The 57,671-nt window shown below is 64.7% G+C and carries 49 protein-coding genes and 1 tRNA gene (1 of these 50 cut by a window edge); 16 read left to right on the top strand and 34 right to left on the bottom strand.

The window, feature by feature from the left end; genetic code table 11:
- The 10 genes from ACXR2W_RS01185 to ACXR2W_RS01140 form a co-directional block, all read right to left on the bottom strand.
- Window positions 1-374 carry the 5' portion of an HTTM domain-containing protein gene (locus ACXR2W_RS01185; protein ID WP_458812376.1) on the bottom strand. The gene continues 706 nt to the left of window position 1, outside the view, so the window shows 374 of its 1,080 coding nt (coding positions 1-374); its start codon is at window positions 372-374; the stop codon falls past the left edge of the window.
- Window positions 371-1,369, bottom strand: coding sequence for a DUF5819 family protein (locus ACXR2W_RS01180; protein ID WP_458812373.1), 999 nt, complete (start codon window positions 1,367-1,369; stop codon window positions 371-373). The genes ACXR2W_RS01185 and ACXR2W_RS01180 overlap by 4 nt, the downstream gene beginning before the upstream one ends.
- Before the next feature lie 58 nt (window positions 1,370-1,427).
- Window positions 1,428-3,017: an apolipoprotein N-acyltransferase gene (gene lnt / locus ACXR2W_RS01175; protein ID WP_458812370.1), complete on the bottom strand. Its 1,590-nt coding sequence runs from the start codon at window positions 3,015-3,017 to the stop codon at window positions 1,428-1,430.
- On the bottom strand, window positions 3,014-5,341 hold the full coding sequence (locus ACXR2W_RS01170; protein ID WP_458812367.1) for a DEAD/DEAH box helicase: 2,328 nt from the start codon (window positions 5,339-5,341) through the stop codon (window positions 3,014-3,016). Before ACXR2W_RS01170 ends, lnt begins: the two co-directional genes overlap by 4 nt.
- Window positions 5,338-6,168: a twin-arginine translocase subunit TatC gene (gene tatC / locus ACXR2W_RS01165; RefSeq protein ID WP_458812364.1), complete on the bottom strand. Its 831-nt coding sequence runs from the start codon at window positions 6,166-6,168 to the stop codon at window positions 5,338-5,340. Before tatC ends, ACXR2W_RS01170 begins: the two co-directional genes overlap by 4 nt.
- A gap of 48 nt (window positions 6,169-6,216) precedes the next feature.
- Window positions 6,217-7,236 carry a helix-turn-helix transcriptional regulator gene (locus ACXR2W_RS01160; protein WP_458812361.1) on the bottom strand — a complete coding sequence of 340 codons (1,020 nt, stop codon included), beginning with the start codon at window positions 7,234-7,236 and terminating at the stop codon, window positions 6,217-6,219.
- Complete coding sequence (locus ACXR2W_RS01155) at window positions 7,233-8,357, bottom strand: helix-turn-helix transcriptional regulator (protein WP_458812358.1); 1,125 nt, start codon at window positions 8,355-8,357, stop codon at window positions 7,233-7,235. Before ACXR2W_RS01155 ends, ACXR2W_RS01160 begins: the two co-directional genes overlap by 4 nt.
- An 11-nt stretch (window positions 8,358-8,368) precedes the next feature.
- The gene (locus tag ACXR2W_RS01150) at window positions 8,369-9,289 is read right to left on the bottom strand and encodes a peptidylprolyl isomerase (RefSeq protein WP_458812355.1); all 921 of its coding nucleotides are present in this window, start codon (window positions 9,287-9,289) and stop codon (window positions 8,369-8,371) included.
- A 69-nt stretch (window positions 9,290-9,358) separates the two neighbouring features.
- Entirely contained in the window at window positions 9,359-10,396 is a 1,038-nt protein-coding gene (locus ACXR2W_RS01145; RefSeq protein ID WP_458812622.1) for a tRNA (adenine-N1)-methyltransferase, read from the bottom strand.
- A gap of 62 nt (window positions 10,397-10,458) precedes the next feature.
- A complete protein-coding gene (locus tag ACXR2W_RS01140) occupies window positions 10,459-11,187 on the bottom strand; it encodes an HAD family hydrolase (protein ID WP_458812352.1) in 729 nt (242 codons plus the stop codon).
- Between the two features lie 94 nt (window positions 11,188-11,281).
- Here ACXR2W_RS01140 and ACXR2W_RS01135 point away from each other — a divergent pair, with 94 nt between their 5' ends.
- A complete protein-coding gene (locus tag ACXR2W_RS01135) occupies window positions 11,282-12,373 on the top strand; it encodes a PAC2 family protein (RefSeq protein WP_458812349.1) in 1,092 nt (363 codons plus the stop codon).
- Between the two features lie 20 nt (window positions 12,374-12,393).
- Here the strand turns inward: ACXR2W_RS01135 and mshC are convergent, their stop codons facing one another.
- The 3 genes from mshC to ACXR2W_RS01120 form a co-directional block, all read right to left on the bottom strand.
- Complete coding sequence (gene mshC, locus ACXR2W_RS01130; protein WP_458812346.1) at window positions 12,394-13,647, bottom strand: cysteine--1-D-myo-inosityl 2-amino-2-deoxy-alpha-D-glucopyranoside ligase; 1,254 nt, start codon at window positions 13,645-13,647, stop codon at window positions 12,394-12,396.
- Complete coding sequence (locus tag ACXR2W_RS01125) at window positions 13,644-14,510, bottom strand: undecaprenyl-diphosphate phosphatase (RefSeq protein ID WP_458812343.1); 867 nt, start codon at window positions 14,508-14,510, stop codon at window positions 13,644-13,646. The genes mshC and ACXR2W_RS01125 overlap by 4 nt, the downstream gene beginning before the upstream one ends.
- A gap of 191 nt (window positions 14,511-14,701) precedes the next feature.
- A complete protein-coding gene (locus tag ACXR2W_RS01120) occupies window positions 14,702-16,015 on the bottom strand; it encodes a M20/M25/M40 family metallo-hydrolase (protein WP_458812340.1) in 1,314 nt (437 codons plus the stop codon).
- Between the two features lie 132 nt (window positions 16,016-16,147).
- Here ACXR2W_RS01120 and ACXR2W_RS01115 point away from each other — a divergent pair, with 132 nt between their 5' ends.
- Window positions 16,148-16,981 carry an enoyl-CoA hydratase/isomerase family protein gene (locus ACXR2W_RS01115; RefSeq protein WP_458812337.1) on the top strand — a complete coding sequence of 278 codons (834 nt, stop codon included), beginning with the start codon at window positions 16,148-16,150 and terminating at the stop codon, window positions 16,979-16,981.
- A gap of 118 nt (window positions 16,982-17,099) precedes the next feature.
- Window positions 17,100-18,095, top strand: a complete 996-nt coding sequence (locus tag ACXR2W_RS01110) for an NAD(P)H-dependent flavin oxidoreductase (RefSeq protein WP_458812334.1) — start codon at window positions 17,100-17,102, stop codon at window positions 18,093-18,095.
- Window positions 18,096-18,453: 358 nt separating this feature from the next.
- Here ACXR2W_RS01110 and ACXR2W_RS01105 read toward each other — a convergent pair whose 3' ends face one another.
- The 8 genes from ACXR2W_RS01105 to ACXR2W_RS01070 all read right to left on the bottom strand — a co-directional run bounded on the left by ACXR2W_RS01105 (window position 18,454) and on the right by ACXR2W_RS01070 (window position 27,138).
- A complete protein-coding gene (locus ACXR2W_RS01105; RefSeq protein ID WP_458812331.1) occupies window positions 18,454-19,563 on the bottom strand; it encodes an ABC transporter ATP-binding protein in 1,110 nt (369 codons plus the stop codon).
- A complete protein-coding gene (locus ACXR2W_RS01100) occupies window positions 19,560-20,399 on the bottom strand; it encodes an ABC transporter permease (RefSeq protein ID WP_458812328.1) in 840 nt (279 codons plus the stop codon). The genes ACXR2W_RS01105 and ACXR2W_RS01100 overlap by 4 nt, the downstream gene beginning before the upstream one ends.
- Window positions 20,396-21,340 carry an ABC transporter permease gene (locus ACXR2W_RS01095; protein ID WP_458812325.1) on the bottom strand — a complete coding sequence of 315 codons (945 nt, stop codon included), beginning with the start codon at window positions 21,338-21,340 and terminating at the stop codon, window positions 20,396-20,398. The genes ACXR2W_RS01100 and ACXR2W_RS01095 overlap by 4 nt, the downstream gene beginning before the upstream one ends.
- On the bottom strand, window positions 21,337-22,398 hold the full coding sequence (locus ACXR2W_RS01090; RefSeq protein ID WP_458812322.1) for an ABC transporter substrate-binding protein: 1,062 nt from the start codon (window positions 22,396-22,398) through the stop codon (window positions 21,337-21,339). Before ACXR2W_RS01090 ends, ACXR2W_RS01095 begins: the two co-directional genes overlap by 4 nt.
- Before the next feature lie 92 nt (window positions 22,399-22,490).
- Window positions 22,491-23,558 carry an ABC transporter substrate-binding protein gene (locus tag ACXR2W_RS01085; RefSeq protein ID WP_458812319.1) on the bottom strand — a complete coding sequence of 356 codons (1,068 nt, stop codon included), beginning with the start codon at window positions 23,556-23,558 and terminating at the stop codon, window positions 22,491-22,493.
- 46 nt (window positions 23,559-23,604) lie between these two features.
- The gene (locus tag ACXR2W_RS01080) at window positions 23,605-25,224 is read right to left on the bottom strand and encodes a thiamine pyrophosphate-binding protein (RefSeq protein WP_458812316.1); all 1,620 of its coding nucleotides are present in this window, start codon (window positions 25,222-25,224) and stop codon (window positions 23,605-23,607) included.
- Window positions 25,221-26,426: a Glu/Leu/Phe/Val dehydrogenase dimerization domain-containing protein gene (locus ACXR2W_RS01075; RefSeq protein ID WP_458812313.1), complete on the bottom strand. Its 1,206-nt coding sequence runs from the start codon at window positions 26,424-26,426 to the stop codon at window positions 25,221-25,223. The genes ACXR2W_RS01080 and ACXR2W_RS01075 overlap by 4 nt, the downstream gene beginning before the upstream one ends.
- A 91-nt stretch (window positions 26,427-26,517) precedes the next feature.
- The gene (locus ACXR2W_RS01070) at window positions 26,518-27,138 is read right to left on the bottom strand and encodes a TetR/AcrR family transcriptional regulator (protein ID WP_458812310.1); all 621 of its coding nucleotides are present in this window, start codon (window positions 27,136-27,138) and stop codon (window positions 26,518-26,520) included.
- 69 nt (window positions 27,139-27,207) lie between these two features.
- Here ACXR2W_RS01070 and ACXR2W_RS01065 point away from each other — a divergent pair, with 69 nt between their 5' ends.
- On the top strand, window positions 27,208-28,377 hold the full coding sequence (locus tag ACXR2W_RS01065; RefSeq protein WP_458812307.1) for a M20 family metallopeptidase: 1,170 nt from the start codon (window positions 27,208-27,210) through the stop codon (window positions 28,375-28,377).
- Window positions 28,378-28,460: 83 nt separating this feature from the next.
- On the opposite strand, the gene ACXR2W_RS01060 is transcribed toward ACXR2W_RS01065, so the two are convergent.
- The 6 genes from ACXR2W_RS01060 to ACXR2W_RS01035 form a co-directional block, all read right to left on the bottom strand.
- Window positions 28,461-29,531, bottom strand: coding sequence for an ABC transporter substrate-binding protein (locus tag ACXR2W_RS01060; protein WP_458812304.1), 1,071 nt, complete (start codon window positions 29,529-29,531; stop codon window positions 28,461-28,463).
- A gap of 52 nt (window positions 29,532-29,583) precedes the next feature.
- Complete coding sequence (locus tag ACXR2W_RS01055) at window positions 29,584-30,768, bottom strand: acetyl-CoA C-acyltransferase (RefSeq protein WP_458812301.1); 1,185 nt, start codon at window positions 30,766-30,768, stop codon at window positions 29,584-29,586.
- An 86-nt stretch (window positions 30,769-30,854) separates the two neighbouring features.
- Window positions 30,855-32,018, bottom strand: coding sequence for an acyl-CoA dehydrogenase family protein (locus ACXR2W_RS01050; protein ID WP_458812298.1), 1,164 nt, complete (start codon window positions 32,016-32,018; stop codon window positions 30,855-30,857).
- A gap of 86 nt (window positions 32,019-32,104) precedes the next feature.
- Window positions 32,105-34,144: an acetate--CoA ligase family protein gene (locus ACXR2W_RS01045; protein ID WP_458812295.1), complete on the bottom strand. Its 2,040-nt coding sequence runs from the start codon at window positions 34,142-34,144 to the stop codon at window positions 32,105-32,107.
- 148 nt (window positions 34,145-34,292) lie between these two features.
- Complete coding sequence (locus ACXR2W_RS01040) at window positions 34,293-34,895, bottom strand: TetR/AcrR family transcriptional regulator (protein WP_458812293.1); 603 nt, start codon at window positions 34,893-34,895, stop codon at window positions 34,293-34,295.
- A 91-nt stretch (window positions 34,896-34,986) separates the two neighbouring features.
- A complete protein-coding gene (locus tag ACXR2W_RS01035) occupies window positions 34,987-36,372 on the bottom strand; it encodes a flavin monoamine oxidase family protein (protein ID WP_458812290.1) in 1,386 nt (461 codons plus the stop codon).
- A gap of 120 nt (window positions 36,373-36,492) precedes the next feature.
- Between ACXR2W_RS01035 and ACXR2W_RS01030 the strand changes: the two genes are divergently transcribed.
- The 6 genes from ACXR2W_RS01030 (at window position 36,493) to ACXR2W_RS01005 (ending at window position 41,865) form a co-directional block, all read left to right on the top strand.
- A complete protein-coding gene (locus ACXR2W_RS01030; RefSeq protein WP_458812287.1) occupies window positions 36,493-36,621 on the top strand; it encodes a hypothetical protein in 129 nt (42 codons plus the stop codon).
- Window positions 36,622-36,641: 20 nt separating this feature from the next.
- Window positions 36,642-37,418 carry an electron transfer flavoprotein subunit beta/FixA family protein gene (locus ACXR2W_RS01025; protein WP_458812284.1) on the top strand — a complete coding sequence of 259 codons (777 nt, stop codon included), beginning with the start codon at window positions 36,642-36,644 and terminating at the stop codon, window positions 37,416-37,418.
- Window positions 37,419-37,431: 13 nt separating this feature from the next.
- Window positions 37,432-38,400: an electron transfer flavoprotein subunit alpha/FixB family protein gene (locus tag ACXR2W_RS01020; RefSeq protein ID WP_458812281.1), complete on the top strand. Its 969-nt coding sequence runs from the start codon at window positions 37,432-37,434 to the stop codon at window positions 38,398-38,400.
- 3 nt (window positions 38,401-38,403) lie between these two features.
- Window positions 38,404-39,846, top strand: coding sequence for a cytochrome b/b6 domain-containing protein (locus ACXR2W_RS01015; protein ID WP_458812278.1), 1,443 nt, complete (start codon window positions 38,404-38,406; stop codon window positions 39,844-39,846).
- Window positions 39,843-40,811, top strand: coding sequence for an EamA family transporter (locus tag ACXR2W_RS01010; RefSeq protein WP_458812275.1), 969 nt, complete (start codon window positions 39,843-39,845; stop codon window positions 40,809-40,811). The genes ACXR2W_RS01015 and ACXR2W_RS01010 overlap by 4 nt, the downstream gene beginning before the upstream one ends.
- Window positions 40,812-40,914: 103 nt before the next feature.
- Window positions 40,915-41,865: an EamA family transporter gene (locus ACXR2W_RS01005; protein ID WP_458812272.1), complete on the top strand. Its 951-nt coding sequence runs from the start codon at window positions 40,915-40,917 to the stop codon at window positions 41,863-41,865.
- A 71-nt stretch (window positions 41,866-41,936) separates the two neighbouring features.
- Here ACXR2W_RS01005 and ACXR2W_RS01000 read toward each other — a convergent pair whose 3' ends face one another.
- Complete coding sequence (locus ACXR2W_RS01000; protein ID WP_458812269.1) at window positions 41,937-43,049, bottom strand: ATP-binding protein; 1,113 nt, start codon at window positions 43,047-43,049, stop codon at window positions 41,937-41,939.
- A 140-nt stretch (window positions 43,050-43,189) separates the two neighbouring features.
- Here ACXR2W_RS01000 and ACXR2W_RS00995 point away from each other — a divergent pair, with 140 nt between their 5' ends.
- The 3 genes from ACXR2W_RS00995 (at window position 43,190) to ACXR2W_RS00985 (ending at window position 45,823) form a co-directional block, all read left to right on the top strand.
- Window positions 43,190-43,495 carry a hypothetical protein gene (locus ACXR2W_RS00995; RefSeq protein WP_458812266.1) on the top strand — a complete coding sequence of 102 codons (306 nt, stop codon included), beginning with the start codon at window positions 43,190-43,192 and terminating at the stop codon, window positions 43,493-43,495.
- A 61-nt stretch (window positions 43,496-43,556) separates the two neighbouring features.
- Window positions 43,557-44,327 (top strand): ABC transporter ATP-binding protein, encoded by a 771-nt coding sequence (locus ACXR2W_RS00990; protein ID WP_458815403.1) that lies wholly within the window; start codon window positions 43,557-43,559, stop codon window positions 44,325-44,327.
- Between the two features lie 404 nt (window positions 44,328-44,731).
- Window positions 44,732-45,823: a hypothetical protein gene (locus ACXR2W_RS00985; RefSeq protein ID WP_489948820.1), complete on the top strand. Its 1,092-nt coding sequence runs from the start codon at window positions 44,732-44,734 to the stop codon at window positions 45,821-45,823.
- Window positions 45,824-46,015: 192 nt separating this feature from the next.
- On the opposite strand, the gene ACXR2W_RS00980 is transcribed toward ACXR2W_RS00985, so the two are convergent.
- Window positions 46,016-47,938, bottom strand: a complete 1,923-nt coding sequence (locus ACXR2W_RS00980; RefSeq protein ID WP_458815399.1) for an RCC1 domain-containing protein — start codon at window positions 47,936-47,938, stop codon at window positions 46,016-46,018.
- Window positions 47,935-49,191 (bottom strand): nucleotide disphospho-sugar-binding domain-containing protein, encoded by a 1,257-nt coding sequence (locus tag ACXR2W_RS00975; RefSeq protein ID WP_458815397.1) that lies wholly within the window; start codon window positions 49,189-49,191, stop codon window positions 47,935-47,937. Before ACXR2W_RS00975 ends, ACXR2W_RS00980 begins: the two co-directional genes overlap by 4 nt.
- A 120-nt stretch (window positions 49,192-49,311) precedes the next feature.
- Between ACXR2W_RS00975 and ACXR2W_RS00970 the strand changes: the two genes are divergently transcribed.
- Window positions 49,312-49,965 (top strand): TetR/AcrR family transcriptional regulator, encoded by a 654-nt coding sequence (locus tag ACXR2W_RS00970; RefSeq protein WP_458815395.1) that lies wholly within the window; start codon window positions 49,312-49,314, stop codon window positions 49,963-49,965.
- A gap of 24 nt (window positions 49,966-49,989) precedes the next feature.
- Here the strand turns inward: ACXR2W_RS00970 and ACXR2W_RS00965 are convergent, their stop codons facing one another.
- The 4 genes from ACXR2W_RS00965 to ACXR2W_RS00950 all read right to left on the bottom strand — a co-directional run bounded on the left by ACXR2W_RS00965 (window position 49,990) and on the right by ACXR2W_RS00950 (window position 56,040).
- Window positions 49,990-53,247 (bottom strand): DEAD/DEAH box helicase, encoded by a 3,258-nt coding sequence (locus ACXR2W_RS00965; protein WP_458815393.1) that lies wholly within the window; start codon window positions 53,245-53,247, stop codon window positions 49,990-49,992.
- Between the two features lie 109 nt (window positions 53,248-53,356).
- Window positions 53,357-53,441, bottom strand: a tRNA-Leu gene (locus ACXR2W_RS00960).
- Window positions 53,442-53,597: 156 nt separating this feature from the next.
- Entirely contained in the window at window positions 53,598-54,113 is a 516-nt protein-coding gene (ybaK, locus tag ACXR2W_RS00955) for a Cys-tRNA(Pro) deacylase (protein WP_458815391.1), read from the bottom strand.
- Between the two features lie 118 nt (window positions 54,114-54,231).
- Window positions 54,232-56,040 carry a DEAD/DEAH box helicase gene (locus ACXR2W_RS00950; protein ID WP_458815389.1) on the bottom strand — a complete coding sequence of 603 codons (1,809 nt, stop codon included), beginning with the start codon at window positions 56,038-56,040 and terminating at the stop codon, window positions 54,232-54,234.
- 85 nt (window positions 56,041-56,125) lie between these two features.
- Between ACXR2W_RS00950 and ACXR2W_RS00945 the strand changes: the two genes are divergently transcribed.
- Together ACXR2W_RS00945 and ACXR2W_RS00940 are read left to right on the top strand one after the other, a co-directional pair.
- Window positions 56,126-56,950, top strand: a complete 825-nt coding sequence (locus ACXR2W_RS00945) for an SGNH/GDSL hydrolase family protein (RefSeq protein ID WP_458815405.1) — start codon at window positions 56,126-56,128, stop codon at window positions 56,948-56,950.
- Between the two features lie 43 nt (window positions 56,951-56,993).
- The gene (locus ACXR2W_RS00940; protein ID WP_458815387.1) at window positions 56,994-57,338 is read left to right on the top strand and encodes a spore germination protein GerW family protein; all 345 of its coding nucleotides are present in this window, start codon (window positions 56,994-56,996) and stop codon (window positions 57,336-57,338) included.
- Window positions 57,339-57,671 lie beyond the last annotated feature (333 nt).

Genomic DNA, 57,671 nt, shown 5'->3' with positions numbered 1-57,671 from the left:
AGGCCGATCAGCACGAGATAGCACGTAGTGAACAGGGCGTCGTTTGCCGCCACCTTGTTAAACAGACTGAACAACCAGATGTTGGGAAAGTCGCTGATCGGCTGAGCAATCTCGCTGTTCCAGGCGGAGCCCGACCCGAACGTGTACAGCCGCGTGCCAAAGTTTGACAGCAGCAGCCCGAGCATAGCGAGACCGAACACGATACGAGTGACTGCGAGACCGTAGAGTGCCTTCTTGCCGTCAAAGAGCCACTTGTCACACCACTCGATAGCGGCGCCCAGGCCGTCGAGTACCGCATTCCAGACCCCGCCAATCACGGAGCCCGCGAATACGCCCAGGCGAACGATGGGGTTATTTGTGCGTGGTGCGCTCACTGTGTGATCCTCTCGAACTGCGCACGGAAGGTGCGGCCGAAGTTCGCGTCGTTTTGCCCGGGCTCGGTGGTGAGCGCGCGTAGGCCAGACTCGGTCATCATGGGGGCCGGGCGCTCTGCCCCGGGCGTGTGCCGCTCGGCGAACGGAATGATGTTCTGTCGACTCACACGAAACTGCACCTGTTTCACTTCATCGCCCCAGATCGCTCGCGCGACCTGTGTGGCGTACGCCGTCGACAGATGCTCTTGCGCGATCAGTTCTTCGATCGCCGCCTCATCAGCATCATCGCCGAGCAGATCGGTGCCGTCGCCTTCGATCGAGCCAGCCAGCAGCGCTTCGCGCAGCTCGCTCTCCCAGTTCTCGCTCGTAAACGCGCTCGCCACCGTCTGCTTCTGCCCCTGGCCGAGAGCATCGTAGGCGCCCTTGTACTTTGACGCGACCTCAGACGACTGGATACCCGCGCGAGGCGGAAAAAGGTTGTATTCGATCATTGAGAGTTCAACATCGGTCGCACTCACCCAGCCGGTCTCGACGTCTTGGCCGTCTTCTTCGACGATGGCGCGCACGTTGAAGTGGTAGTCGCCGTTGATAGGTTCGGGAGCGAAGACACTCCACGACTGGCCAAAAAATGGAATCATGTACGACGTGAGCATGTTGCCCGGCACCACCTCGCGCAGTGGCGAGTAGGGTGCGATCCACAGGAATGAGGCGAACACCTGCCACGCGGTCAGCACTGTGGCCAGGCCAGCAAGCACACGCACCCACGGTTTCACCGTGCGTGCAGGCGCGCTCTGCCTGGTCTCTTGGTTCGTCTCGGCCGCCCCAGTGGACGCTGTTGTCGCTGCCGGTTCTACCGGGTTCGCTGCCTCTGCCCGCTCTACCGGATCTGCTGGATCAGTCAGTTCTGTCGGTTCTGCCGGTTCTGCCGGTTCTGCCGGTTCATCAATGGTTTCGGTCACCGTCCCTGGCGGCGCGGTTGCTGTGTCGTCGCTCATGGTTCCCCCTATCACTCGCTTCTCAGCCAGCGTACACAGCGCGCACAGCCCTCGCGCGCTAACCTGCGGCGTTGCGCAGCTTCGTCGCGACACTCGTCGCCGAAACCGCAAGGCCGGCTGCGCCGAGCACACACCACAGCGCCGCGATCAGACCGCCCCACTGTGACGCTGGGGTGTTGCCCTGTGTGAGCGGCACCTCAGCCACCATGGCGGCCGAGGTGAACGGGGTGAGTGAGGCCGCGTCGCTGCCGTCGGGCAGCACGATTGCACTCGTGCCGACCGTTGAAATGTTGACGAGCGCCCGGCCCGTCTCGACGGCGCGCAGCCGCGCGATCGCAAGCTGCTGCGCGCTCTCGTCGGTGCGCCCAAAGTCAGCGTTGTTGGTCTGCGCGAAGATCACCTCAGCGCCGTCATGCATCATCGCAACGGCCTGCTGGTCAAAGATAATGTCAAAACAGATCGCGAGGCCCGCCCGCACCGCGCCTGCCGCGGTATCGATGCTGAACGCCGCGGGCCGCTCGCCCGCCGAGTAGTCGAGCTGCACGAGGTCTACGAGCTCTGGCGCGAGTGCACGAAAGAAGTCGCGGTTGGGCATGTACTCGGCGAACGGCACCGGGTAGCGTTTGTCGTACCGCTGCTCAAGCGGCCCGTCTGCTTCCCACACGAGGGTGCTGTTGGTGTAGATCTCACCGGGGTCGCGCAGAATCGAGCCCACGACGATGGGTGCGTCAGCCCGCTTGGCTAGTTGCGCCACTCGTTGGCTACCGAGCACGTTATCGCCGAGCGCAAACTCGGCGCTGTTTTCGGGCCAGACAATCACGTCGACCCGTTCATCTTGCGCTTCAAGCTCGTCGAGCAGCCGCTCGGTCGCTTCGATGTGATCGGCGAGCACCGACCCCGATTCACGGTCATCGAAGATGGCCGACTTTGAGTTGCCCTGGACCGCAGCGACCCGCAGCTCTCCGTCACGTGCGGCGGGAGCTGGTGGCACGAGAGCGGCGAGCACAACGAGTGCGAGCGCGCCCGCACACCAGACGCCTGCGCGGCGGCGGGCGCGATCCGGCGCGAGAGCGCGCGCGTCACGCAGCCAGAACAGCGCGGCGCATGCGGCCGCGCACACGAACGCGACGAGACCCGTGAGCCCCGCGAATCCGAGCCACGAAACCGACTGCAGCAGCGGCCCGCTCGCCTGCGTGTGGGCGAGGCGTCCCCACGCAAAGCCGCCGTAGGGCACGAGACCCTGAAGCTGTTCGCGCGCAACCCACAGCCCCGCGACCGCGAGCGCTGGCCACGCGATGCCCGGCAGCTTGCGCGTCACGAACGAGGCGGCCGCCCCAAAGAGGCCGTACCAGGCGATCATCAGTGAGCTCAGGGCCAGCCAGGGCACCGGGCCGAGATAGAGCGTGAGCCACGAGATGTGCGGCAACCAGAACGCCGCCCCCGCGACCGCCCCAATACCGAGGGCGTCCCACGAGCGCTGGCGCCACAGCGCCGCAAGTATCAGGGTGACGGCCGGGAAAGCGGCCCACCACCAGGCGAGCCCCGGCGTCGCGGCGTCGAGCAGCAGCCCGCCCGCGAGCCCCGCGGGCCAGGCAAGCCACCAGCGCAGCGCGCCGCTGCTCACGGCGCGGCTCACGGCGCCGGTCACGCGCCGCTCGAGGATTCGACGATGCCACGCCGGATCGACCGCTTCGCGGCCCGTGCCTGCGTACCAAGAGCGTGAAGCCTGTCGTAGTCCGCGCCCGTCGCGTTCTCGCAGGCCTGCGCAATCTGGTCGAGCAGGTCGATCGTCTGCTTCGCCCAGCGCACAAAATCGCCCGCGCCTATGCCTGCCGATTCGAGCAGCACTTCGATGGGCTGGCCGCTCGACCAACCGTGCATCGTCGCTGCGAGCCCGGCGTGCGGCATCTCGGTGCGCTGCAGCCGGTGGCGGTCTGCGAGGTCGTCGAGCCGCTCCCAAATCTCAAGCACCCGGTCGTAGGCGTGCGCGAACGGTGCGCCGCCCGGCAGCCTCGCTTCGCCCTCGTCGTCGCGGCGCGGCTCATAACTGAGCACGCAGCACATCGCCGCAAGGCCCGCCGTATCGAGACCGGCAAACGCGTCTTCGCGCAGCGCTTCGGCGACGAGCAGGTCACGGTCGCCGTAGATGCGGCGCAGCAGCTGCCCCCACTCGGTGACCCGCGGATCTTGCGCCCGGCCCTCGAGGTAGCCGAGCTCGGTGAGCAGTGCGACCACACGGTCGAACGTGCGCGAGATAGTGCCGGTGCGGGCGGCGATCTGGCGCCTGCCGCGCTCAAGTTTGCGGCGCAGCTTGCGTGCGCGGTCTTCCCAACGCTTTTGATCGTTACCGTTTGCCCGTGCTACGGCCGCGTCATAGCCGCTGAGGGAGTCCTGCATGGCACGCAGTTCGCGCGCCTCCCCCACAACAGCCCGGTCGGTCTGAAACTGCGCAAACGACAGCTCGAGCGTCTCGCGCACCTTCTCGGCGCTCATGCGCTCGAGCAGGTTCACCGCCATGTTGGGGGTGGGGCGAAAGCTCGAGCGCACCGGAAACGATCTGGCGCCGGCGAGGTGCGCGAGCTCATCGAGTTCGACCGCTTCGTGCCAGACGACCACCGCGTGCCCCTCGACGTCGATGCCACGGCGGCCGGCGCGGCCAGTGAGCTGCGTGTACTCCCCCGAGGTGAGCGGCACGCGGCTTTCGCCGTTGAACTTGTCAAGCCGTTCGATGACGACCGCGCGCGCGGGCATGTTAATGCCGAGGGCGAGGGTTTCTGTCGCGAACACGAGCTTCACGAGGCGACGCTGAAACAACTCTTCAACGACGGTCTTGAACGTGGGCAAGAGACCTGCGTGGTGGGCGGCGACACCGCGCTCGAGCCCCGCGAGCCACTCGCGCACACCAAGGACGCGGCGTTCTTCGTCACTCATATCGGCGACGGCTTCGCGGGCGCGGGCGCGAATCTCGGCGCGCTCCTCGCGGTTCGTCAGCGAGATCCCCTCAAACAGGCACTGGCGCACCGCCTGGTCGCAACCGTTGCGGCTAAACACGAACACGATCGCGGGCAGCAGGCTCGTCTCGTCGAGCGCGCGCGCGATGTCTGCGCGCGAAATGCGCCGCGTGCGGCGCACGGGGGGCCTACCCCGCGAGCGGTCGCCCCGGCCGCCGCGGCCGCGCCCGGCGCCCTCGAGCTGTCTCAGCTCGGGGTTAATTTTGCCTCGGGCGGCAATTTCACCGTCGCGGCCCACAAACAGGGGTGCCAGCTGCTTGCTCGTGAGCACGTGCTGGTAGAGCGGCACGGGCCGATGCTCTGACAGGATCACATCGGTGTCACCGCGCACCGCGTGCATCCAGTCGCCAAACTCCTCGGCGTTCGACACCGTCGCAGACAGCCCCACGAGGCGTACGTGGCGCGGCAGGTGCAAGATGATCTCCTCCCAGACCGCCCCGCGAAACCTGTCGCCCAGAAAGTGCACCTCGTCGAGCACCACAAAGTCGAGGTCTGCCAGCCGGCCCGTACGCTCGCCGCTGGCGGGGGCACCGCCTTGATCGCCGCTGAAGGCCTTGGCCGCATCTACACCGTCGGCGTAGATCATGTTGCGCAGCACCTCGGTCGTCATGACCACGATGGGGGCGTCGCCGCGCAGGTTGACGTCGCCCGTGAGCAGCCCCACCTCGTCTTCGCCGTACTGCGCGCACAGCTCGTGAAACTTCTGGTTCGACAGCGCCTTGATGGGGGCGGTGTAAATAATGCGGGCGTCTCTCTCGCGGCGCGCCAGAAACACCGCGAACTCTGCGATCGTCGTCTTGCCGGATCCGGTGGGGGCGGCCACGAGTACGCTGCGGCCCTCTTCCAAGCGCGCGCAGGCTTCACGTTGAAACGCGTCGAGACCGTAGGGCAGTCGACGTTCGAACTGTTCGAGTGCGGTTTGTGCGGGCGCGAGCGGCCCTGCTACCGGTGTGTCGCTCACGCTGTGCCCTCGGTTCGTGCGTCGTGTGCCTGCTCGTCGAGGTCGTACTCGGCGAGTTCCTTGGCCGCGCGTTTATCGGCCCGGCGGTCGTGCAGAATCGCGATACCCGCTGCAATGAAGTACAGCAGCACCATGGGGGCGGCCAGCAAGAACATGCTCATCAGGTCGGCGGCGGGCGTTGCGATGCCCGCGAACAAGATGATGCACAAGATAGCGACGCGCCAGCTCTTCAGAATCGACTGGCCTCGCAGCACTCCGATGAAGTTGAGCAACACGAGCAGCACGGGCATGACGAAGCCGATTCCTACGGCGAGAAGCAGTTTGATCGCAAAGTCTAGGTAGTTGCGCGCGTTCAAGAAGAACGCGTCTTGATCGGGCTGAAAGCTCGCCATGAGCCGCACGATGTTGGGCAGCACCATCCACCCTGCAAAGGCGCCGCCAAGAAACAGCGGCACGGCGGCGCCCAAGAAAGCGACGCCATACAGCTTCTCGCGTCGCGTCAGGCCCGGGGCCAAGAACGCCCAGACCTGGTATAGCCACACGGGCGACGCGATCAGGATCGCAATGAACAGCGAGATTTGCACCTTCGTGTCAAAGGCCCCGGTGATATCCCCGTAAGTGATCATTGCTTCGCGGCCCTGATCGCCGAGCTTCTCGATCGGCAGACGCAGCATGTCCCACACGAAGGGCGACAGCAGCCAGCCCGCCACGAGTGCCACCGCGATCGCGATCGCCGCGATCATGAGACGCTTACGCAGTTCAACAAGGTGCTGGCCGAGGCTCATGCGCCCCTCGGAATTGCGCCCCTGGCGCGCCTTAGTTGCCATTAGTTCAGTGTATCCCAGCGACCGGGGTGGCCACTCCAGACTGCGCGATCATGCGTCGTATGCGGCGAGGGCGCGGCTGGCCCAATCGTGCACCGCCATACGAGCACGGGGCGGCGACTCGATCACGATGCGGCCCGGCGCGATGCGCATGAGCTGCAGCGGGAGCCCGCTGTGCCACGCGTCGATGGCCACCCGAAGCCTGCCCGCAGCGCTTTCTTCAATGACACGCGGGGCAAAGCTACTCAGGGCCGTAAGCGCCTCGCTTGGCACGGTGGCGATCAGCTCGTACGTGCCGGTAGAAGCGGTGCCTGGCGCGTTCGCTGGCGTCTGCCTTTGTGTAGTCTTCTCCCCTTCACCGGCGACACCCACCTCAGACATCTGCGCGACACGAAAGCTGCGCTCAGCCTGCCTCGTGAGGCAGAAGCCCCGCAGGTACCACGCATCGCCGTCTTGGTCGAGTGCAAGCGGCTTCACCACACGCTCTGAGACGTGGCCCGCTGCGTCGCGGTAACAAAAACGAAGCGTCGCTTCGTCGCGCAGCGCCTCAACGATGAGCGCCATGCGCGGATCTTGATGGTCTTGTTCGAGGGAGAGCGATGCGGCGGGCGTACCGAGAGCCTGAGCGAGCTTGTGCGAGAGCGTACGGGCACGTTCGGCGTCGGCCGCGGGCAGAACGGGTTCGAGCGCGTGCAGCCCCGCGATGAGCGCCGCGGTTTCTGCGGGTGCGAAGCGCGGCGCCTCGTCAACCGCGATCACGCGGGTGAGCCGCGCCTCGTCGCGCTCTTCGAGGGCGTCCCAGTCAATGTCAAAGAGGTCTTCATGTTGATATCGCTCGGTGTCGCCCGGCACGCCCGCCGTGCCAAGAAACAGCATCAGCTCGCGCACCTCGGTCGGGGTGATCCCAAACCGCTTCGCGAGCTCTGCGACAGGCACAAAGTCGCGCTCACTCAGGTAACCGACGAGCGACAGCAGCATTACGACACGGTCAGCCGCTGTCGCGGCGGGCGGCGCAGTGGATTTCGTGTGTTTGCTGGGGCTCGCGGGCTTACCCGATCGTCTCGTGCTCACTCTGCGGCCCCTTTCTGGTGTGACGCGTCGCGTTGTGGCGTCGCCCCAGGCGTTCCAGCGTGCGCCGCGGTGATAGCGCGCAGTGCGTCAACAACGAGCGTGCGCAGCTCAGGGGGCGACACGACGGCAACGTCAGGCCCGTATTCGACCAGCTGAGCGGCAAGCAGGTGTGCATCAAGATACGGCACCTCGATCATTCGGTCGCGGGCTGGTTCAACAGGTTCGCCAGGTTCACCCGGTTCAAGCGCGCCATCGTCGCAGGTGCCGTCGCAGGTGCTGTCGCGGGCGCCCTGCAGGGCGCGGAGCCGGGCTTCGGCCACAGAGTCTGCCCGCACGCGCAACTGTGCCTGCTGCTTCGCGGCCAGTTCACCCAGCTCGGTGATCAAGCGGGCCGTGATCTGGGTGCTCATCTCACGCAGGTGGGCACCGATCGCTGAACGCTCACGCCGCACCGGCCCCGAGATCCGGGCCAGCAAGAAGACCCGGGCGGCATCGCGCTCAAGGTCCCAGCCGAGCAGGTGCCAGCGGCCGTGGGCGCGATGCAGCGCGAGCGGGGCGACGCGACGCGGGTGCGGGGCGTCGCGCCCGGGATTCGTGTAATCGAACGACACCGTACGCCCCGCATCGATTGCGCGCTGCAGGTCGCCAGCCCCCGGCTCGATCGGGCCCAGCTTGGGGGCGACGCCCAGGTGCCGCACATCGAGGCCTGCGCCGAGCGCCTCGAGTTTCACCACGGCGTGGCGCGAACCCTCGCTCATGCTGCCCTCGCTCCACGCGATCGCGGCGAGCCGCAGCAGGGTGAGCTCGTGCGCGTCAAATCGCAAACCGGCCGGAAACTGCAGCCTGTGCTTCGAAATGCGGTAGCGCGTGAGCTGGTTATTGCCGGGCTCGAGGGGCGAGTCGCGGGTCTCGACATGAATGCCGAGGGCGCGCAGTTGCTCCTTATCGCGCTCGAACTGCCGCTCGAGCGAGGCGTTTAACCCGCCAAACTCGTAGCGGTCGGCGTAACCGTGCACCGACCGCAGCAGGTCACGTTTGGTGACGCCAGAAGGGCTCACCACGAGCGCGAGCACGAGGCTAAATAGCCGTTGCTCGCTCGGCACCCGCTCGCGCGCCGACACTGTGAGGCCGCCTAGTTGACGCCGAGAATGTCGATGACGAGCACGCGGGGCGTGCCCTCTTCGAGGTTTTCGATGACGACGACCTGCGAGCCCACCTGCTGGCCGGTGAGAGCTGCGCGGTACGTGAAGCCAGACTGCGCGATCTGCTCTTCGTTGCCCAGGCCCATGAGGCCAGTCTCCCACGTGTTGGTGCGTTCCTGGCCGTCCCAGCCAACCTCGAGCAGCTGCGCGATCACGTTGTTGTCTGCCGTGACCTCGGCGCCGGTGCCCGCGATGCGCACCGCCGACGTGGTGCCCTGGGGCGCCTCGCGCGGGGGCAGCACGACGCCCGGCCGACCCTCGTCGTTCGTAACAACAGCGGGGTAGCCGTTGGGCAGCCCCTGCGTCTTGCCCTGCACAGCGAGGGGGCTCACCGACTGCACGTCAACAATGCCGACGACGCTGCCCTGACCGCTGCCGCCCAGCTGCGCCGAAAGCTGTGCGCCCTCGGCGGGACCCAGCGCGAGCACGGCGCGGTCACCCGCGGCGAGGCAGCGCACCGACTCGCTCAGCGGGTTCGACTGCGCTTCGTCCACGAGCAAAAACTCGGGCGAGGCGGCCGAACCAAATGCGGGGCTCTGGTAAATCTGCTCACCGGTCGCCGAATCAAAGAACGCCATGTTGACGCCCACGAGTGACTGCTCGCCCGCCACGACCGAGCGGTCGCTCGCCTCATCGATGACGGTGCGCTGCGACGTTTCGATGGTGATGTCACCAGGTACCTGCATCGCGGGTGCAGCATCAAAACCACCGTCAACCGTGACATTGTCGCTCAGAGCGCCCGGTTGCATACCGGGGGTGCAGTCTGGCGCTGCCTGCTGCGCGCTACAACCGGTGATCCCGGCGATGAGCAGCGCAGACACTGCGGTGGCGGGAATGACTCGACGAAGCATGGGTACCTCTCGCAGAAACCTGTGGGAACTCGGCCATCCTATCGAACCGAGGCTGTGCAACATGACGGACTACTCGCCCGCGTCGGGATTCGTGGGCAGCGCCCCCCGCTCTTCGGCAAGCTTGACCGCTTCACGCGCCTTCTTGCGCAGAATCTTGTCGCTCTTCGACCACTGCCCGATGGCCTCGGGGGTCCAGGTGTCAGTTGCGTCTGCGCCGGGCGCGAGATCGGGCAGCCAGGTGCCCATATCTGCATCTGAGAACTCAGTCTTCGATGCGCGGCGCTTGAGCTGCGGCAGCTGTGTCCCCGGCGCGAGCCTGCGCGCGGTGATGAGAAAGCCCGTGTGCGCGACCATGCGATGGTCGGGTCGCACCGCGAGTCCTTCAACGTGCCATCCACGCACCATCGTCTCTGACGATTGTGGGTGGGTAAAGAGCCCGCTGCGCCGGATCTCCTCTGCCGTGCGCGACAACTGGGTGACGGTGGCGACATAGCAAATCAGCACACCGCCGGGCGCGAGGGCGTCGGCGGCCACGTCAACACACTCCCAGGGTGCGAGCATGTCGAGCACCACGCGGTCGATGCTGCCCGGCTCACACGAGCTCGGCAGAGTTTCTTGCAGGTCACCGACCGTCACCGACCAGTTCTTCGGCGCACCGCCCAAGAAGGCGGCTGCGTTAGCGCGCGCGACGTCGGCGAACTCTTCGCGGCGTTCGAACGAGAACAGGCGACCCGTCTCGCCGATGCCGCGCAGTAGGTGCAGCGACAGCGCACCCGAACCGACGCCGGCTTCGACCACGCGGGCACCGGGGAAAATGTCTGCGAGTGACAGAATCTGCGCAGCGTCCTTCGGGTACACGATCGCGGCCCCGCGTGGCATCGACATCACAAAGTCAGACAGCAGCGGGCGCATGGCCAGGTACTCTTCGCCCGTGTTGTTGACAAGCACTGACGCGTCGGGCCTGCCCACGATCTCCTCGTGCTTGATCATGCCCTTGTGACTGTGAAACTCGCCGCCGGGCACGAGCGTAATCGTGTTGAGCCTGCCCTTGGGGCCGGTCAGCTGTACGCGATCACCAAACCCGAGCGGGCCGCGCAGGGCGAGAATCCCCGCTGCCGACTCTGGTGCTGCGGGTGCTTGGGCCGCCTCGGTGTTGGGGGTCTGGTCGCTCACGCGGTTTCTCCTGTCCCGGCTGGTGCGCCGGCGTTCAAAGGGTGGGTGTCGCGAACAGCGCGATAGCGCTGCGCAAGAGTGTGGGCAGAGTGGCCGTCGAGAGTGGGCCACACTTCGTGGGCGGGCGCGGAATCGAGCGCCAGCAGGTTGGGAATACCAATCGCGACGGCGCCCGAAGCGCGCGCCGAGGTGACGCCGGGCACCGAGTCTTCAAGCGCCACGCAGGCTTCAATGGGTACACCGAGTGCGCGAGCCCCCAGGTGGTAGGGCTCGGGGTGTGGTTTCTCGAACTTCACTTCGTCGCCCGCGATGACAGCTTCAAAGGTGCCCTCGGGCAGCAGCGCGATCACGGCGTCTGCGATGGGCCGCACCGACATGGTGACGAGCGCGCTGGGGATCCCCTGCTCACGTAGACTCGCCAGCAGCTCGACGGCTCCCGGGCGCCATTCGGGCTCGCTGGCTGCGAGGCCCGCGATGACACCGCGGGTCCACTCGGCGATGATCTCGTCTTCGGTCATGGCGACGCCGAGCCCCTGAAACATGCGGGCGGCGGCGCGCAGCCCCGAGCCGATGAGCTGGTTACGCACCTCTTCGGTCAGCTCAAGCCCAAATCGTTCGAGCATTTCTACCTCGACATCGAGCCACAGCGGCTCGGAGTCGATCAGGGTGCCGTCCATGTCCCACAGCACCGCGGCGGGTGCGTCGTCAATGCTTGTCTTGATCATCCGCAACAGTCTACCGACCTCGGGCCGGTATCCTGGGTGCGGCCCCACACCCGATCGTGCGGGCTGCGACACCACCAAACTTCAGGAGCCTCGAGTGACAGATACCCTTCGCCCCACCCCGCGCGTGCTGCTCGCCGCATTTCAGGGCTGGGGTGATGCGGGAGAAGCCGCCACCGACACGCTGCAGCACCTAGCGGGGCTGCTCGGCGCCGAGCCGCTGCACACCATTGGGGCTTCGGGATTCATTGACTTTCAGGCGCATCGCCCCAAGCTCACCCGGGCGCCTGGCGGGGCTAGGTCGCTCGAGTGGCCCGACACCCGCTTATTTGGGCCCGTCGCCCGCCCGGCTGACGACTGGCCCGTAGCGCAGCCGGTCGAACGGCCCGTCGACACAGCAGATGAGCTCCCCGCGGAGCAGCCCGACGAACCTGCCCAGAAACCCGCCGATGACGAGCGTGTGCGCCGCATTGACGGCTCACCGGTCACCGAGGTGTACCTGCTCGCCGGTTACGAGCCCGCCTACCACTGGCAGGATTTCGCCGAAGAAATCGTTGATTTGGTCGACACCTGGGCAATCGACACCGTGATTCTCATCGGGTCAATGTACGCAGAGGCGCCGCACTCGCGTCAGATCGCCACGACTATTACGTCTGAGAACGCCAAACTGCGCGAGGCAAGCGGCGCCGAGCTTAGCGGCTACGAGGGCCCCGTCGGCATTATGACGGTGATCGAGATGGCCCTCACTGCCGCAGACGTGCCGACGATGTCGCTGTGGGCCCAGGTGCCCCACTACGTGCACTCGGCGCCCTCACCCAAGGCGACCCTCGCGCTGCTCGACAAGCTTGAAGAGCTGCTCGACGTTGTGATCCCCCGCGGCGAGCTGCTCGCCCAGTCCAACGACTGGGAGTCCCACATCAACCGCATCGCCGACGGTGACGAAGAAATGTCACAGTACATTCGCACGCTCGAACGCGCGCGCGACGAGGCGCTGGCCGCCGGCACCACGGGCGACGCCATCGCGCTCGAGTTCGAGAAGCTCTTGGGAGCTGTGCCCGGCGAGATCTTTCCCGGCGCCCCGCACCCCCGCGATGCCGCGGCGGGCCCCGATCCGGCTCGAGATCGGGGCCCCGATCCGGAGCAGGATCAGGGCCCCGAGGAGGCTGGGCCGCAGCCCTCGGGGCGCTAGAGCTCTACGCCCTCGGCGCGCTAGAGCTCGACGCCCAGCAGCGCGAGCACCGCGCTGCGAATGAGCGCGGGATCATCGACCCCGCGATCGAGCGCAGCATCGAGCGTCGCGAGCATCACGGTCGTGTCGAGGTCGTTCGCGAGGGCGGCACGCAGCTGCCCCAGCACCGTCGTAGCCTGCGCCGGATCGTCCCCCGTGCGCTCTAAGCCCGCGCGCCAGGCCTCGAGCCTGCGCGTGGCGGTGTCGAGGTCGCTGTCGTGCCATTCCCACTCTGCACGGTAGTGGTGCGCGAGCAGCCCCAGGCGGATCGCGGACGGGCATGCGCCGCCGTCGAGCAGCTTCGACACGAAGACAAGGTTGCCGCGCGACTTTGACATCTTGTGGCCGTGGTACCCGACGAGGCCCGCGTGGCAGTAGGCGTGCGCGAGCGGCGTGCCCGACAGCGCGGTCGCGTGCGCGGCCGTGTACTCGTGGTGCGGAAAAATGAGGTCGCTACCGCCGCCCTGCACCGTGAATGCGCCGCCGAGCGCGCCCGTCGCGATGACCGAGCACTCAATGTGCCAGCCGGGGCGGCCTGCGCCCACCGGGCTCTCCCAGCTGGGCTCGCCCGCGCGTGCCGCGCGCCACAGCAGCGGGTCGAGGCCGCCGCGCTTACCCGGCCGCTGCGGGTCGCCGCCGCGCTCGGCGCTCAGCTTGAGCATCTCGGCGTAGTCGTAGGGCGCCACATCACCCAGGCGCCACTGCGACTCGCGCTCGGCGGCGGCCGAGTCGAAGTACACGTCTTCGCTGCCCGGGTGGAGGGCGTCTGCGGTGGGGACGGTGTAGGCGAGACCGCGCTCTTGCAACTCGAATACGGCCTGCGCGATCTCGTCGATGTGTTCGGTGACCGCAATGTAGTGCTCGGGAGGAATCATGCCCATGCGGTGCATGTCAGAGCGGAATAGGCCGATCTGGTCGTCGGCGAGCTGGCGCCAATCGACGCCGGTGTCGTTCGCGCGCTCGAGCAGCGGGTCGTCGATGTCGGTGATGTTTTGCGCGTAGACGGTCTCGATGCCGGCGTCGCGCCAGGCGCGCTGCATGATGTCAAATGCGAGGTACGTGAAAGCGTGGCCGAGATGCGTCGCATCGTACGGTGTGATGCCGCACACGTAGAGCAGTGCCCGCCCGTCGGCAATCGCGGGGTGTTCGAGCCGGCCGGTGGCCGTGTTGAACAGCTTGGGCACGGTGCCTACGCCGGGCAGCTCGGGAATCTCGGGCGGGGTCCAGGTTCTCACAGTGCGCCTCCAGCGGTTTGAGCGATAGCCGTGCCGCCCTCGGCGGTCAGCACGCCGGTGGCGAGCAGCACGATGATGACAATGCCGAGCAGCACGCGGTACACGACAAACGGCATGAAGCTGCGCTTCGAAATGTACTTCATGAACAGCCCGATCACGACGAGGGCGATGCCGAATGCGACAACCGTGGCGATAGCAGTGAGGCCCATGGGCGTCGTGTCGGTGGGCGACTTCAAGACCTTAAACAGCTGGTAGAAACCCGAGCCAAACACGGCCGGAATCGCAAGCAAGAACGAGTAGCGGGCGGCCGCCTCGCGCTTGTAACCCATGAGCAGGCCCGCGGTGATCGTGCCACCCGAACGCGAGACGCCAGGAATGAGGGCGAGCGCCTGCGCGAAGCCGTACGCCAGACCACGCTTCCACGTCAGATCCTTAATGTCGCGCTGCTTGCGACCAACACGGTCTGCGAGCCCCAGCAGCAGGCCGAACACGATGAGCGTGATCGCGGTAAACCAGAGCGAACGCAGGGTCGTCTCGATGTGGTCTTGAAACACGAGACCGAGCACAACGATGGGCACCGTACCCACGATGATCCACCAGCCCATCAGTGCGTCGGGGTCTTTGCGCGGTAGCTTGCCCGTGAGCGACTTGAACCAGGCACCGATGATGCGGGTGATGTCGCGCCAGAAGAACACCACGACGGCGGCCTCCGTGCCCAGCTGTGTGATCGCGGTGAACGCGGCGCCCGCGTCGCCAATGCCCATGAGTTCGCTCGCGACGCGCAGGTGCGCGCTCGACGAAACCGGCAAGAACTCGGTGAGCCCCTGAATGATGCCGAGGAGGATCGCCTCGAAGATTCCCATCGTGTCCTTTCAGCGCGCTGTGCACGCGTCGCCGCCTTCGTCCAGTGTGCGCAGGCGGCGTTTGGCTGGTGTTATGGCCGCGCACCAGACTAGCCCACCCGCGGCGGGCGCACACTGAACCGCGGGGTGTTCAGCAGGCCTGCGCCCGCGAGCTGCGCGGCAAAATGCCTATGAGCTGCGCGACAAAACACCTAGTAGCTGCGCAGCAAATCGACGAGCACGTCGTGGCCAAAGTCGAGCGCGTCCAAGGGCACACGCTCGTCGACCCCGTGAAACATGCCGGGAAAGTCGAGGTCGGCGGGCAGCCTGAGCGGTGCGAAACCGTAACCCGTGATCCCGAGCCGCGAGAGCGACTTGTTATCGGTGCCGCCCGAGAGCAGGTAGGGCAACACGCGCGCTTCGGGGTCGTGCCGCTTGAGGCTCGCCGTCATCGCGTCGATCAGCTCGCCTTCAAAGGGCACCTCGAGTCCGACGTCGGAGTGCACGCGCTCGATCTCAATGTCGTCGCCCACAATCTGTTGTACGCGCTCGAGAATCGTGGCCTGCTCGCCCGGCAGCGACCGCACATCCACGAGCGCCTCGGCCGTGTCGGGAATCACATTGTGTTTGTACCCCGCTGTGAGCACCGTCGGGTTGCTCGTGTTGCGCAGGCTCGCCTGAATAAATCCACCGCCCTTACCCAGGCGCAGCACGAGTGTTTCGGGGTCGACGGTCTGCGGGTCTTCACCCAGAAGCTTCGCGAGCTCATCGATGAGGTCACGCGTTGTGTTGCACAGCGCGAGCGGCCACTCGTGTCGGCCGAGCGCAGCGATCGCCTCGGCGAGCCTGGTGACGGCGTTATCGTGCCACACGCGTGAACCGTGGGCGGCCGTACCGCGGGCCCGCAGCCTGATCCAGTCGAGCGCTTTCTCACCCGTCTGAATGAGGTAGGCGCGCTGCCCCTCAACGTCGATGGAATAGCCGCCCACCTCGCTGATCGCGGTGCCAGCGCCTGCAAACAGCTCGGGGTGGTTGTCGACGAGGTAGCTTGACCCGTAGACCCCGCCCGCCTCTTCGTCTGCGAAGAACGCGAGGATCACGTCGCGGCGTGGCTTGTCGCCCGCCCGCAAAATCTCTGCCGTCGCGGTGAGGATCATGGCGTCCATGTCTTTCATATCGACGGCGCCGCGCCCCCACAGCATCCCGTCTTTAATGACGCCCTCGAACGGGTCGACGCTCCACCCCTCGGGGTCTGCGGGTACGACGTCGAGGTGCCCGTGCAGCACAAGCGCTGGCAGCTCGGGCTGCGCGCCCGTGACTCGTGCGACGACACTCGCGCGCCCCGGCGCCGACTCAAAGATCTGTGGCTCAAGGCCCAGGTTCTCGAGGTACGCGGCGACATACTCGGCCGCGGGCCTTTCGGGGTTCGCATCGCCCTCGCCGCGGTTGGAGGTGTCGATCCGGATCAAATCGCGCGCAATGCGCGCGGTCTCTGAGAGCTTCAGCGCGCTCGTGTCTTGGCTCATGCCTCCAGCGTAGCCGGATCCGTGCCTTTTTTTGCGGCAGCTGTGGCGCAGCACGACCCCATGAACCATAATTGACACGCGATTCAATTTTGTCGCGCTGTTTACGTCAGCGATAAGAAATGAGTGTCACCGATGACCACTGCCACTTCCACCCGCTCGTTTCCCCAGACCGGCCCCGAAGAGGTGCGGCTGCGTGTCGCGGGCGGCGTGGCAACGATCGAGCTTCGAGCGACCCAGCGCCGCAATTCGTTCACCACCCACTTCATGGACTGCCTACTTGAGGCCGTTGAAGCTGCGACGGGTGAGACGTCGGTGCGGGTGCTCATCGTCACCGGCGGCGATACCGTGTTTAGCGTGGGTGGCGACCTGCCCGAGTTTGCGGCGGGCGAGTTTGCCCCGGCCCACCTGAGCATCGAGGAGTCTGCCGCGGTGCTGAGACGGCACGCCCTCGTTTCGGAGCTGCTGCGCGGCAGCAGCCAGGTGTCCATCGCGGCCATCGCGGGCCCGTGCGCTGGGGCAGGGCTGTCGTTGGCCGCCGCCTGCGACCTGCGCGTCGCCGCGACTTCGGCCGTGTTTCGCACCGCCTTTCTTGACGCCGCGCTCGCGAGCGATTTTGGCGGGTTGTGGCTACTCACCGAGCTTCTGGGCGAGGCACGCGCGAAGTCCCTATTTTTACTCAACCCGAAAGTATCGGCCGAAGAAGCTCACGCGATAGGGCTGGTGTCACACGTGGTCTCCCCCGATGAGCTCGAGAGCCACACCGCAACGCTCGCAGCCTCACTGGCGTCGAAAGCACCGCTGGCGCTCGGCACGCTGAAACGCTTGACGATGCAGCGCGATCCCGATTTCTCGCGTGCCCTCGACCGCGAGTCACTCGCACAAAAGCGTTGCGCATATTCGGCCGATGCCCGGGAAGCGGCCGCAGCATTCGTCGAACGGCGCACACCTCGCTTCAGCGGCCGTTGAGCCGACGCGCGATCAAAAATAGTCGCGCCACGACGCGCGTTCTGCGCTACAATTTTTAATTGACCAACCAATCAGTTATGGGAGGTTGGACGCGTTCATCACTGATCAAGGAGGATCTATGACTTTCAATACGCGCTTCACCGAGACCTTTGGCATCGAGCACCCGATTGTGTGCGGCGGCATGACGGCCGTTGGCCGGGCTCCCCTCATCGCGGCCGTCGCAAATGCCGGTGCGCTGGGTTTTCTGTCTGCGCTCACGCAGCCCACACCAGAGGAGCTGACCCGCGAGATCGCGCGTACGCGTGACCTCACCGACAAGCCGTTCGGTGTGAACCTGACAATGCTGCCGACGATCAACCCTGTCCCCTACGACGAGTACGCCGACGCGATCGTGCAGGCCGGAGTGCCGTTCGTCGAGACCGCTGGCAACAACCCCGAGCCTTTCCTCCCGGGGTTCAAGGCCGGCGGTGTCAAGGTGATCCACAAGGCAGTCACTGTGCGCCACGCACTCAAGGCACAGTCCATTGGCGTCGATGCCGTCTCAATTGACGGCTTTGAGTGCGCGGGTCACCCGGGCGAAGACGACATCGGCGGCCTCGTGCTGATCCCAGCGGCCGCCGACCAGCTGCACATTCCCATCATCGCGTCGGGCGGCATCGCCGATGCGCGCGGCCTCATCGCCGCACTCGCGCTCGGCGCCGACGCCGTCAACATGGGCACGCGTTTTGTGGCGACGGTAGAGTCTCCCGTGCACGAGAACATCAAGCAGCAGATCGTCGCAAACTCCGAGCGCTCGACCAACGTCGTGTTTCGTAAGTTCCGCAACTCGGCACGCGTGGCAAAGAACGCCGTCACCGACGAAATTATCGAGATTGAACAGCAAGATGGCACGACCTTCGCAGACATCGCGCACCTCGCTTCGGGAGCCCGGGGTCGCGAGCGCGCACTGCAAAACGGCGAGGTCGACGGCGGCGTCTGGTGGGCAGGCCAGACGCAGGGGCTCATCGGCGACGTGCCCACCACCGCCGAGCTGATAGAACGAATCGTACGCGAGGGCAGCGACATCGTACGCGACCGCCTGTCGTCGCTGCTTACCGTCTCGCAGCCGGCGTAGCGCAGCACCCAGCACACGCGAGGGGCGGTGCAGAGAATGTATTCTCTGCACCGCCCCTCGCGCATTCTCGGCGCTAGTTGACCGGTGAGATTGGCGCACCCTGACTCGCGACGACAGGCGCCCAGACATCGTGCGGCCAAAAGTGGGTGTTATCGGTCCTGATAACACCCACTTTTGGCCGCACGCCCACCCTCTCAACCGCAGACGCGGGCATGCGTTTCTCGCCCCGGGCGCGCGAGCACGGCGGAGTCCGAGGACCCCGCCGTGCTTACGTCCCATCCGCCGCTTCAAGTGCGGCGGATGCCCGGTGTCAGATCTGTGTCGACGATGTCGGCATAGAGAGCTACCGGTCGATAACTCATCGCGCGCTATCGCCGGTTTCTGGTACCAAGCGACTGTCTGCGGTCGCCCAGGTCATGAAGGCCTGCTCACCCTCGAGCGGTGCCTGGGTCGCGTGCGACAGCGGGAACCGGGCGACGATCGACTGACCCGACGCCGCGCGACCGTACACGACGACGTCGCTGCCCAGGTACACGCAGTTGTAGATCTTCACCGCAATCGAGTTGACACCGCCGCTCTCATACGCCACGCGCACGTGCTCGGGGCGCACCATCAGCAGGTCACCCGCACCCGCGGGGAGGTCAAACCGGTGCCCGTTCTCCTCCTCGAATCCACTACCTGCAGGCCGTCCCTTGAAGAGGTTCGACTCACCGATGAACTCGGCAACGTAGCGCGTTTGGGGGCTGTCGTACAGTTCCTTCGGCGTACCGAGCTGCTCGATCCGGCCGTGCTTCAAGAGCGCGATGCGGTCTGACATTGTGAGCGCCTCGTGCTGATCGTGCGTCACGAAGATGAACGTGATGCCGAGCTCCTGGTGAATACGCCGAATCTCGAGCTGCATTTCTTCGCGCAGGAGCTTGTCGAGCGCGCCGAGCGGTTCGTCCATGAGTAGCACGCGCGGCTCAAACACGATTCCACGCGCGAGCGCGACGCGCTGCTGCTGGCCACCAGAAAGCTGATCGGGCTTGCGGTCGGCGAGGTGGCTCATCTGAATCATGCTGAGCACATCGTCGACACGCCGCTTCACCTCATCCTTGGGGCGCCGCTGGCGGCGCAACCCAAACGCGACGTTCTCCCACACGTTCATGTGCGGAAACAGCGCGTAGTGCTGAAACACCATGCCGAGGCCCCGGCGGTGCGGCGGCTTGCGCGTAATGTCTTCGCCATCGACCTCGAGCCGACCACCATCGGCCCGCGTGAAGCCAGACACAATATTCAGCAGCGTCGACTTACCCGAGCCGCTCGCGCCCAACAGGGTAATGAACTCACCAGCGTTAATATCGAGGCTCACACCGTCGAGCACCGTGAGGTTGCCGTAGGTCTTGCGCACATCAGACACCCGGATCGCGGCGCCTGTGTGCTGGTCAAGGGTTGAAATCTGTTCGGTGTACGTGAGTTGGCTCGTCATGCCAGATCCTCCTGGAGTGAAAAATTGCGCTTGTTACGTCGTCGCTCCCCGGCGCTCGAGAACAACTTGATGACTCCCTGGCCCGCGAACACCGCAAGAATCACCACGAGAGAGATGGTCGAGATGGCGGCGATCGTTGGATCGATCTGCACGCGAATGCCCGACCACATTTTGACGGGCAGCGTGGTCACATCTGGGCCCGAAAGGAAGATAGCGACCACGACCTCGTCCCAGCTTGTAATGAACGCGAAAAGCGCGCCCGCGAGCATGCCCGGAAGAATGAGCGGCAGCGTGATGCGAAAGAACGTGCCGATGGGGCTCGCTCCCAGGTTCATCGCGGCCATCTCTAGACGTCGATCAACGCTGCTGAGCGAGGCCACCACGTTAATGAGCACGTAGGGCACTCCCAGTGCGGTGTGCACGAGCACGAAGCCAAGCGTGGTTTGTGTGAGCCCCAGCCCCAAAAAGGTGATGTACACGGCCAGACCGACGATCACAAACGGCACGATCATCGGCGCGAGCAACACGGCCATAATGGCGCCACGAAACGGAAACTGACCGCGCACGAGTGCGAGTGCTGCGAGCGTGCCCAGCACGACCGACAGCAGAGCCGACAGCAGACCGATCACGAGGCTATTGCCGAGCGAGCTCATCCATGCCGCGTCAGTGAAGAAGTTTTCGTACCACTGCGTCGTAAAGCCCTCTGGTGGAAATGACAGGTACGGGCTCTCAGACCACGACATGGGAATGATGACGAGCACGGGCATCAACAGGTAAATCGCAATACCGACCGCCAGCAGCCCCAGAAAGGCGCGAGTAATTACTTTCGTGATCATGATCGCCTCATCAATGCTTTCTCAAAGTTCAAGAACTTGCCCGCCAACCCCAACAACAGCAGCGTGATCGCGAGCAGCATCGTTGCAAGGGCCGCAGCAAAGCCGTACCTCAGCACAGCCGACACCTGCTGCACAATGAGCTCACCGATCATCGTGTTCTTGGGCCCACCGAGGAGTGCGGGGGTGATGTAGTAGCCGAGCGCTTGGATGAACGTGAGCAGTAATCCCGCGGCGACGCCAGGCACGCTCAGTGGTACAAAGATGCGCCAGAACGCCCCCGCGGGCCGGGCGCCCAGGTTTTGGGCCGCCAGTCCCAATCGTTTGTCGATGCCAGACATCGTGGCGTACATGGGCAGCACCGCAAAGGGTAGCGACACCTGCACCATGCCAAAGATCACGCCCGAGAATGTACGCAGCATCGTGATCGGCTCATCAATCGCGCCCACTTCGGTGAGCATCGTGTTAATCACGCCCGTGTCGCGCAGCAGCACGATCAGCGCAAAGCTGCGCACCAGCACGCTCGTCCAGAACGGAATCAGCATGATGACCATCATGAGCGTGCGCCAAAACGGTGACACGAGCGTCATGAGGTACGCGTATGGGTACGCCAGCAGCAGCGTCACGAGCGTCACGAGCGTGGCCACGTAGAAGGTGTTGAAAATCACCTTCATGTAGAGGGGCTCGGCGAACACGGCGCGATAGTTTTCAAGGCCCAGCTCAGGGTCGGTAAAACTCTTCACGAGCATTGCCACGAGCGGAATCAAGAACACCACTACGAGAAAGATGAGCAGTGGCAGAACGAGCGCGCCCCACCCGTCTATCGCAAAGTATCGGCGCAGCTTTGACTTGGGGGCGGCGGGGCCGGGAGCCGCGGCCCCGGCGGCGGCTCCCGATTCTTCGGTCTCGACCGAGACGCTGCCAGCGGTGACTGTGCTACTCACTCTGACATCCAAACGTTCATGCGCTCGGTGACGTCGGGATAGTTCTCGGCCCAGTATCCGTAATCGATCGTGGCCGACATCTTCGCGCTGTTGTCTGCGCTGTTTGCTAGCTCCTTCTGTTCGTCAGCGCTCAGCTGCTCAAGCGCTGCGGGTGTGACGGGACCGTAGCCCGTCTGACGCGAGTACGAGGCCTGTGCCTCGGGGTTCGAGAGCACCCAGACCATCCAGTCTTCGGCGAGGTCTTTGTTCGGGTAGCCGGCGGGGATCACGATCTGCTCGTAGGTGCCCAGCGCGTCGGCGTACTCGTTAGCGACCGGTTCGCCCTCGCTCTGCGCCTTAAAGATGCGGCCGTTCCACGCCTGCACGAGCGGCGCTTCGCCGCTCGCTACCAGCTGGGTCTGCTGGTCACCCGTGTCGTACCACACGATGTGATCCTTGATCGTGTCGAGCTTCGCAAATGCGCGGTCGAGATCGAGTGGGTAGAGATCTGCCGGGGCCACCCCGTCTGCGAGCAGGGCCGCTTCGAAAATGCCCCCCGTCGCGTACTTCCAGAACCCGCGCTTGCCCGGAAACTTCTCAACGTCAAAGAACTCTGCCCAGCTGGTCGGGTGGGCATCGGGGAATTTATCGGTGTTGTACCCGATCGTGAAGCCATACATCAGGATCGGAATACCGCAGTCGCTCATGTACTGCGGGTCAACGCCGTTGTCTTTGGCCGCCTGCTTCACATCGTCGCTGAGCTTTTCGATCGTTCCATCAGCACAGGCCGTGTCGGTGAAGTTCGGCTCCACCTCGACCGTGCCCCAGGTGACCTTGCCAGCCTTCACCATGGCGTCAAGCTTGGCGTAGTCGGTGGGCTGATCCTCCTTCATCGTCACCCCAGCCTCTTCGGCCCAGGGCTTATAGAAGGACTCGAGCGCGACGCGCTGCGTCTCACCTCCCCAGTCCACCATGGTGAGGGTTTTATCGGAGTCACCCTCAGCGCCCCCGGCACACCCAGAGAGCACAAGCGCCGCGCTGGTAAGCCCCACGGCAGCTACGACAAGTTTCTTATTCATGAACGTCCTCCTTGACGTCACTTCATTAACTGAGTAGCCAGTCAATACTGACCACTATGTCAGGCACATCCCGTATTGGCAACAGTTACTTGCTACAGCGACATCCAAACGTTCATGCGCTCGTTGACCTCTGCGTAGTGTTCTGCCCAGTAGCCGTAATCAATGAGGGCCGACATCTTCTTACTGTTCTCAGCACTGTTCGACATTTCGGCCTGCTCAGCCTCGCTCAGCAGGTCAAACGTGGCCGGCGACACCGGGCCATAGCTGCTGCGCTTGGAGTACTCGGCCTGTGCCTCGGGATGCGAAAGCACCCAGACCATCCACTCCTCGGCGAGCTCGGTCTCTGCGTAGCCCTGAGGAATAACCATCTGCTCGTAGGTGCCCAGGTTCTCGCCGTACTCATTAGCTACGGGCTGCCCCGATTGCTGAGCCTGAAAGATGCGCCCGTTCCAGGCCTGCACGAGCGGTGCCTCACCGCTCGCCACCAACTGGGTCTGCTGGTCGCCCGTGTCATACCACACGATGTCGTCCTTGATCGTGTCGAGCTTGGCAAACGCGCGGTCGAGGTCGAGCGGATACAGGTCGCCAGGCTCCACCCCGTCAGCGATCAGCGCCGCCTCAAAGATGCCCCCGGTCGGGTACTTCCAGAATCCTCGTTTACCGGCAAACTTGTCGGTGTCAAAGAACTCAGCCCAGGTCTCAGGGTGCCCATCAGCGAACGTGTCTGTGTTGTAGCCGATGGTGAAGGCATACTCGAGAATGGGAATCGCGCACTCCCCCATTTGAGCCGGGTCGACATCGTTGTCGATGGCAGCCTGCTTAACACTGTCACTGAGCTTCGTGAGTTTGCCCGCCGCGCACGCTGTCTCGGCGTAGTTGGGTTCCACTTCAACGATCCCCCAGCTCACCTTGCCCGCATCAACCATGGCGTCGAGCTTGGCGTAGTCGGTCGGCTGATCCTCTGCGAGCGCGATGCCCCGCTCGGCCGCAAACGGCTCAAACAGCGTCTCGGCACTGATCTGTTGCGAGACCCCGCCCCACTCAACGTGGGTGAGCGTCTGCTCGTCGGTGCCGCCAGCCGATGCCCCGCCGCCGCACCCGGTGAGTGCAAGGGCAAGCACGCCTGCACCCGAGACCATCAACACTGTGTTCTTCTTCACTTTCGTCCTCCTTGACGCATCGTGAATACCGCATGTACAGGATGTACTACATAAAAAGCCGCATGGGCACGTGCACGAGGGCAACCCCCTCGTAGGCGAGAGCCTCGTTCACCCGCGCTTCAAGTTCGTGGGCACTCGCCACGGCGAAGCCGCGCCCGCCGTAGGCGTCGGCAAGCAAAGGCCAGTTCGGCTGGGTCAGCCGTACGGCGATGGGTGGCATGTCCCGGTCCACCTCGTTTTGCTCGATTTCACCGTACCCACCGTTGTCGACACACACGACCGTGAGGTTGAGTCCCTGCTCAGAAGCGGTCTGCAACTCTGACACCGAGAACATCAGCGCACCATCACCGGTCACGCACACGACCGGCCGCTCCGGGCTTGCAAGCTTTGCGCCGATCGCCGCGGGAAGACCGTAGCCCAGCGTGGCATAGGTGGTCATATTGATGCTCTCGGCGGGGCCCGTCACGCGAAAGTGGCTCGCCATGCCGGCGTAGCAAATCTGCGACGAGTCCCCCGTGATGATCGTGCCCGGGGGCAGCGCAGCTGCGATCCGGCGCGAAACCTCGCCGATACCGGCGCCGTAGCGATCGGCCTCCGCGAGGCACTCTTTGCGCACCTGCGTAAGATCCCGCCACGGCACGCGCGCCTCGCGCGCAATGCTGGCGACGCCCGCCTCAAGCGCGGGCAGCGCGTCGCCCACATCGCCCACTAGCACGAGATCTGCCTGCAGGTTCACGCGCGCTTGAGCGGCATCAATGTCGATCCGGATCACGCTGCCCCCGGGCTGAAGCTCGCCCGCGGCAAACTCTCCCTCGGCCAGCTTCGTACCCACCACCAGCAGCACATCGGCTTCATTGAGCAGCGACACCGCGGTCCCCAGCCGGAGGTCTGCGCCGATGGACAGGGCGTGCGACTCCGCAAGCACCCCCTTGCCGTTGGAGCTCGTGACCACGGGCGCTCCGAGCATCTCAGCGAGGCGTGCAAGCGACTCGCGGCCGCGCCGCGCGCCAGCCCCCGCGATAATGGCGGGGCGATTCGCACTGCCGAGAAGCTCCGCCGCCTGCTGCAGATCAGCCTGCTGCAGGTCACCATGCACAGTCTCGGGCGTGACCGCGCGCGGCAGCAAGAGGCTTTCGTCAACATCAACGGCCACCTCGAGCAGGTCGAGTGGCACCTCGATGTATGTGGGGCGCGGCCTGCCGGTTTGTGCGCGCGCGAAGGCCTCGTGCACCGCCTCAACAGCCTCGTGGACCGTGCTCACGCGCACCGCATGGTCGACAATCGCGGCGGCGGCGGCGAGCTGGTTCTTCGTCTCGTGCAGCATGCCGCTCGTGCTGCCCTCGCGCCCCCTGGGCACGCCCGGCGCCAAGATGAGCATGGGGCGCGACTCGCAGTAGGCGGTGCCGGCGGCCGAAAGCGCGTTGAGGAGGCCGGGCCCTGACGTGGTGAGAATGACCCCGGGCAGCCCGGTGCGCTGCGCCCAGGCATCAGCAGCGTATCCGGCGCCCTGCTCGTGGCGCGAAGTCACGGCACGCATGCCGAGGCTCTCGACGGGGCGGTAAAACTCAAGGTTGTGCGTGCCCGGAATACCGAAGACCGTGTCGACACCGTAGCCGCGCACCGTGCGCATAATCGCCAGGCCAGTGTTGTGGGGATCGATAGTCATAGTGTTGCATTCCTTTCGTTTGCTTCCATGCGCGCTAGCCGCTCGTGCGACAGCTTGAGGGCAGCCTCCCTGGGCGTAACGCCGTCGCGGTCGGCAGCCCGCAGCACCTCGCTTGTGAGCTCGCCCAGGCGTGTATCGAGCATGGCTCGTGAGGACTCCCAGGTGCCGTCGATATCACCAAATAGCAGCCACCACCACCAGGCATTGGTGCCAGAATTGGCCACAAAGTCGGGGATCACCTCAACGTCGCGCGCGGCCAGACGGGCCTCTGCTTCGGGGGTCACGGGCAGGTTGGCGGCTTCTACGATGATGCTCGCACGCACCTCGTCGCAGTTCTCCGCCGTCACGCAGCCCGAGATGGCCGCGGGCACCAGCAGATCGCATTCGACGCGCAGCCACTCAGCCCCAGGCAGCTCAGCGGCTCCGTCGGGTAGCCGCGTGCGATCGACAGAACCGAACTGGTCGCGGGCGGCGAGGAGCGCTTCGACGTCGAGCCCGTTCTGATCCACGATCACGCCGCCCGCGTCGACGACGCCTACGACCCGCACACCCGCACGGGCCAAGAATCGCGCCGTAGCGCCGCCCATTGACCCCAGGCCCTGTACCACCGCGCGCACCCGCTCCGGGGCGAGACCCCGTGCTTCAAGGGCGGTGAGTGCAGCGACGGTGACACCGTATCCGCCGACCATCTCGTCTTGTGAAATACCATCGACCTGCACGGCAAAGGCGCGTGCCATGCGCGTATCGGCCACTGCGGCTTGGTCACCCAGCAGCGCGCGCACGGGCGCCACGGAGCTGCCCCAGCCTCGGCGCTCAAAGATCTCGTCGATGTCGACCTGGCGCACGCCCAGGTCTTCGCCCACGGCCCAGTAGCTGCGCAGGATCGGTGTCAAGCTGTCAAGAAACCGTTCGAGCACCCCCGTTGCGGCCGGGTCTCGCGGATCAAAGTTGATGCCGCCCTTCGCGCCTCCCACCGGCACGTAGGCCATGCCCTCGCGCAGGTGCACTGATTCTTTCTTCGTCATCGCCTGCGCCAGGCCTCGCACTTCGTCGAGCGTGCACCCCGCCCGCATGCGAAGCCCCCCGCTCGACACCCCGCGCAGGAGGCGGTCAATGACGACGTAGCCCACCGCGCTCGTTTCATGGTCTTGCCAGGTGATCTCCATAAAGGACGGGCGAGATTTCACGGTCGCTTGCTGCATTCGATACTCCTCTTTGAGATCGGTGATGTGGGTGCGAAACCGTCTAGATCATAACTAAATGACGGTTCAGTTAATGAGTGTGCACGACTCGCTACGTCGCGTCAAGCGAAATCTCGAGCTGGCGCACCAGGTACTCACGCACCCACTCGGTAAGCGTCACGTCAGGGATCACCTGCGGCGCGGTCAGGCGGCGAACGACGAGGCCGTTCATAAAGCTGACAAGCTGTTCGGTGGCGGCGGCCACCCCCCGCTCCCCCGGTTCGACCGCCCGCGCAAGTCCCCGGTCGCTGCAGGCCCGCACCGCCGTCGCAAACAGTTCGCGCCAGTCGTCATCACACGCGCGAATCACGCTCGCAAACTGCTCGTCGAACTGACTCGCGGCCCAGCCATCGAGCCACAGCCTCCAGCTGCGTGCCCCCGCACTCGTCGGTAGATACCAGGCCGTCAGCTTCACGAGAGCCTCAGTGGGGTGCCCGCTCTGCGCCAGAATCGCGCGGGCCGCTTCAAGATCTCGCCCCGCTTCAGATGCAAACGCGGCTGCAAGCAGTGCCTCTTTCGTGCCGAAGTGATACATCACGAGCCCGGCACTCACCGATAATTTGCGCGCCACGTCAATGACGCGCACCGCCTGATGCCCGCGCTCGCCCACGAGCTCCACCGTGGCCTGCAGAATCTCATCACGCCGCGCCTCGCCACTCAATCGCTGCCTCATTGCGCCTCCACCATCCGCCTGAACAACTGAACCATTGATCAGTAACTCCAATATCGATAGCGTAAGCGCATGTCACTCAAAGCAGAGGTCGAACACACCATCACCGCTCAGCGATCAGAGTTCGTCGAGATCAGCCATCAGCTTGCCGACCACCCAGAGCTGGGAATGGAGGAGGTGGGCGCCGCAAACTTGCTCGCCACCTCACTCGAACAGCAGCAGGGGGTGAGCGTGCAGCGTGCGCTAGCCGGGGTACCCACCGCGCTGCGTGCGACCGCGGGCTCGGGCGACCTCGTCATTACGCTGTGCGCCGAGTATGACGCGCTGCCCGGGATTGGCCACGGGTGCGGGCACAATCTCATCGCCGCTACAGCCTACGGCGCGTTCACCGCGCTCGCTCCCCTCGCCGATCGACTCGGCATCACCGTTCAGCTCGTAGGCACTCCGGGCGAAGAAAACGCGGGCGGCAAAATCATGCTGCTCGAACGGGGAGCGTTCGCAGGCACTCACGCGGCGCTCATGCTGCACCCCGGCCCGCGCAACTACGGCTCGATGACGCCGCTCGCCTCAACCGATATCTCGGTGAGCTTCACCGGCGCGCCAGCGCACGCTTCGTACGCGCCACACCTCGGGCGCAACGCGCTCGACGCACTCACGGTCATGATGACGGCCGTAGGGCTCGCCAGGCAGCAGCTCGAACCCTGGCAGCAGATTCACGGGGTACCCGTATCTCCCTTTGGTACCGCGAATGTCATTCCGGCCGCCGCCGAGTCTTCTTGGATGGTACGCGCCGCGACCCTCGAGAGCATGCACAGGGCCGTCTCCACGCTCGAGCGGTGCGCGCGAGCTGGCGCGATTGCCGCGAACTGCGAGTTCGAGTTCTCGGTGAACCCGGTCGCCTACGCCGAACTCGAGGCCGATGCCGATCTCCTGGAGTTCTATCAGCGCAGCGCCACCACCGCCGGCGTGGCAGGTCCGCTCTTCGAGCCCCGTGGTGGCTCGACCGATATGGGCAACCTGTCACTCCATGTACCCGCGATTCATCCCATGCTGCAGCTGGGAGACGGGAGCGCCGGGATCCACACCCGCGAGTTTGCGCAGGCGGCCCGCGGCAGCGCCGGAGACGACTTTGTGGTGGCGGGCGCCACCCTACTGAGCCACGTCGTCATTGATGCCGCGCAGCACCCCGACGTGCGCGCGCGACTACTGCGACAAGACCGCAACACTCAGCCCTGGAGCTAGTGGCGCAGCGAAGCGGTGTGGGGAGCGTACGCCGCTCCCCACACCGCTTCGCTGTTACGCGCTATGACTACGCGTGGCGTGTATTACTGTGCCATCCACACGTTGAACCGCTCAGTCACCGGGCCATAGTTGTCGGCCCAGTAGCCGTAGTCCATGGTCGCAGCCGCCTGGGAATTGACGGTCTCGCTGCCCGCGAGCTCGGCCTGCACGTCCTCAGGAACGAACTCGAGCGCCAGCGGTGAAGCGGGCCCGTAGCCCGACTCGACCGCCTGGTTGCCCTGCGCCTCGGGGTTCGACAAGAACCACACCATCCATTCCTCGGCAAGCTCGGTGTTGGGGTAGCCCTTTGGAATCACCACGTGTTCATACGTGGTGAGGTTCTCACCAAACTCGTTGGCGACGGGCTGGCCGTCGGCTGCTGCCTGGGTGATGCGTCCGTTCCAGGCCTGCACGAGAGGCGCCTCACCGCTCGCCACGAGCTGCACCTGCTGGTCACCCGTGTCGTACCAGACGATGTCGTCTTTAATGGTGTCGAGTTTTGCAAATGCGCGGTCAAGGTCGAGCGGGTACAGGTCGGCCGGAGCCACCCCGTCGGCAAGCAGCGCCGCTTCAAAAATGCCGCCGGTGGCGTACTTCCAGAACCCTCGCTTACCGGGGAACTTCTCGGTGTCAAAGAACTCTGCCCACGTGGTGGGGTGAGCGTCGGCAAACTTGTCGGTGTTATACGCGATCGTGAAGGCGTACTGCAGAATCGGAATTCCACACTCGCTCAAGAACTCGTCACTCACCTCCGCCTCTTTCGCGGCGTCAAACACGGCGTCGCTCAGCTTGGTGAGGGTGCCCGCCTCACAGGCGGTGTCGGTGTAGTTGGGCTCGGTTTCAACGATGCCCCACGAGACCTTGCCAGCCTCGACCATTGCGTCGATCTTGGCATAGTCCGTGGGTGAGTCCTGGCGAATCGTCACCCCGTTCTCTTGCGCCCACGGCTCGATCACGGTGCTCACGTGAGCATCTTGCGCCCCACCGCCCCACATTGTCACCGCGAGGGACTTCTCGTCGTTGCCGCCGCCACCTCCGCCCGCGCATCCGGTCAGGGCCAGCCCCGCGATCGCTACGGCGGCGACCGCGCCCCGCGCCTTCTGAGATGTAAACATTGAGCGTCCTCCTCGACGTCTGTTACGTTCTATCCGTGAAATTCCTACCACTTTAGTGATCCGGCACTTCAATAATGAGCGCGTCTCCCTGACCACCGCCCCCGCACAGGGCTGCCGCCCCGATACCGCCGCCGCGGCGGCGAAGTTCGTAGGCGAGCGAGAGCACGATGCGCGCTCCGCTCATACCCAGTGGGTGGCCGAGCGCGATCGCACCGCCGTTCGGATTCACACGATCGAGGTCGACTCCGAGTTCACGCGCAGACAGCAGCGCAACACCCGCGAACGCCTCGTTCAGCTCGAACAGGTCGAGCTGCCCGACATCGATGCCCGACGTCTCGCACGCGCGCTCGATCGCGCGCGCGGGCTGCAGCAGCAGTGACGTGTCGGGGCCAGCGACCGCCGCACTCGCCCGCACGCGCGCAAGCCACTTGAGGCCGCGCCGCTCAGCCTCAGACCGCGACATGAGTACAAGCGCACAGCCGCCGTCAGACAGCTGTGAGGACGAACCGGCCGTGATGATGCCGTCTTGCGCAAATGCTGGCCGAAGACGAGCAAGCCCCTCGGCGGTCGTATCGTCACGAATACCCTCGTCGTGCTCCACGACGGTGGTGCCGCGTCGCCCCACTATTTCATAGGGCGCGATCTCTTCGGCGAATGTGCCTGCGTCTCGGGCACGCGCGGCACGCGCATGCGACCGAGCCGCGAACTCGTCGAGCTCTTCGCGCCTCAACCCAAAGGGCTCTTGATGCTGTTCGGTGGCAGCGCCCATCGTGCAGTGGTCAATCGCGCAGAATAGGGCGTCCCTGTTGAGCGTGTCTTCTAGCGCGCCGTCACCGTACGCAAAGCCTGCACGCGCGCCACGCACGACGTGCGGTGCACCCGTCATCGACTCGAACCCGCCGGCCACCGCGACAGCGCGCTCACCGAGCCTAATTGCGCGATCGAGCACCGATACTGTGGCGAGCCCCGAGGGACACAATCGGTTGAGCGTGGTGGCTGAGGCGCCCAAACCAATTCCGGCGGCCAGCGCAGCCTGCCGGGCCGGGTTCGGGCCGAGCCCGGCCTGAATCACATTGCCCAGCAGCACCTCTTCAACGTCGCCAGCAGAAACGTGCGCGCGCGAGAGCGCCGCGCGTATGGCGTGAGCGCCGAGGTCGGGGGCGGCAATCTTGCCGAGGGCACCGCTTAATCGACCGACCGGGGTGCGCGCGCCCTCGACGATAACGGTTTCTTCCATGTGGGACTCCTGTCTCAGCGCCGAAACGGCGGGGTATTACGCGGGATAGGGGCGGGGCGACTGGTGCCGCTCCCGCCCCGAATGCACTACAGGTTGCGCGAGATCACGAGGCGCATAATGTCTGAGGTGCCCTCCTCGATCTCTTCAAGTTTCGCGTCGCGCATCCACTGCTCAACCGGGAACTCGCGCGAGTAGCCCCAACCGCCCAGCGTCTGCACCGCAGCCCAGGTGCTGTACGCCGCGGTTTCTGAGGCCTGCAGCTTTGCCATCGCGGCCTCACGCGCGATCGGCTTGCCCTGGTCGAACATCTTGGCGGCGCGCAGCGTCTGCAGCCAGGCGGCGTCGATGCGGGTCGCCATGTCAGCAAGTCGAAACGCGACGGCCTGGTGCTCGATGATGGGCTTGCCGAACTGCACACGCTCACGCGCGTAGTTCAGCGCGTACTCGTAGGCCGCGCGCGCGCAGCCCGTGGCGGCGGCGGCGAGCACGATACGCGAGGCATCAAACGTCTTCATGAGGCCAAAGAAGCCCTGCCCTTCTTCACCCAGGCGGTTCTCCTCGGGCACGAACACGTCGTCGAAGAACAGTTCGCGGCAACGAATCGCGCGCTGCCCCATCTTCTTCATGGGTTCGCCCATCGTGAAGCCGGGGGCGTCCTTCTTGACAAGAAACGCACTAACCCCGCGCGAGCGCTCGTTCGGATCGGTCTTCGCGAACACCACGTACTGGTCGGCGTAGCCCGAGTTCGAGATCCAGGCTTTCTGGCCGCGCAGCAGGTACCCGCCCTCGGTGCGCACGGCCTGGGTGACGATCCCCGCCGCGTCTGATCCGGATCCAGGTTCGGTGGTGGCGAGAGCAGTGAGCACCGGGTTCTCGCCTGTGAGCGGGCGCAGCCACTTCTCCTTCTGCTCGGGGGTGCCCAGCACGAGTAGTGGATCGGCGAAGAAGCCGTTGGAGCACAGAAAGTTGCCGATGCCCAGGTCGCCCCAGCACAGCTGCTCTTGCACGAGGCACTGAGTGAACAGATCAGTAAACCCGCCACCACCGAACTCCTCGGGAATCATGAAGTCGGTGATGCCCACCTTTGCGGCTTCTTGGAAGAGGTCGAGCGGCGAACCGTCATCGGCCTCGTCGACTTCGCGGCCGCGGGGACGCACCTGCTCGGCCGCAAAGTCGCGGCAGAGCTCGACGATTGCCTCCTGCTCGTCGGTGAGCTGCCAGATGCTGCGGGTGCTTTCCAAAAGATCCATCGGTGGTTCCTTTCGGGGTTTCGACGAGCGCGAGGTTGCGCTGGCCGGTGATTGATGAAGTGGTGATACGTGCAGGTAAGTCTGAGTTATTCGGCGAGGCAGTCGACGATGATCGCCGAGTCTGGCCCCACGCGCACCGGGTTGAGTTCGATTTCGCCTACCGCCGGGCTTGCGGCCAATACGTGGCTCAGGTCAGAGACCACGCGGGCCAATACGTCGCGGTCAAGTGCGGGCCGGCCGCGCCAGGGTGCAAGCAGTTTGGCGCTGCGCAGCTCGTCGATCATGCCGCGGGCTGTTTCGAGCGAGACCGGCGCGAGCTCGACGCGCAGGTCTTCCCACACCTCGGTCTCGGTGCCGCCATAGCCCACAGAGATCACGGGCCCAAAGGCCGGATCGCGACGTGCGGCGACGATGAACTCGGCGACGTGTTCACGAGTGTCTTGCGCTTCGATCGTGTATGCGCCGTCGCCGATTCGAGCGTGCATGCTCTCGAACGCCGCTGCGGTGGCCTCGGGACCCGTGAGTCCCAGCGCCACGCCTCCCGCCTCTGTTTTGTGAGCGAGCCACGCGGCCTTCAGCACAACTGCACCCCCCAACTCGTTCGCGGCGGCGGCCGCCTCGTGGGCGGTGCGCACCGTGCGCACAACTGGAAAGGGAAACCCCGCCGTCACAAGTGCTGCGCGTAGGTCGGCCTGACTGCCACCCGCGATTGGTGCGACCTCCTGGTGAAGCGCAGGGCGTGCAGTGGCAGGGTCTTTGATCCGGCTCGTGCGGGCCGCGAGCTCGTATGCCGCCGTGATGGCAAGCAGGGCGTCTTCGATGCGCCCGTACACAGGCACGCCGGTGTCACGCAGCTGCTCGGCCACTCGGCTGTCTGCTGCCATCGCGTGCACAACGACCGGGGCGCCCGCGATTTCGGTGAACCGTGCGGCGACGGTCGCCTCGGCTTCGTGCAGCGCCGGGGTGTCGTGACCATAACTACAGAAGTACCCCGACACGACCACCGCATCAACCTCCCCGCTTTCTGCGAGCAGTCGCGCAAGGTCGACATAGACGTTCAGGTTCGCTTCGCCCGACCCCGCGAGGTCGATCGGGTTGCGCGTCGATGCCTGCTCCGACAGCATCGCGTGCATGCGCGTGCGCAGTGCGTCGCTGAGCGGCGGCAGCTCGAGGCCGAGGTGCGACGCCTGATCGGCCGCGATCCCGCCTTGTCCGCCGCTGTCGCTGATCACCGCAATGCGCGGCCCCTCGGGCGCTTCGACACGATCAAGATACGACGCGATCTGCACCAGGTCGCTCGGTGTACTGACCCGCAGGGCGCCGGCGGCTCGGCAGGCCGCGTCGACCAAATCCATGGGCGACGTCATGGCCCCGGTGTGCGATTGGGCCAGTTGCCTACTCGCGGCGCTCTCACCCGTGGTGAGCAGCAGTACACGCACGCCAGCGGCGGCTGCCTCGCGTACGGCCGCAAACAGCTCCCCCGCTCCCGCGAAGTCTTCGAGGTAGAGACCGATCGTCTTGGTGCGCGAGTCGCCCGCAACCGATCGAATGACCTCGGTGGCGTGCACGTCTGTTTGGTTACCCAGCGATACAAAGCGCGAGATCCCCACGCCGGCACGCACACCGAGCGCGGCGATCTCGCTCCCGAGCTGCCCACTCTGGGAGATGATCGCGAGCGACCCCGGGCGCATGCTGCCCCACATCAGCTGCAGCTCGCCCTCGGCTGAATAGATCCCGAGACTGTTCGGGCCGATCATGCGCGCGCCGTACTCGCTGAGCAGCTGGGCCGCGGCGGCTTCGTCGTGCATCTGCGCGGCCACCACCAAAAATGCACGCACTCCCTTGCTGAGGGCATCGCGCATCACCTCGAGCACCAGGTGCCCTGGCACCGCAATGGCGAGCAGCTCTGGCACCTCGGGGAGACTGTCGAGCGATGGGTAACTCTGCATCCCTGCGATCTCACCCCCGGCGCTGTTGATCAGGTACACGCGCCGGCGTGTGCGCCCAATCCCGGCCCCCATCGCGAGCCAGTGCCCCCACTTGGCGGGGTTTGAGGACGCCCCAATGACCGCCACCGAAGCCGGGTCATGAAATGCGTTCAAGTCGTGTGTTACCCGAGGGTTCACGTGCTGAAAGTCTTGCGCGGAAAGCAACATCTTCGTCCTTATTCCGTGGCGTCATTGCCATTAATTGATTCACCAGTTAATTTACGGGATACGGGTTAGCCCGTCAAGGATTGTCTTCAAATATCGTGGGCGATTATTGAAACACGGCTCACTTGCCGCCGGCGCGCAACAGGTCGCGCACAAACTCGGCGCACAGCCGCTGCATCTTATCGACCGTAATCACGGTCGATCCCAGCAGCGCCTGCACGGCAAGACCGTCGAGCATGGCAATGAGCTTGTTCACCGCCGATGCCGGATCAGGGCTCACAAACACCCCCTGCTCAACACCCTCGTCAATCAAGCCACCAATGAGCCTGCGCCATTCGTCGTATGCCGCGTCGTTGACGCGCCGCAGCTGCTCATCTTGAAGCGCCCCCACCCACAGCTCAAGCCATACGTGCCACGACTCGCTCGTGACATCGTCTTTGGGCACATAGGTGTCGAGCAGGAGCTGCAGTTTTTCATCAACGGGTAGTTTTTGCGCCAGCAGTGAGGCGCGCCGCTCAACTGAGCTTGCAAAATTATCTTCGAACGTCTCTCGGATAAGGTCGTCTTTGCTCGCAAAGTAATAGTGCACGATCCCCGGCGATACTTTTGCTTCGCGCGCAACATCTGCGACCCGCAACATGGCGACACCACGCTGCACCATGACGCGACGCGTCGCCGCCATTATTTGAGCTCGCCGCTCATCTTCAACACTCGGGCGTACCATCGCGGCACTTCCTCTCAAAACTGTTGCGGAAATTGAGTTTCATCGTAGCGCCTGCGTGATTCCTGTTACGCACAGGCCATGACCCGCTGCACTACAGCAGCTCCAAAACTTCTTCTGCGGCACGCCTACCGGAAGAGACCGCGCCGTCGATGTATCCGTTCCACCTGCTCGCGGTTTCAGTGCCCGCCCAGTGAATCGCTCCGGTCGCGGCACGCCACCCCGCTTGGCCATGCTCCACCCAAGCGCCGGGGGTCGGGTTCGCGGCGTAGGCGCCACCGATAAACGGCTCGACCGCCCAGTCCTTCTCGACGTAATCAACGCATGCGCGCGCATCGCTGCCGAAGAGCTCTACGAGCTTTGCGAGCACTTCTTCGCGGCGATCAGGCGCGGGGAGTGCCCGCCACCGCGCAATCTTGTCGGCGTAGATAAAGCACACCAGCACCCCGCGGCGCGCATCGTGGGGCGAGTTATCAAACACAAAGCCGAGCGCGCTGTCATCGTAAATCGTGGCCTCTCCGCTCAGGTCGCGTGAGCGCCAAAATGGGGTGTCGTAGCTCACGTGAATCTTGATCACGTCACCCATCGGCGATTTGGCCAGCCATCGACGGCGCGGGACCGGCAGCTCGGGCCGAAACACTATCTGCGCCGTGGCGGGCGGCGGTGTCGCTACGATCACGCGCGCGGCATGCACGGTGAGTGTGCCTGTTTCTACCGTCACACCCTGCTCGGTCTGCGTCACTGCGCGCACCGGCTGATTGAGGTGCACCCGGGGCCCGAGCACACTGGCAATATCAAGTGCGATCGACTGCGCTCCGCGCTCAAAGCGCGTCTCCTGTGCACACCCCTCAGCTTCCATGAGCTGTTCAAACCCACCCGCCGACGCGATGTAGAACAAGAAGTGCAGCAGCGAGATGTCGCGCGGCTCTACCGTCCAGACGCTCTGCACCGCGAGACGAAATCTCAGGCGGGCGTCTGCGCTCGGCACGGTGCGCTCGAGAAAGGAGTGCACCGTCTCACTATCCATTGCTTCTGCGCCCGGCGTCAGGGCCGGATCATCAAGATTGACCGCGAGCGCTAGGCGATCGATGTGCTCCATCGCCGCCAAGTACTCGGGCATTCCCGGCGCTCCATCGGGCCCTGCGACCTGAAAGTGCCGCTGCACGCCGTCGCGCCAGAGCTCAATATTGTGACCAGCCAGGTACGTTGGAAACGTGGGCGCACCGAAGCGCTTCACCAGCGCATAAAAATCATGCTGGGTGGGGCCAATCCACTGACCGCCGTGATCTATCACCACACCCGCGTCGTCTATGGCAGACAGCGTACGACCACCCACCCGCGCACCAGCTTCGAGCACTAACACTTCTACCCCGCGGTCATGCAAAGCCAGGGCAGCCGATAGGCCGGCATAGCCAGCACCCACCACGACCACTGCCGTTTCAACGTGACAACCCATCGCTGCGCTTCCTTGCGAGTCCATATTCCTCAGCATAATGGGTTAACTGGTCAGTCAGTCAAGAACAATTTTCACTTGACAACACCCGTCCATTCCTCCATGCTCTCGTATTGATTGGTTCACCAATCAGAAATCGAGGTCAATGTGGACAACGAACACGCGAGTGACGAGCTCGAAGCCGAGCTTGAGCGCCGTTTGGCGCGCATGGAATCACCCGGCTGCGGCGGAGCAGCGACCGGCATCATCAACGCGCCGGGCCTCACCCCCCGCTAACCCCTCTTCTAAGGACTGAGATGAAGATCATCGTGCTTGTCAAAGAAGTCCCCGACACCTACGGGGACCGAAAACTCAGCCTCGAGACCGGCCTTGCCGAGCGAGACGCGTCCGAGAAAGTACTCGACGAGATCTGCGAACGCGCACTCGAGGTGGCACTCTCGCACGCAGATACAGCGGGCGACACAGAAATTACCGTCCTCAGTATGGGCCCCGACAGCGCCGCCGCAGCCCTGCGCAGGGCACTATCAATGGGCGCACACTCCGCCATACACATCACCGACGACGGACTCATCGGAGCCGACCTCGGCCTCACTGCGCGTGTGCTCGCCGCCGCGATTACGCGACAGTCCTATGACCTTGTACTCACCGGTAATCTCTCAACCGACGGCGCAGGCGGTACGGTACCGGCGATGATCGCTGAACTGCTTGCCGTACCGCTCGCGAGTGGGCTCAGTGAAATCACACTCACGGAAGACGAACTGTCGGGCGTGCGCCCGTTTGACGGAGGCACGCAACGGCTGCGAGCCACGCTGCCGGCGGTGGCGTCAGTCACCGAGGCATTTCCTGACGCACGGTTTCCAAACTTCAAGGGCATTGTCGCCGCCAAGAAGAAGCCGCTCGAGACTCTGGGCCTCAGTGATCTCGGCATCGACGCCGAAGACTGGTCTGTGCCGCACGCCATCATGCTCAGCGTGGCCGAACGCCCCGCACGCTCAGCCGGCGTCAAGATCGTCGACGAGGGCGACGCTGGCCAAAAGATCGCCGAGTTTCTTGTCGCGAATCGCCTGATTTAGAAAGCGCAGCATCATGATCGATCACCCACCCAAGCCCATCCTCGTAGCACTTGAAACCCTTCCTTCCGGGGCGCTTTCACCGGCCGCGGCAGAGCTTCTCGGAGCTGCCGCGAACATTGGCACCCCCATCGCCCTGGTCGACACCGAACCCGCGGCCGAGCACGCCGCGGCGCTCGGCGCATCGCGAGTGTTGATCGCGGTGGATCCTGACACGAGCCGTTTTTCGGCGCACTCGGTGGACGCACTCAGCGCGGCAGCGGCGCATATCGACCCAGACGCGATTCTCGTGTCCCACTCATTGGACGGCCGCGACACTGCGGGGGGTTACGCCGCGCGCTCGGGAGCTGCGCAATTGGTCGACGCCGTGGGCGTTTCACGCGACCCCCAGGGCGTGATTGCAGGGCACTCGGCGTACGGCGGCGCTTACACGCTCGAGTCTGCTCCCACGTTCGGTGCCCCCATCATCACGGTTCGCCAGGGTTCCATCGAGGCCCGAGCAAAGGCGCAGCCCCTCGTCGCCGAGCAGCTTGAGGTCTCGAGCTCGTCGAAGCGCAGCGCGGTCATCGAGTCCATCGATCTCACAGCGGCAGTGTCGTCGCGCCCCGAGCTCCGAGGCGCAAAACGGGTGGTAGCGGGTGGCCGCGGGCTCGCGTCACGCGAACAGTTCGCGCTCGTCGAGCAGCTCGCCGATAGTCTCGGCGCGGCGATCGGGTCGTCACGAGCCGCCGTCGATTCAGGCTACGTGGATGCGTCTACCCAGGTGGGGCAGACAGGCGTGCAAGTGTCGCCGCAGCTGTACATCGCGCTCGGCATCTCGGGCGCAATTCAGCATCGGGCGGGCATGCAGACGTCCAAGACGATTGTCGCGGTCAACAAAGACGCCGACGCACCCATCTTTGAGGTCGCCGACTTTGGTGTCGTCGGGGACCTGTTCACTGTCGTGCCGCAGCTGGTCGCGGCGCTCGAAGCTCGAAAGCAGTAGCTCATGGCTCAGCTCATTCAACCGATCCGTCGCGGCCTCCCCCGTGTCGTGGGCGGCGCCCCCTGGCCCATCCTCGAGGGTGAGCTAGTCGAGGGCGAAGTAGTCGAGGGCTCGCGGGCAGCGGAGCCCACGACCCATGCCGCTCAGGCCACTCAGGCCGCTCAGGCCGCTCAAACGCCTCCTGCTGCGCCTCTGCCCGCTCAAGCTGCACCCATGATCGAGACTTCGCAGGCACCGGCTCCCCCGCCAGGCCATTCACCGGCGACGGCAACGCGCGGCCAGAACCTGCGACGGGGGCTGCCCCGTTTGGTCGGCGGCGAGGCCTGGCCGCCAGCAACGGTCGGCCTAGCGGCAGCTCCCGAGGTGAAGCCCGCGGCAGAGCCCGCAACAGGGCCCGCACCGATCCCCAAACCGGCGCTACACCCCGAGGCCGAAGTCTTCCCTCAGGCAACGATCCAGCAAGCGGCTCCCCCGCAAGCTCCAGCTCCCCCGCATGCTTCAGCTCCCCCGCATGCTTCGGTACCGCCGGTCCCCGCTGCGGCCTCTGATCCGGGGCCAGATGAGGCCCCGCGCGTCGTGCGCAAAGCGGTCCTTTGGGCCGTGGTGCTCGTCGCCGCGGCAGGCGTCATTGTGCTGGCGGCGAGGGGCGTCACCACCCTGCCAGGCGCGCCCGAGTTCATTGCGCGGTACCCGGGAGAGTATGCGCTCCCGGCGTTTGTCGCAGACGGGTTTCCTGCCTGGGCACGCTGGACTCACTTCTTGAATTTCTTCTTCATGGCCTTGATCGTGCGCACCGGGCTGCTCGTGCGCCACCAGCAAACCCCCCAGGCGTTCTTTACCCCGCGCCGCGGCGGTAAGAAGACTTCGCTCTATCTGTGGCTGCACACGAGTGTTGACGTGCTGTGGATGGCCACAGGCGTAACCTTTGTGGTGCTGCTGTTTGCGTCGGGACACTGGGCGCGCATCGTTCCCACGAGCTGGGAGGTGTTTCCGAACGCGGCGTCGGCCATGCTGCAGTACCTCACACTCGAGTGGCCGATCGAAGACGGCTGGGTGAACTACAACAGCCTGCAGCAGCTCATGTACTTCACCGTCGTCTTCATCGCAGCCCCGCTCGCGATCATCTCGGGGCTACGCATGAGCGAGTGGTGGCCCAAGAGCACCGCTCGGTTGAACCGGTTTTACCCACTCGAGGTCGCTCGCGCTATTCACTTCCCCGTCATGCTGTTCTTCGTACTGTTCGTGATCGTGCACGTATTCCTCGTACTCACCACCGGCGCGCTGAAGAACCTCGGTCACATGTACGCGGGGGTATCAGAGCCCGGCTGGTTCGGCTTCTGGATGTTTGCTGCGAGCCTGATCGCTACCGCCGCGGTTGTGTGGGCCGCGCGCCCGCTGGTCGTGGCACCCGTTGCCCAGCTGTTCGGCCGCGTGAGCGCGCGGTGAGAGCTGCCGAGACTGCTCAGGCTACTCAGTCTGCCGAGCCCAGCAGCGTCACGGGGTTTCTCTTTGCAATCGGATCGGCCGCCCTGTTCGCGATGTCGGGTATTTTTGCATCGGCGTTGATGGAGGCGGGCTGGTCGGCGGGGGCCGCCGTCACTGTGCGGGTGTTGCTCGCTACCGCGGTGCTCGCAGTGCCCACCGTCCTCGCGCTGCGAGGCCAGTGGCGCATGGTGCTTGCAGCGTGGCAACCGGTGCTGCTGTTCGGTCTCATCGCCGTCACGCTGTGCCAGCTCGCCTACTATTTCGCGGTGCAGTACATCGCTCCCAGTTACGCCTTGCTGATCCAGTACATGGGGCCAGTGCTGCTTGTGCTCTGGGTATGGGCACGGCTGAGAAGCGCCCCGCACGCGCTCACTGTGTTCGGCGCATGCGCGGCCGTGCTCGGGCTCGTCGTGGTCTCGGGCATCGGTACGGGCGGCGCACTGCACCCCCTCGGAGTCATGTTTGCGCTTGCCGCCGCTGTGGGAAACGCCGTCTTCTATGTGTTGAGCGCCGACGCAAACCACGGCATCGCGCCGCTGCCGCTCGTGGGGCTCGGCCTCGGTGTGGCCTCTGTTGCACTCGTGGTTTCGGCAGCCATCGGCGTCATGCCGTTCACGATCGGCCAGGCAACCCCCGTAATTGCGGGGGCCAGGATCCCGGTGGCCGTCGTACTCGCCTGTTTGGCACTCCTATCGACCGTACTCGCCTACCTACTCGGTGTTGCCGCGGTGCGACATCTCGGCGCCACGGTCGCCAGTTTCACCGGGTATTCAGAGCCCATGTTTGGCATCGTCTGGACTATTCTGCTGCTCGCTATTGTGCCCACTGGCGCGCAGTGGATCGGTGCCGCCCTCATCATGGCGGGGGTCGTCACCGTCAAGCTCGGCGAGGTGCGCCAGGCGCGACGCCGGGGCTTCACGGCTTGATCAATGAGCCGTGTGACACACGTCGCCAAGCGTGCCGACCGAAAAGCGCTACGCTCGCACCTGTGAGCGTTCATCGAAGCCCGCTCGCGAAGGAGAGATCACGGTGACTGGTGCGGTGCGGCAGGCAACCCTTTCTGGGTTTGTGCTCGCGGTCGGTTCGGCGGCAAGTTTTGCGCTGTCGGGTATTTTTGCGAGCTCCTTGATCGTGGCTGGCTGGTCTGCGGGGGCCGCTGCTACGGCCCGCATCTGCGTCGCAGCGCTCGTGCTCGCTGTGCCCACAGCCCTAGCCTTGCGCGGTCAGTGGCGTCAGGTACTGCGGGCATGGCGCCCCATTCTCATGTTCGGTCTCCTCGCGGTCGTGGCGTGCCAGCTCGCATTCTTCTTCGCGGTGCAGTTCATCGCGCCCAGCCTCGCGCTACTCATCGAGTTCATGGGGCCCGTGCTCCTGATGCTGTGGATCTGGGCGCGCAGCCGCGTCGCCCCGCCGCCACTTACACTCGTGGGCGCGGCCGTGGCGGTGCTCGGGCTCGTGACGATCTCGGGGCTCGCCGCGGGCGGTTCCCTGCACCCGCTCGGCATCGCCTTCGCGCTCATCGCGGCCGTCGGCAACGCCGCGTACTATGCGGCGGGGGCCGCGTCGGATCACGGTATCGCGCCGCTGCCGTTTGTGGGTCTCGGGCTAGCGGTGGCGGCGGTGAGCCTTGCGATCGTGAGCGCGGTCGGCCTCCTACCGTTCACCGTGACGAGCGTAGACCCCGTCATCGCTGGCGCCGAAGTCTCACCGGTGTTTGTGGTCGCGGGCATGGCACTCATATCTACGGTGCTGGCGTACGTGTTGGGGGTGTCGGCTTCTCGCAGGCTCGGTGCGACGGTCGCGAGCTTCACCGGTTACTCTGAGCCGCTCTTTGGCATCGTGTGGACGATCGTGCTGCTCGCGATTGTGCCCACCGGTACGCAGTGGCTTGGCGCCGGCCTCATCTTGGCGGGCGTGGTCGCGGTGAAACTGGGCGAACTGCGGGCCGCGCGGCGAGCGGCAGCGACGCCGCTGCAATAGTGACGAAGCGGACGTGATGCCCGGGCCATAAGGTTCTTTCGATCGTGATGACCGCCTGCGCGTTCAGCGAACTATTGGGCCCTTCCCGAGACATACTCCCGCAGGCCGGGCACGGCAAATTCTAGGAGCCCGCGCCCCGCCGGCTGCACAAGCCCCGCATCGATAAGTCGAGCCCGATAGTTGCCGATCGTGTTCCTCGCAGCCCCGAGCCGTCGTCCGATGTCTGCCGTGTTCGACGGGCCTTCATCCTCTGACATTGCGCGCAGAAAGTCGAGATCCTTGGGTGACGCCGTAGCCAAGGCCGCAGCAAGCACCACACGAGTGTTCCTTCGATGTGCGGCGGCCAACGCTAGATCGACGTCTACCTCTTCCAGCGGGCCGCTTTTCGCCTCGGCCATCTGCCATAAGTGATAACCCACGAGCTGAATAAGAAAGGGGTAGCCACCGGTGGATGTGGCCGCCTTTCGCACAAACTCCCGAGAAATTGGGTGCTCCAGGTTTGCGAACGTTTCTTGGTAGGAGTCTTCGACTTCGCGAACTGCTGCGGCATGCAAATCAATGCGATCGGCTCGACGCAGGAACGTTGCGACGCCCTCGTTGAGCAGGTCGGATACGGAGGCGGGCAGACCCGCAAACAGTAGCGCGATGGGGAGCCCGTCACGGATAAAGTGCTGCACGAAGGCGGCCAATTGCGCAAGCTCGTCGCGGTTGGCACCGTGAATCTCATCTAGGGTGATGACCAACCCTGTGCGTTTTTTCTCAAGCAAATGCAGCAGCTGTTCTCCGAGTTGCCGCCACCCCAATTGCTGGGCCGGGGGCAACTGAGAAGTGATTGAGAATCCAGCTGCTCCGATGCCCGTAATCCGCCGAACCGCGGGCCCCGGCCCGAGCTCTTCAGATGATGAGCGCATGGCTTCACCAATTCGGCCCAAGAAGCCTGTCGTGGCCGTCTCTGAGATCACCAGCCACCCCCGGGTGCGAGCGATGTCTTCGGCTTCTCCGAGCATGACGGTCTTCCCTATTCCGCGGGCGCCGGTGAAAATCGTGAGTAGGCCAGGGGCACCGGATCGGATGTGCAGACCGTAGGAGAATTCGTCCAACAGTCCCGCTCGACCAATGAGCTGCGGCGGCTCGGCCCCTGCTGTGGGCCGAAAGGGGTTCTGAGTTATGTGCCGATCGATCACGGATACTCCTATGAATAGCTGTGTGCCCAGTGTACTCCTGTGTACATTGTGAACAAGAGTGAATTGCTTCGGACCAGACGTGGCGAGCGAGTATCGGGCGAAGCTGTCGGCTAGTCTGATGGTGGTTGGAGGTGAATGTAGTGGAGAAGCGTTGGGCGTCGATGAAGCTCACTTTGCTGTTGCTGTATTTGGGCGTGCTGCCGCTGACTCCAGATGTTCCACTTCCGTTCGCCTTCGTGCTCTTGGCGCTCGCGCTGATCGCTGCGGTTCCACTCATCCAGCGTTTCGCGCGCACCCTGTGTCACCGGCACTTCACGCCTGTTCAACAGTCGATTGTTCATACGGCAACGCTGGGCGCTTGGCAGCTGCTTCGCCCCGTCGCTCCGGGCACCAGCGGAACAGTACGCTCGCGTGCCCCCTCGGGCTTGCTCGCCGCCCACTGCTAAATAGCTCGATTCTCGCCCCCCCCCCCCCCCCGGGCGCTGAGCGTTCGCTGCACTGTCGTGGGTGGCATCAAATCAATTCAGATTGCCAGCAAGCGACCAAAGGCGAATTGTGCACCACAAAAATTTCCATACGAACTATCCGGTTCCCCCACTTACTCCAGAATCACAGTGTGCCGATACCCCACCGCGTCTTCAGCCGCCACTCATCAAGGTTGACGCGGCAGGCGTGACGGCTGGCGACACAACTTTGCTCCCACCAACAACGTTCCAGGCAAGTCGGGGCCAAATTGTAGCGCTGCGCGGCGAGAACGGGGTAGGTAAGACAACGCTCCTACGCATCTTGGCGGGACGCATTCAACAGACAACGGGCACAGTTCAGGTGAGCGGCCAGCCGGTGAATGAACGCGACCCCGAGTTTCGTCGCAAGATGGCGGTCATGATCGGCTTGCCGCCGATGGCATCTGACCTAACCGTGTTCAACCATGTCGCACTCGTGTCCTCAACCTGGGAATCGGACCCCGAATCAGTGGAAGCAGCCACCCGCCGCGTGCTCGCTGAGTTCAGTCTCACCAAATTAGGGTCGCGGTTTCCTCATGAGCTCTCCTCAGGGCAGACCCAGCTGTTCGGGCTTGCGCTGGTGTTCGTACGCCCCTTCGAGGTGCTCCTCATCGACGAACCCGAGCAACGACTCGACCCTGGCCGGGTCGAGCTGCTCGCTCAAGCGATGCTGGAACGTCGAGCAGCCGGGGCAACCATCATTGCGGCTACGCACAGCAGCAGTCTTGCGACGCGTGCAGCTGATCTCGCCATCACGCTCGGTTGTCACGCATGAGCGCCCTACAGTTGTCGGCAGCTCTAGGCATTTGGCGGGCACGGCAAGAACGATCTGGCGCGGGCAAGGTCTACTCGCTCTATGTCTTTCTCCTGGTCGCTGTGATCGTGATCGTGCCCATCATCCGTGCACTGTGGGTTGCCTTGAACACCCCGGCCGGGCGTGCCGTCCTATCCTCCGCGAACGCTACCAACGCAGTTTCAATGATCGTTGCGGTGCTCTGGGTCGGGGCATTGCTGGTGGGGCGAAAGCGCGGCCCAGCGCTCTTGCCGCCATTTCTGCTTCACGCGCTAGCCGGCAGCGGCATCCGTCGTGCCCTCGCGCTCCGGCCCCCAATGCTCCACTCCGCAACGGTCTTCGCTGGAGCGTGCGCCGCCGCCGCGGGGCTTGTGGGGATGGCGCTGATGGGTGATGGCCACGCACAGTCCGAGCACGTGATCGTGTTTGTTGCTTCTGCTATATCCACTGGCGTCGTAACCGCAATGTTGTGGCTTGTTGGGCAGGTCTACCCCCAAGCGGCACTCGCGGTTTCGTTGATCGTGCTTGTGCTTTCGGGAGTGAGTCTTGCGAGAGCGGAGGTGCTCGCGTTCACGCCCTGGGGGTGGGTGGGAGCGACTTACCCGTTCACGGGATCGAGTGCCCTGTCACCACTTGGTACGGGTGCGCTTGCCGCCGCATCCATCGTCATGGCTCCAGCACTGCTGGGCCGTCTCACCCAGATGCAACTCAGCACGCAGGCCGCGCAGTGGGAACGGGCCACGGCATTCTCATTCTCGCTCGACTTCGACTCAGCGGCTGCCCTCTACGAACCTAAACCTCGCCTTGGGCGCGACATTCGTTTCATCACCCCGAGCCGACGACTGTGGGCGACGTTCTTGCTGCGAGACTTGGTCGGACAGGCCCGAACGCCCGGCCGCCTACTCGGAGGCATCACAGGTACCGCTGCGTCTGGAGTCCTGATGACGCTCTCGCTCCTACCCGGCACTCCATCGGCACTTCTGGCTGGCGCAGCTGGGATCGTGATCTACGGTGCGGCTGGCCCGCTCGCCAAAGGACTTCAGCACGCCGCAAGTGTCGCGGGCGACTACCCGTTGTATGGCGTCAGCGACCGGCGCCTCCTACTCCTGCATACTCTCTTTCCCCTCGTTGCGCTGCTCACCACCCTCATCACGTTTGCAACCGTCACCGCGTGCATCAACGGCGTTCCACTTGCAGTTGCACTTCCCGGAGTGAGTACGATCGGCGTCCTGGCGTTGGCACTTCGTTTAAGTAACGCGTTGAAGGGGCCGCTACCTCCGAGCCTGCTCACGCCCGTCAATACGCCGGTGGGTGACTTCAGCATCGTCATGCAAATTGGCTGGGCAATCAGTGAGCCGCTGATCGCAATCCTCGGTGCACTCACAGTGACTTTGCTTCTCCTCACACCAATCCCGCTCGCAATGCTGGCGCTAGGCGTTGGGGCACTCCTCGTGATTCGATGGCAGAAACGACGATGAGTCAATAGTGGTGGAGCCCCGGGAAACGTAAGGCCCGAACCTCAAAATCGGTCTCGACCTTCATGTCATATCTAACGCTTGCAATCATCGCCCGGAGCGTTGTGCGGCAAAAAACAACTCGGCGTGATGGGTGTTTCGCATTCTAGTAACTGGCGCATTCGACTCAATATTTGGGGCGAATGCGCCACACGCCTACGCCTGCTTGCGCCGCGAGGCGAGCACCAGGCCAACTCCAACTAGCACGAGGAGAACGGCTGCCGCAATAGACGACACAGGATCGCTGCCCGTGTGGGCTAGGCCCTTTGCACCCACCGAGTCAACGACTGGCGGAACCATCGGGTCAGTGGCTGGCGGCGTCACCGGATCAGTGACCGGTGGTTTCACCGACGCTGAAGTCACGGTCAAGGTCGCTGCGGCACTCGTCACCGCACCGGCACTATTCTCGGCCGTCACCCGATACTGGGTTCCAGACAACGCCTCCGTCGCCGCAACCGTCAACGTCTTCCCGTCACCACTCACCGTGCCATCCGCTGCAGCAACAGCGTTCCAGGTGGCACCATCGTCGGTGCTGAACTCCCACAACAAACTCGGCTCAGGAGTACCCGTCGTATCGACCGTAAACGTGGCTGTGTCTCCCGCCGTCACCGACTGATCCGCCGGGTTAGTCACCGTCGGTGCAATATCGGGGACGACATAGGTGAACGCGCCTGCATAAGTGATGTCGGGTTGCACCACTCCGTTCAGCTCCCACGACACAACGACATCGACGGGGCCGGCAGCGTGGGGTGGGGTGGTGGCCGTCCACGATCCGTCGCCGTTATCCACGAGATTGGTTGCACTGATCCCGCCAAACGAAACCCCCGTTACAGTCGTCTGCGTAAGCACCCGCACCGGCACATTACGGTTCACGAATGTGCCGTCACCCAGCTGCCCGCTGCTGTTGCTTCCCCAGGCATACGCGGTACCGTCTGCAGCAACCGCGGCCGAATGCGAACCGCCGGCGCTCACCTGCTTGAAGGTCACCCCCGCAGGAAACTCCACCTGCACCGGCACATTACTGCCCGTGTTGGTAGCGTTACCCAGCTGCCCGAAGACGTTGCTTCCCCAGGCATACGCGGCACCGTCTACAGCAACCGCGACCGAATGCGAACCGCCGGCGCTCACCTGTTTGAAGGTCACCCCCGCAGGCAACTCCACCTGCACCGGTACATTACTGCTCGTGTGGGTGCCGTCACCCAGCTGCCCGGCGACGTTATATCCCCAGGCATACGCGGCACCATCTGCAGCAACCGCGACCGAATGCCAGTAGCCGGCACTCACCTGCGTGAAGGTCACCCCCGCAGGCATCTGCACCGGCTTCGGCACCGACACACTACTGCTCGTGTTGGTGCCGTCACCCAACTGGCCGTCGCTGTTGTTTCCCCAGGCATACGCCGTACCGTCAGCAGCCAGCGCGACCGAATGCAAATAGCCGGCACTCACCTGCGTAAAAGTCACCCCAACAGGCATCTCCACCGACACCGGCACACTACTGCCCGTGTTGGTACCGTCACCCAGCCGCCCGCCGCTGTTGGCTCCCCAGGCATACGCCGTACCGTCTTCAGTAAGCGCGACCGAATGCAAAGATCCTGCACTCACCTGCGTAAAAGTCACCCCGTCAGGCATCTTCACCCGCACCGGCACACTACTGCCCGTATTGGTACCGTCACCCAACTGCCCGGAGCTGTTGTCTCCCCAGGCATACGCGGTACCGTCTGCAGCAACCGCGACCGAATGCAAAGAGCCTGCACTCACCTGCGTAAAAGTCACCCCGTCAGGCATCTCCACCGGCACCGGCACACTACTGCCCGTATTGGTACCGTCACCCAACTGCCCGGAGCTGTTGTATCCCCCGGCATACACGGCACCATCTGCAGCAACCGCGACCGAATGCAAATAGCCCGCACTCACCTGCGTGAAGGTCACCCCTGGAGGTGGTTCAATCGTGACCTCGGTACCCCCTGTCACAGGCCCACTCGCCGGATCCGGCACCGCTTTCGCCGCGGCTCCCACCCCGACTAGCCCCAGCACCACACTGACAGCGAGTACTCCCCGCAACACGTTACGCACGCTCACTCCTGCACCGCCTTCGTCACCAGTGTTTCAAGCACCGTTTCCAGGCCCGTAAGCCCGCTCGACGCCTCAATTTCTGCACCAATCTTTCGGGTGCGTTCGGCGTAGCCCGGGTCAGCGAGCACCCGTCGCACCGCCGCCCCCACTTGCGCAGGTGTCGGCCGGTTCGTACGCAGACGCACCCCAGCACCCGTCCACTGCACACGGGCAGCGACTTCGGCTTTGTCTTCGGTCGCGCCTGCGACCACCAGCGGCACCCCATGTTCAAGCGCATAATGCACTCCGCCGTACCCGCCGTTACTCACATACACGTCGGTAAGGGGCAGCAGTCTGTCGTGCGGCAGGTACTCCGCCACCCGCACGTTCGCCGGTAGCTGCGACGGCAGAGTCGAAAGTGGTCGCCCACCCGTGCTGACGACCACGAGCACATCGTCATTCGCGAGTGCAGTCATCGTGGGGGTGATGAGTTCGTCGTAATCGGTGTTCGCGATCGTGCCCTGACTCACGTGCACCACGGGCCGTGACCCATCTAGCTCAGACCACCACTCAGGCAACGTGCCGTCACTCTCCGTGGCGCGTGACAGTGGTCCCACGAAGTGCACCGTCTCAGGCAGGTCGCGTCGTTCGTACTCAAAACCGGGAACGGTGAACTGCACAATCGCATCGGATTTCGAAGCGCCCGACATAAAAAAGCCGTCGAGTTTCTGCCCGGTTGCCTCAAATATGATCTGCTCGGCCTGCTTCTGCACGCCACCAAAGATGACCTTCTTCGTGAGCACGGCAAGCACGGCGTTGCGTGCCCGCCCCAGCACGCCAGGCTTCGGAAGAATCCCCAGGCCGAACGGGGCAGTGTCACGGCTCTCCACTCCCAGGGGGATGATACCGAGGTTCACAATCGCGGGCCGCTCGGCACGGGGCCTCGAGAGCAGCCCGACGGCCCCAATAAACATGCTCTCCACGAGGATCGCGTCGACCGGCTCCTGCGCGATTGCGGCATCGACCGCTCGCATCTGCACCGGCGCGGGTGCCAAGAAAATATTGCTCACGTCCCAGCGAATTCCCGCCACCCCGGTTTTGCCGACTCGGCCAGGGAACGCGACATTCATGTCGGTGTCGTCGTAGTCCGCGCCTGTGGGGAGCGCCAGAAACTCGGCCCCCGTACTCTGCACCTTGCTGGCGTACCGTTGCCCGGTCAAGAAACGCACCCGATGGCCCTGCTGCACAAGATGCCGCGTAACCGTCAACAACGGTGTCACGTGGCCATGAACAGGGGTGCTGCAGATCAGGAATGAGCTCATGCGCGGCTTTCGTTAAGTTGCAGACCAAGGTAATCTGTCTAACGTCAAAGTATTCACTAACCTTGGAGGCAAGTCAATATGTCGGGTCAGGAGTCACGGCCACGCAATCGCCAGTACCACTCCGAGGTGCGCGCCAACCAGGCCGCCGCAACACGATCCCGAATCTTGGAAGCCGCAGCCGACCTGTTTGCCGCCTCGGGCTACACCGGTACCTCTCTCTCTGACATCGCTCAAACAGCGGGCGTCTCGGTCGAAACCGTGAAACTCGGCGGCCCCAAGCGTCGCCTACTGCTTGACGCATTCACACACAGCTTCGCCGGAAGCGACAGCATTGATTCGCTCGCGAGCCACGGCCCGGTCACCGAAATCACCGCTGAACCCGACCACACCCGCTATCTCGCAGGCATCGTGCACTTTGTAGCCGAATCCAACCGGCGCAGCAGCACGCTCTGGACGACACTCCTGTCAGCCGCCAACTCCGACACCCTCCTCAGCAAGGAGCTCGACGGGCTGCAACAACGCCGCCGCGCAGACATACTCGTGCTTGTTGATGAACTCCGCCGCCGCGAACTCGCAAACACTGCCCAGCTACGGGAGACGCTCGCTGACACCATCTCATTTTTACTATCACCCGAGGGCTACAACCAGCTCGTACTCGGCGCGGGCTGGAGCCAACCCGACTACGAGACCTGGCTCGCCCGGACCATACTCACCACCTGCGCCCAAGAATGACCCCGCCCACCCACAAGACCACGCTCAGTCGAGCAGCGCTCGCACGTCATCGGCCGTGAGCGCACGCGCAAACAGCTGTTCGTCGTCGACCACCGCATCAAACAGGGCCCGCTTGCGCCGCTGCAGCGCCAGCACCTTCTCCTCAATCGTGCCGAGCGCGATCATGCGCAGCACGTGCACCGGCGCCTGCTGACCGATGCGATGGGTGCGGTCGATCGCCTGCGCTTCGCTCGCCGGATTCCACCACGGGTCGAGCAGCAGCACAGTGTCTGCTTCGGTGAGGTTGAGGCCCACTCCCCCGGCCTTGAGGCTGATCAGAAACACATCGGCCTCGCCCCGGCGAAACGCTTCAATGACCGCGTCGCGGTTGCGCGTGCTTCCATCGAGCCGCACCGTGCGCACACCCTCAGCGCCCAGACGCGCCTCGGCCAGGTCTAGAAACGACGTGAACTGACTGAACACGAGCGCACGCCTGCCCTCAGCCGCCAGTTCGGTCGCCTGCTCGGTGAGCGCGTCGAGCTTCGCCGAGGGCAGATCTGTGTACTGTTCGTCAATGAGCGAGGCATCGATCGCGAGCATGCGCAGCAGCGTGAGCGAGCGAAACACGGTGAACCGGTGGCGGTCAATATCTTCAATGAGCCCGTACAGTTTCTGCCGCTCACGCTGCAAGAACGCGTCGTAGAGCTGCCGGTGCGCGGGCGCCAGCTCGATCTCGAGCACCTGCTCTAGCTTCTCGGGCAACTCTGTCGCTACAAGCTCCTTCGTGCGGCGCAGCAAGAACGGACGCAGCCTGCGCCGCAGTGCCGCAATGCGCCTGGTGCGCAGGCCCGCCTGCGTCTCAGGGCCACTCCCGGCGCCGCGGCCCACCGAAACACCCGGGGCGGGGCGCTCGATCGCACGCACGTATTCTTCTTCGAACCGCCTCGCCGACGGAAACAGTCCGGGCGCCACGATCTGTGAGATCGCGTGCAACTCGCGCAGCGAGTTTTCCATCGGCGTGCCCGTGACCGCGAGCTTCCACGCGACCGGCAGCTGCACGGCGAGCTCGTTACCCACGGCGCGCGCGTTCTTCACGAACTGCGCTTCGTCGAGAATCAGGCCCGCAAGGCCAAGATCCGGATCTTCACACACGCCGCGGTATTGCTCGTAGTCGAGACGAAACAGCGCGTAGCTCGTCACGAGGATGTCGGCTTGGGCAGCGTCGTGCGCGACCGTGCGCCCCGAGGCCGCCGCGGTCGCGGTGCGCGCGATCACCCGCAGCCCGGGGGCGAAACGGGCGGCCTCGGCGACCCAATTACTTACGACAGAGGTCGGTGCAACGACGAGATACGGGCGGCGTTCGGGCGTCTCGTGCCCGGCATCGCCCGCCTTCGCCCAGGCGATGAGTGTGAGGCACTGCAGCGTCTTGCCCAGCCCCATATCGTCGGCGAGAATACCGCCCAGGCGATTGCGCCACAGAAAAGCCAGCCAGTGAAAACCCGCGCGCTGGTAGGGACGCAACTGCGCGTTGACGCCCTGCGGAATGGGCACAGGCGCCGGGTGCTCACGCCCCACGTCGCGCACGAGGGCGCGCCACTTTTCGGCCTCCGGTGATTCTTCAGCAAGGTCTTCAAAGTCAGCGATAAACGCGGCTTGGTGCCGCGTGACGCGCAGCCCGGTCTCCCACTCGTCGAGGTCTTGCCCCTCGGCGATCAGCTCGGTGAGGGGAGCCAGTGCAGGGTGATTTAGGTACAGGTACGTGTGATCGACGAGCAGCAGCTTTTTCTTGCCCGTAGCGAGCGCCCGAAACAGCGGCCCAAACGGCACCGTTTTGCCGTCGACCGTGATGAGCACACCCAGGTCGAACCAGTCTTCGGTCTCGCTGGGCACGGTGGTGACAGTGAGTTTCGGCGGGCCGGCGGCCTCGCGGTAGTTTGGGGCCGCGCCCGTCTTACGCACCTGTATGCCCGCTACCTGCTCAAGCTCGGGCACGACGCGGCTCAGAAACTCTGCCGCGTCGGCCCCGCGCAGTTCTACGGGTGCTGGCAGAGCGTCGGGCGCCGGCAGAGCGTCACTACCCCAGCTCGCTGGCAGCAGCCCCGATTGCTGCAGCGCGGGCGGTAACAGCTCAGCCAGTGTCGGGTGCTGCGCCGTGGCCGCCTCACGCAGCGCGCTTTCGCCCACGACGGCCCAGCTCAGCGTGAGTTTGTGCCCGCGCCGCCACGCGACGGTGAGCTGCAGGCCAAGCTTTTGCGGCTCGGGCAGCTGCACCGAGCCATCACTGCCCGAGACCCGAAAACTATGACGCAGCGCGGGCAGGCCGTCTGTAAAGAATGCTTCGCGCTCGGCCGCTGGCACCACGAGCGGCGGTGCGTCGCGGGCTTCGAAACCACCCGCACCGCCAGCGCCGCCGCCTTGGTCGCCACCGCCAGCGCCGCCGCCTGCAAGGTCGCCGCCAGCACGGTCGCCGCCAACACCGTCGCGCAGCAGCGCAATCTCGGCAGGTGTGAAGCCGCCCGCTACGGGCGCCAGGTGCACCGTACGGTCACCGTCGTGCTCGGCCAGGTAGAGGCCGTGATCGCCGATCACGCCGCCGCCGCGCAGCGGGGTCGCGCGCCCGTCGAGCGTCAGCAACGGGCGCAGTTGGAGCTCTCCCGCCCGGCCCGCCGTTGCGTCGAGGCTCAGCTGCGCGTGCGCATGCAGGTGCACCGGCGCGTGGGTGCCCGCAGAAACCAGTTCAATACCCAACTGCTCGGCCTCGCCCAGCATCGTCCAGAGGGCAGGGCTCACAAAGTCGTCAAGCAGCACCCAGTTCGCGTCGAAGCCGAGCGTGACGGTCTCGGCCGCCCTGTGCAGCGCGTACAGTTGCCGAAACCAGCGCTGCTGCGCCGAGTCAAGGTTGAGCCTGCCTCCCCTGTGGCCGATGTTCGACCATGTGAGCGTGCCCCTCGCCCACCCCTTTTGGGTACGCAGCGCCGGCCGCGCGCCCAGCCGGTATGCCCCGCTGCCCGCTTCTTGCCCACGCTTCACAGAGCGTGACGTGGGCCCGTTCCAGCGTTCGGACGTGCGCGGAATCAGCTCGCGCACTTCAAACTGCAGCGCGAGGCGGGTATGACCAGCACCGGCACCGTCTTTGATGCCAGCACCGTCGGACGCATGATCCGGATCGAGATTGGCGAGCTGAGCAGGCCCTGCAAGCTGCGCGACCCTCGAGCGCCAAGAATTGGCTGGCGTGGCAGGCGGGGCGGTCGCACCGGTGGTGTGATCTGGTGACGTGCCTGCGGGCCGCTCGGGAGTATTCATCGCGCTTCTCATCGTAGAAGATCTGGCCTCGCGTAGGAGCCCATTCTGATGGCAGGAATAGAAAAACCCCCGGGTGAGATTTCTCTCACCCGGGGGTTTTTGATCCACGTGCGCGGAGGGGGACTTGAACCCCCACGCCCTAATACGGGCACTAGCACCTCAAGCTAGCGCGTCTGCCATTCCGCCACCCGCGCGAATCATTCCGGCCAGTTTCGCTTTCTCGCTCACCGGCCGAACAAGTAATAATTTAGCACGGCTTCGAAGCTCGCCTCGAATCAGTGCGGGATCTCGCGTGTGTCGCGCATAATCGCGCCAATTCTGCGTTCTCGCGCACGCATGGCGATGCGCGCCTAGGCCCGGCCAATCTCGGCCCACGTCGCTCCGCATGCCCGCGCAAGGTCTGCGGGGGCGAGCTCAATGTCGAATCCACGTTTGCCACCAGACACGAGCACAGTGTCGTGCGCCCGCGCAGACTCATCGATCACGGTCGGTAGCGAGGTGCGCTGCCCCAGCGGGCTGATGCCGCCCACCACGTAACCCGTTTTGCGCTCAGCGAGCGCGGGGTCTGCCATCACCGCACGCTTGCCGCCTCGCGCCGCGGCGATCGACTTGAGGTCGAGCTTGCCGCTCACCGGCACCACCGCGACGGCAAGCTTTCCATCGACCTCGACGAGCAGGGTCTTGTAAACGCGATCAGCGGCGATGCCGAGCTCACGTGCGGCTTCGGCCCCAAAATCGGTCTCTGCCGGGTCGTGCGTATAGCTGCGCGCTGCAAACGGTATCTGCGCACGCGTGAGCGCCACGGTTGCGGGCGTGCCTGTGCTGCCCTGCCTGCCAGTCGCGCTTTTTGCTGCCTTCTTTGCCATGCGCACAGTGTATCGGCGGGCGGTACCGTAAATCGGCGGGCGGCACCGCGTATCGGCGGCCGGCGCCACAGCGCCGCGGCCAGCACCGCGGGCCGCACCGCGCAGCCGGCATGAGACCCTACGGTCGCAGCCGCCTGCGCAGCAACTCGATGCGCTTTTGCAGCTGCGTCACTGATGCCTGCGCGACAGCGGGCCCACCGCAGACGCGGCGCAGCTCAGTGTGCACATCCTTGTGCGGTTCACCCGACACTCGCGCATACATGCCCACCAGCTGCGACAACAGTTTGCGCTGTTCGCCGAGCGTGCGGTGTAGCGCCTCGGGCGCCTGCGCTTTCTCGGGGGCGTGCTCCACGATGCCCTGCCGTGAAGCGCTGCGTTTTGCTTGCCGAGACTGCCTGGCCTGCAGCAGTGCTTTCACGTCTTCTGGTTCGAGCAGGCCCGGAAACCCGAGAAAGTCGAGTTCCTCTTCACTGTCGACCTCGGCGTAGCCACCAAACTCTGCGCCGTCAAACACCGCACGGTCAAAGTGCGCGTCTGACCCCAGCGCCTGGTACTTAAACTCTTGCTCAAGCAGCTCAGATGACGCTTTGTCTTCGCGCTCCGCGTCAGCCATCATGGCGGCCTCGGCGTCCCACATCTCTTCGGCGCTCTTAGGCCCCTCGAGCACGTGGTTGCGTTCTTTCTCGAGCTCGGCCGCGAGCTGCATAAGCGCAGGCACGTTAGGAATAAACACTGACGCAACCTCGCCGCGGCGACGCGAGCGCACGAAGCGCCCAATGGCCTGCGCGAAAAACATTGGCGTCGACGAGCTCGTCGCATACACGCCCACCGCGAGCCGGGGCACGTCCACCCCCTCAGACACCATGCGCACCGCAACCATCCAGCGCGAGGTGCCCTGCGAGAAATCGTCGATGCGGGCCGACGCTCCCTCTTCATCAGACAGGATCAGGGCCACATTTTCGCCGGTGATCTCGCGCAGCTGATAGGCGTAGGCCTTCGCGGCCGCGTGATCAGTCGCAATCACGAGCCCGCCCGCGTCGGGAATCTGCTGGCGCACCTCGGTGAGCCTGCGATCTGCGGCACGCAGCACCTTCGCGATCCAATCCCCCGCCGGATCAAGAGCGGTGCGCCAGGCTTGGCTGGTCACATCCTTCGTGTTGCCTTCGCCGAGGGCTGCTTCCATTTCTTCGCCGGCTGACGTCTGCCACCGCATTTTGCCGGCATAGACCATGAAGATCACCGGGCGCACGATGCCGTCAGACAGGGCCCGGCCGTAGCCGTAGTCGTAGTCGGTGAGCGAGATGCGTGACCCGTCACCCTGTGGTGCGTACTGCACGAAGGGAATCGGCGCATCATCAGAGCGAAACGGCGTGCCTGTGAGCGACAACCGGCGGCGCGCCGTGCCATAGGCCTCGTAGATCGCGTCGCCCCAACTAAGCGCGTCGCCGCCGTGGTGCACTTCGTCCATGATCACGAGCGTGTCCATGTTCTCGGTCAGCAGCCTGTGCTGCACGGGCTTCATCGCAACCTGCGCGTACGTTACGACCACGCCGTGGTAGTGCCGCCCGTAGCCGAGCCCATCTGAGTTGGAATAGCTCGGGTTGAGCCGAATGCCCGCTCGCGCGGCGGCGTCTGCCCACTGATTCTTCAGGTGCTCGGTCGGGGCGACCACGATGATCTGCTGCACGGTGTGGTTCGAGCGCAGAATCGCGGCGAGCCTCAGCGCAAATGTGGTCTTGCCCGCACCAGGGGTCGCCGACGCCAAAAAATCGCGCGGCGAAGCGTCGAGGTACTTTCGAATCGCTTCCTCCTGCCACGCTCGCAGCGTGCCAGCGGTGCCGTGCGCGGCCCGCTCAGGGTAAGCGGGAGGGAGCAGTTCGGCGGCACTCGTACCGGGAAGATGTAGGCCTGGATCCGAATCTGTCACAACACTCTAGACTAGCTCCCAGAGCCGGAGCGCGCGTTCAGGTAACACTGCTCCACGAGTGACAGGGGAGCCCCGAACCATGACGATGCACGAAATGACGCCGCACGGCGACGACCCAACGATTGAATTGCCCTGGTCACGGTTCGTGGCCCTCGGCGACTCTTTCACTGAGGGGGTAGGCGATCCGGATCCCGACAGCCCAGGCGGCTTGCGCGGTTGGGCCGACCGCTTCGCAGACGTGCTCTCGAGCTTCAGCAACGAATTCTCGTATGCGAACCTCGCTGTGCGCGGCAAGCTCATCAAGCAAATCTCAGAGGAACAGATCGAACACGCGCTCGATCTGCGCCCCGATCTCATCAGCATCTGCGCGGGTGGCAACGATGTGATTCGCCCCGGATCAGACCCCGACGAGGTCGCGGCCAGGCTCGACGCCGCCATCACGCGGCTCAAGGAGTCGGGCGCCACGATCATCATGTTCACCGGTGTCGATACCGCGTTTCAGCCGGTGTTTCGCACGATCCGAGGCAAGGTCGCGATCTTTAACGAGAACGTACGCAAGGTGGCTCAGCGACACGACTGCATCGTTGTCGACCAGTGGGCCATTGACGAGCTGCAAGACCCCCGCTACTGGGCCGATGACCGGCTGCACCTGAACGCGCTCGGTCACCACACCATTGCGCGGGCAGCGCTTGATGCGCTCGGCGTGCCGCATAGGCTGCAGCCGCTTGACCCGCCACCGCTGCCGAGCCACACCTGGCGTGAGGCCCGCAAAGAGGACGTGGTCTGGGCGCGCGAGCACCTTGTCCCCTGGGTCATTCGGCGCATCAAGCATGTTTCATCGGGCGACGGTATTACCGCGAAGCGCCCGGTACCCGAGCATCTGTCGCACCCCAACCACGCTTCGGAGTAAGCGCACAGCTGACAGCCGCCGCGCGGGCAGATAGGCTGAGCCCATGGCACTCCTCACGAAGCAAATTGCAGACACTGTCACGCAGGTGGGCGTCCGTTCGGCCTATGGCGATCCCGTAGAGCTCGGTGACGCAACTATCATGCCCGTAGCATGCACCTCTTTTGGGTTTGGCGCGGGCGAGGGCGGCGCTGGTGCCGACGATGTCGCGCAGGGCGAAGGCTCGGGCGGCGGGGGCGGCGGCATGTCGATCCCTGTCGGTGCATACGTCTCACGCGACGGCGTAACCCGTTTCGAACCGAACATCATCGCGCTGCTCGTGGTGGGTGTTCCGTTCGTGTGCGTTGCGGGGCGCGCGCTGGCACGCGTGATTCGAGCACTCAAGCGCTAGTTTCACGACCACGGGGCGCCCTGGTGCGCGCCCCGAACATTCTGGGCTGTTCCCAACCCGGTCATCCTGCGCGACGCGGGAGTCGCTGGATCCAGCACGAGTCACGTCTGAGGTGTGAGAACGCTTCAGATCTTTGAGCTCTTAACTCGCGCCGCTTTAGTCCTGGCGTGCAGTGCACATGTCGAGGCTTTGGGGCAACAGCTCAGGCGAATGAGTCTTTTCCCGCATCCGTTGCACCAAAGACCGATTCTTCTGGCAAATGAGGGCGTGGGGGCCAAAAAGGGTGTTTTAATGTCCCCTCAGCCACAACATAGTGCGGCACCAGGCGCGGGG

This window comes from Leucobacter faecis (assembly GCF_054456695.2).
The sequence above is the reverse complement of the archived record's forward strand: the minus strand, read 5'-3'. Positions and strand labels throughout refer to the sequence as shown.

Coding starts and splice junctions, on each gene's coding strand:
- ACXR2W_RS01180 (WP_458812373.1), bottom strand. CDS start 1,369: ATGAGCGACGACACAGCAACCGCGCCGCCAGGGACGGTGACCGAAACC.
- tatC (WP_458812364.1), bottom strand. CDS start 6,168: ATGGCAACTAAGGCGCGCCAGGGGCGCAATTCCGAGGGGCGCATGAGC.
- ACXR2W_RS01150 (WP_458812355.1), bottom strand. CDS start 9,289: ATGCTTCGTCGAGTCATTCCCGCCACCGCAGTGTCTGCGCTGCTCATC.
- ACXR2W_RS01140 (WP_458812352.1), bottom strand. CDS start 11,187: ATGATCAAGACAAGCATTGACGACGCACCCGCCGCGGTGCTGTGGGAC.
- ACXR2W_RS01125 (WP_458812343.1), bottom strand. CDS start 14,510: ATGGGAATCTTCGAGGCGATCCTCCTCGGCATCATTCAGGGGCTCACC.
- ACXR2W_RS01120 (WP_458812340.1), bottom strand. CDS start 16,015: ATGAGCCAAGACACGAGCGCGCTGAAGCTCTCAGAGACCGCGCGCATT.
- ACXR2W_RS01115 (WP_458812337.1), top strand. CDS start 16,148: ATGACCACTGCCACTTCCACCCGCTCGTTTCCCCAGACCGGCCCCGAA.
- ACXR2W_RS01110 (WP_458812334.1), top strand. CDS start 17,100: ATGACTTTCAATACGCGCTTCACCGAGACCTTTGGCATCGAGCACCCG.
- ACXR2W_RS01105 (WP_458812331.1), bottom strand. CDS start 19,563: ATGACGAGCCAACTCACGTACACCGAACAGATTTCAACCCTTGACCAG.
- ACXR2W_RS01100 (WP_458812328.1), bottom strand. CDS start 20,399: ATGATCACGAAAGTAATTACTCGCGCCTTTCTGGGGCTGCTGGCGGTC.
- ACXR2W_RS01090 (WP_458812322.1), bottom strand. CDS start 22,398: ATGAATAAGAAACTTGTCGTAGCTGCCGTGGGGCTTACCAGCGCGGCG.
- ACXR2W_RS01080 (WP_458812316.1), bottom strand. CDS start 25,224: ATGACTATCGATCCCCACAACACTGGCCTGGCGATTATGCGCACGGTG.
- ACXR2W_RS01075 (WP_458812313.1), bottom strand. CDS start 26,426: ATGCAGCAAGCGACCGTGAAATCTCGCCCGTCCTTTATGGAGATCACC.
- ACXR2W_RS01070 (WP_458812310.1), bottom strand. CDS start 27,138: ATGAGGCAGCGATTGAGTGGCGAGGCGCGGCGTGATGAGATTCTGCAG.
- ACXR2W_RS01065 (WP_458812307.1), top strand. CDS start 27,208: ATGTCACTCAAAGCAGAGGTCGAACACACCATCACCGCTCAGCGATCA.
- ACXR2W_RS01060 (WP_458812304.1), bottom strand. CDS start 29,531: ATGTTTACATCTCAGAAGGCGCGGGGCGCGGTCGCCGCCGTAGCGATC.
- ACXR2W_RS01055 (WP_458812301.1), bottom strand. CDS start 30,768: ATGGAAGAAACCGTTATCGTCGAGGGCGCGCGCACCCCGGTCGGTCGA.
- ACXR2W_RS01050 (WP_458812298.1), bottom strand. CDS start 32,018: ATGGATCTTTTGGAAAGCACCCGCAGCATCTGGCAGCTCACCGACGAG.
- ACXR2W_RS01040 (WP_458812293.1), bottom strand. CDS start 34,895: ATGGTACGCCCGAGTGTTGAAGATGAGCGGCGAGCTCAAATAATGGCG.
- ACXR2W_RS01035 (WP_458812290.1), bottom strand. CDS start 36,372: ATGGACTCGCAAGGAAGCGCAGCGATGGGTTGTCACGTTGAAACGGCA.
- ACXR2W_RS01025 (WP_458812284.1), top strand. CDS start 36,642: ATGAAGATCATCGTGCTTGTCAAAGAAGTCCCCGACACCTACGGGGAC.
- ACXR2W_RS01020 (WP_458812281.1), top strand. CDS start 37,432: ATGATCGATCACCCACCCAAGCCCATCCTCGTAGCACTTGAAACCCTT.
- ACXR2W_RS01015 (WP_458812278.1), top strand. CDS start 38,404: ATGGCTCAGCTCATTCAACCGATCCGTCGCGGCCTCCCCCGTGTCGTG.
- ACXR2W_RS00985 (WP_489948820.1), top strand. CDS start 44,732: ATGGGTGATGGCCACGCACAGTCCGAGCACGTGATCGTGTTTGTTGCT.
- ACXR2W_RS00970 (WP_458815395.1), top strand. CDS start 49,312: ATGTCGGGTCAGGAGTCACGGCCACGCAATCGCCAGTACCACTCCGAG.
- ACXR2W_RS00965 (WP_458815393.1), bottom strand. CDS start 53,247: ATGAATACTCCCGAGCGGCCCGCAGGCACGTCACCAGATCACACCACC.
- ybaK (WP_458815391.1), bottom strand. CDS start 54,113: ATGGCAAAGAAGGCAGCAAAAAGCGCGACTGGCAGGCAGGGCAGCACA.
- ACXR2W_RS00945 (WP_458815405.1), top strand. CDS start 56,126: ATGCACGAAATGACGCCGCACGGCGACGACCCAACGATTGAATTGCCC.
- ACXR2W_RS00940 (WP_458815387.1), top strand. CDS start 56,994: ATGGCACTCCTCACGAAGCAAATTGCAGACACTGTCACGCAGGTGGGC.